This is a genomic window from Kribbella sp. NPDC004536, assembly GCF_042873835.1.
GTDB lineage: Bacteria > Actinomycetota > Actinomycetes > Propionibacteriales > Kribbellaceae > Kribbella.
In genome coordinates, this window is the sequence record NZ_JBIALY010000004.1 from 392,612 (window position 1) to 449,434 (window position 56,823).

The following is a 56,823-nucleotide window of genomic DNA, read 5'->3' on the forward strand; positions in this document are numbered from 1 at the left end:
GCCGGTGTAGACGACGCGCTCCGGGTCGAGGGCTTGCAGCGCGCCGACGGCCTGCCGGTCGTAGCGGAACTCGCCGTCGTAGTCGTCCTCGATCAGCACCGCGCCGGTCTCCCGCGCCCATTCGACGGCGGCGGTACGGCGTTCCGGTGCGAGCGGTACGCCGGTCGGCATCTGGTGCGCCGGCGTCAGCAACACCCCCTGCCCGGTCAGCGCCGAGGTCACCGCCCCCAAGGAGTCGACCGGTACGGCGGCCGCCGACAGCCCGCGCGCCCGGATCACGTCCCGGTGCAGGCCGTACCCGAACTCCTCGACCGCGATCGTCGTACCGCCGAGCGTCTTGATCGCCTCGCTCAGCAGACTCAGCGCCTGGACGTACCCGGAGCAGATCAGGATCCGCTCCGGGTCGGCCCGGACGCCGCGCGCCCGCGCCAGGTAGTCGGCCAGCTGCCGGCGCAGCTCGATCCGGCCGCGCGGATCGCCGAGCCCGAACGCCTCGTTCGGCGCGAGCGTCAGCGCCTTCCGCGCCGCGGCCAGCCATTCGGTCCGCGGGAACGTCGCCACGTCCGGTGCGCCCGGCGTCAGGTCGTACCGGAAACTACGGGCCTCCGGCAACGAAACCGTGGGCGTGGGCGGCACCACGGCCCGGTCCGCGACGACCGTACCGGAGCCCTGTCGCGCGGTCAGCCAGCCCTCCGCGACCAGTTGCCCGTACGCGTCCGCGATCGTGTTCCGGGCGATCCCGAGGTCCTTCGCCAACGACCGCGACGACGGCAGCCGGGTGCCGGCGGCCAGCCGGCCGCTCCGGATCGACTCGTGCAGCGCCCGCACCAGATCGCCCCGGCCCCGGGTCGCGCCGAGCTCCAGGTGCAGATCCGCGCCGGTCGAATTGGCCCGTTGTTCTGCCATAGAAGTGGACCATACACCTGGGCCGGTGCCCGCCTAGATTGAAGCCATGACAACGACAACGACGCGGCGGGTCAAGCTCGCCAATCTGGTGCCGGACTTCTACAAGGCGATGATCGAGCTGGACGCGGTGTCAGACAACGGGCTCGACCCGAAGCTGGCGCACCTGGTCCGGATCCGGGCCTCGCAGCTCAACGGGTGCGCGTACTGCACCGACATGCACTCGCTCGACCTCCGCGAGCTCGGCGAGGACCAGCAGCAGCGGATCGCGCTGCTCCCGGTGTGGCGGGAGGCGCCGAAGTTCTACACCGAGCAGGAGAAGGCCGCGCTGCAGCTGACCGAGGCGATCACGCTGATCAGCGTCGACCATGTACCGGACGACGTATACGACGTCGCCGCGCAGGCGTTCGACGAGAAGGACCTGGCGCAGTTGATCGCGCTGATCATCACGATCAACATGTGGACCCGCGTCGGCGTCACCGGGAAGATGGAGCCCGGCCACTACAAGCCATGACGGCCGAACTCTTCCGGGCGCTGCATCACGGCGGCACTCCCTTGGTCCTCCCGAACGCGTGGGACCCGGTGAGCGCACGCATCGTCGCCGACGCCGGCTTCCCCGCTGTTGCCACCAGCAGCGGGGCGGTCGCCCGCGTCCTCGGGTACGACGACGGCGAGCTGACCCCGGCCGCCACGATGTTCGCCGCCGTCCAGCGGATCGCCGCCGCGGTGGACGTACCGGTGACGGCCGACATGGAGGCCGGGTACGGCCTGCCGCCGAAGGAGTTCGCGGAACGGTTGCTGGAGACCGGCGCGGTCGGCTGCAACCTCGAGGACTCGGTCGACGGGACCCTCGTCGACGTCGCGCGGCAGGCGGACTACCTGGCCGAAGTACGCGCGGCCGCGGGTGCCGAGCTGGTCGTCAACGCCCGCGTCGACACGTTCATCCGGCCGGTCGACGACCCGGTCGGTGAAGCCGTACGCCGCGGACGCGAGTACAGGCGGGCAGGCGCCGACTGCGTGTACCCGATCCTCGCCCCGCTCGACCAGCTGGCCCAGGTGGCCGAACGGGTCGGCGGGCCGATCAACGGGCATGCGAAGACCGGTGGACCCGGGCCGGCCGAGCTCGCCGAGGCGGGCGCGACCCGGATCTCGTACGGGACGAGCGTGCACGACTACCTGATGGACCAGTTGCGCGAGCTACTCCCCCGGCTCTGACAGAGTCCGCGGCAGCCCGAAGTACGGCGCTACCGCGGTCTCGAAGTGCACGATCTCGTCGATCCGGTCACCGGACAGGCCGATCACGAGCACCCCGATCAGGTGCAGGCCGCCGGTGACCGGATCGCGCATGTACTCGCCCCAGGCCGGCTGCCCGTTCGCGCGCACCGGCACCATCGCGGCGATCTCCCGCCGGTGCGCGGCCAGTGCGGTGAAGAACCGGTGCGCCGCCTCCTGACCTTGGTACTCGAACGGCAGCGGCGGCATCCGTACCCACGCGTCACTGGTCATCAACGCGACCAGGGCGTCGACGTCCTGCGCGGTGAACGCGGCCACGAACCGCTCGGTCAACTCCTGCTCGTCCGCGGTGACCGGCACACTGACCGGCACATTGCCCGCGATCGTCACGCGCGCACGGGCGAGCGCACTGTTGACCGCCGCCTCGGTTAGCCCGAGCAGCTCCGCGGTCTCACTGGCCCGATAACCGAGTACGTCGCGCAGCAGCAGCACCGCGCGCTGGTTCGGCGACAGCAACTGCACCGCGGTCACGAACGCCAACGAGATCGCCTCCCGCGACTCGTATCGCGCCTCGGGCCCCGGCAGCCGATCCGGCAACCCGTCGAGCAGGTTGTCGGGGTACGGCTGCAGCCAGAGCACCTCACCCGAGCGCGACGGCTCCGGCGCCGGAACTGGCAGCGGTACGGCGTTCTGCGGGCGGCGCGACGACGACCGCAGGACGTTCAGGCAGCGGTTCGTGGTGATGCGGTAGAGCCAGGTCCGCACCGACGACCGGCCCTCGAAGCCACTCAGTCCGATCCATGCCGACAGCAACGCCTCCTGCAGCGCGTCCTCGGCGTCCTGCAACGACCCGAGCATCCGGTAGCAGTGCAGTTGCAGCTCCACGCGGTGCGGCTCGACCAGTGCCGCGAACGCGTCCCGGTCACCTTCGCGGGCCCGCTGCAGCAGTTCGTCCGGCATCAGACACCTCCGTCTCCATTCTCCCTACACCGTTGCTGACACCGGGACGCGGCCGAATTGATCGGTACTGGTCCGACCAGTTCACCAGGTCCGCGCGGTCTGTCCTCTGTGCAAGCACTGCGACAGTCCGAACGGAGAAGCACCATGCAGAACGTCCTGATCACAGGAACCAACCGAGGCATCGGAAAAGCACTCGTCGAGGAAGCCCTGCGCCAGGGCGCGGAACACGTGTACGCCGGTACGCGGACTCCGCTCACGCACCGGGACTCCCGCGTGACGTACCTCGACCTGGACGTCACCGATCAGGCGCAGATCGAGGCGGCGGCGAAGACCGTCGAGTCGCTCGACGTCCTGGTCAACAACGCCGGCCTCGCGGCGTACGACAACCTCAGCGACCGGGCGCTGCTCGAACAGCACCTGGCCGTGAACCTCTTCGGGCCGCTCGCCGTCACGACGGCGTTCCTGCCCCAGCTGATCGCGTCGCGCGGCGCGATCGTGAACGTCCTGTCGGTGGCGGCGCTCGCGTCGTTGCCGATCATTCCGGCGTACTCGATCTCCAAGGCGGCGGCGTTCTCGCTCACCCAGGCGCAGCGGGCGCTGCTCGCACCGCAGGGTGTCCACGTGCACGCCGTGCTCACTGGTCCGACCGACACCGACATGTCGCGGGACCTCGACGTACCGAAGGCGTCACCGGAGTCGGTCGCGCGGGCGATCTTCGACGGTGTCGCGGCCGGGGACGAGGAGATCTTCCCGGACGCGCTGTCCGCGATGCTCGCGCCGAGCTGGACCGACGGCGCGGTCAAGGCACTCGAACGGCAGAACGCCGCCCTGATCGGCTGAGCAGACTGGTCAGCTCAGTGAACTGGTCAGACCAGTCGGCTGGTCAGCTGAGCCGGCTGGCCAGTTGAGTCAGTTGAGTCAGTTGAGTCGGCTGGTCAGTTGAGTCGGCGCAGCGCGTAGACCAGGGCCCAGTCCTGGTCGTTGGCGATCGGATCGGCGACGTGGGCGGGCTGGCCGTTCACGCAGCTCGGGTAGACGAATGCACACGTCGCCGATCCGTCCGGTGCGAAGCTGACCAGGTTCGCCCTCAGGATCGCTTCCTCGGCACGGTCCAACCAGGCCGCCTGCGACGGCGTCACCAGTTCGCGCGGCCAGGCGCCGTACACGACGGCGCTCAGGGCGGACCAATAGTGCGGGAAGACATCGCCCCACAGCCGCAACCGGCCGAACCAGTAGCCGTCCCAGTGCCGGATCGGGACGTGCCGGAGCCGCACATCGGGCTGCTCGCCCGCGAACGCGGTCAGCCACGGCAGGCGGCGGGTCAGTTCCGCGCCGTCGATCTTGCCGGTGCGGTAGGCCGCCGCGAGTAGTTCGAGCAGTGGCGCGACCATCGACTGTTCGTAGTTCACCTCGTGCGGCGGCAGCTCGTCGCCGTACTGGACGAAGGTCTGCGCGTGCCGGACCAGGTGCTCGTGCAGGCCGAGTTCACTGAGCAGCGGGCCGAGGTCGAACGCGAGGAAGTGGTCGCCGCCCAGTTCGTAGTAGCGGTTCAGGATGCGGGTCGCGCCGTCGCGGTCGCCCTGGCCGAGCAGGAAGCGCGCGAACCACGGGAAGTTGTACAGCCGGACGGCGTTCTGGTGGATGCTGTCGTCCTGGATCGTGCCCTCGTCGTCGAGCAGATGCTCCCGGACGAACTGCTCGTACCCGGCCAGCGCCTCGTCCAGCTCGGCGCGGTCGCCCCAGCCGCGGTCGCGAACCTCCTGCAGCAGCAGGGCCATGCCGACGCGCTCGCGGGCGTCGGACCAGTCACGCCAGGCGCTCGCCAGTACGGTCAGACCGCTGTCGTTGTCGTACGGCACGAACGCGTACTGCCGGCTCCCCGCGAGCTCGGGGCGGCGTTGGTGGTCGAGGATGAACCGCACCCGGCGCTCGGCGATCACCCGCAGCGGATCGTGGAAAAGTACGGCGAAGCGGGACCGGCCGTCGGTCGACGAGACGTACTGCAGGCCGGGCTCGGAGCTGGTGATCTCGCGCCCGTCGTGCAGCTGGATCGACTCGTTCACCTCGGCCGCGAGTCGATCCGCATACGGTTCGCGATCGAACGCGGTCACATCGTCGTACCAGTCCAGCTGCCAGGTCCAGCGGTAGGTCGCACCTGGCGCCAGCGTGACAACCGGCTGGCCGCCGAGAGCGTGCGGCGACCGGGCGTGGTCGGTCACGTGGAGGTAGATGTGCCCGCGGACGTTGCTACTGGTACCGGGCTCGCGGGACTCGACGGAGTACGCCCACAGCTCGCCCTCCTTCAGCTGCAGCCCGAGGCCAGGGCCACTGCCGTCCATCGGTACCGCCCAGACCCAGGCGTCGGCACCGCCCGTCCAGACATGCGCGTGCACCGAGCCGGTCAGGCTCTCCCGGCTGGACGTGTAGACGTCGCGGTACGGCGTACTGACCGCGACCGATCCGAGCTCGACCGGGGTGGAGCCGGTGTTGCGGAGCTCGTACGTCTCGGTCCAGTGCTCCCCGAAACGGCGGCCGACCCGCAGCTCGAGGTCGCCGAGCTGGTACATCAGGTCGATGCCGGTGCTCCGCCAACGCGTGTACGCCGGGTTGTCGAAGCGGTACGACCCACGGTCGGTGATCACGAAACCCTTGCCCCAGGCATGCAGGCTGTCGTGCAGTACGCCGTCGTCCAGCAGCAGGCGGCGGCCGTCCGGGTGCAGCACCCGCGCGACTGCACCGTCGTCGAACAGCTGGACTTTCCCCGGACCGAATTCAAAACTTTCCACGATTCGCCAACCTATCGATGTCGAGAACCCGTGACCGGCTCCGTCCCCCTGATGAGAAGCCACCCGCTAGAAGATGGGAAAGAGTCATGAACAAGCAGCAGATCGCCGAGATCCTCGCCAAGCCGTACTCCCAGGCACTCCTGAACGGCAACGAGCCGGCCCGGTTCGCCTACGACGGCCTGGACGGAGACCCGCGAGTGGTCCCGATCGGGTTCTGGGTCGAGGACGACGAGATCGTGATCGCGACCGTACCGAAGGCAGCCAAGGTCGCCGCGCTCCGGAAGAACCCGAAGGTCGCGCTCACCATCGACACCGGCGCGTTCCCACCCAAGGTGCTGCTGCTCCGCGGTACCGCCGCGGTCGAGTTGGTCCCCGGCGTACCCGAGGGCTACCTGACCGCCGGCCACAAGGTGATGACCGACGACCAGTACCCGGCCTGGGCCGAAGGCGTGAAGGCCCTGTACGACGAGATGGTCGTCATCCGCGTGACCCTGACCTGGGCGAAGCTGCTCGACTTCGAAACCACCATCCCGAAGGCCGTCGAGGACCTGATCAAGGAGAAGTCCGCGAGCTAGCGTGATAATGGGATACCAGATCCGGAGAGAGGTTGTGGGTGGAGAGTCGGGAGTCGGAGACCGAACGGGTGACGCGGCAGTTGCGCGAGGAGATCCTCGACGGTGTTCGCGCACCTGGCGAGCGGCTCGTCGAGCGTGAGCTGGCGACGGCTCTGGACGTCAGCCGGGTGCCGGTGCGGGAGGCGCTCAAGGCGCTCGTCGGCGAGGGGCTGGTGACGTTGCGGCCGCGGTCGTGGGCGGTGGTGCGGACGTTCACGGACTCCGACATCGCGGACCTGATCGAGGTACGGACCGCGTTCGAACCGCTGACCTTCCGGTTGGCGGCCGAACGCCGGACCCGGGACGGCCTGGACCGCCTGCAGGCAACGCTCGACGAACACCTGGCCGCCGCGAAGGCAGGCAACGCGGTGCTGGCGCGGCGGAAGGCGGCCGACTTCCACGAGCAGGTCACCGAGCTCGCGTCGAACGAACTACTGATGGAGATCGAACGCCCCCTCCGCAGCCGGCTCCGCTGGCTGCTCACCCAACACGACGACCTGCTCGGCGTCGCCCAGCAACACCGCGAACTGTTCACCGCGATCGCCAACCGCGACGTACCCCTCGCCGAACAACTGGCCGCCGACCACCTGGCACAAGCACAACAAACCCTCCGCAACCTCCGCAGCCCCACCTGATCCAGCCCCGGGATTTTGGTATACCATTCGGGTCATGACCTCTCTGCTGCTTGCCGACGTGCGCCCGTGGGGCGGCGACGCGGTTGACGTGACGATCGTCGACGGTGTCATCTCCGACCTCTCCCCGACCGGGAGCGGCGGCGCGGCGGACGAGCGGGTCGACGGCCGCGGACTGCTCGCGCTGCCCGGGTTCGTGAACGCACACGCGCATGTGGACAAGAGCTGGTGGGGCCAGAAGTGGGTGTCGTACGGCGGACAGCCGACCACCCAGGGCCGGATCGCCCACGAGCGCGCGGAACGGGACAAGTACGGCATCCCGAGCGTCGGCGGCGCGAAGGCGGTGCTGCGGGAGTTCCTCCGGCACGGTACGACGGCCACCCGGACACACGTCGACGTCGACCTGGGCGTCGGGCTGCGCGGGATCGCCAACGTACTGGAGGCGGCCGCCGATCTGAACGGCGCGGTCGAGGTGGAGCTGGTCGCGTTCCCGCAGGACGGGGTACTGCGGCGTCCCGGCGTACTCGAGCTGCTGGACAAGGCCGCGACCGAAGGTGCGACCAGCATCGGCGGCCTGGACCCGGCGACGATCGACCGTGACCCGGTCGGGCAGCTGGACGCGCTGTTCGAGATCGCGGCCCGCCGCGGGGTCGGGATCGACCTGCACCTGCACGACCACGGCGATCTCGGCGCGTTCCAGTACGAGCTGATCGCCGAGCGCACGATCCAGGCCGGCCTGCAGGGCAAGGTGAACGTCTCGCACGGGTTCGCGCTCGGGGAGCTGGAGCCGGCGCGACGGTCCGACCTCGTGCAACTGCTTGCCGAGGCCGGAATGTCCTGGACCACGGTCGCCCCGCCGACGTCGGCCCCGCTGCCGTTCCGCGAGATGCGCGCCACGGGCGTGCCGATCGGCCTCGGTACGGACGGCATCCGCGATCTGTGGTCGCCGTACGGTGACGGTGACCTGCTGCAGATCGCCCGCGGGTTCGCCCGGCTGCACGGGCTGCGCACCGACGAGGACCTGACGTACGCGATCGAGCTCGCGACGACGTACGGCGCCGCGTTCGTCCACCGCGACAACCACGGCCTCACGGTCGGCGCTCGCGCCGACGTCGTACTGCTGGACGCGGAGAACGCGCCGGACGTACTGGTCCGCGCGCCGCGCCGGGAAGTCGTGGTCGCCGGTGGCCAGGTCGTCGTCCGCGACGGCGAACTCCAGGTGTGAGTACGGCAACGGTCGTCGGGCGGACGCTCGGCTCGCTGCGGGACAACCGGTCGTTCCGCCTGTTCTGGTTCTCGAACCTGTTCTTCTTCGGCGGGGTATGGACGCAGACGCTGGTGCTCGGGTGGCTCGCGTACGAGACGACGCACTCGGAATTCCTGGTCGCGGTGTACACCGCCGTGCGGCTGGCGCCGCTGCTACTCGGGCCGTTCGCGGGAGCGTTCGCGGACCGGCACGACCGGGTCCGGCTGCTGATCATCGCGGCGTCGTGGGCGCTGGTCGCGGTCAGTACCGTGGCCACGCTCGCGTCAATCGGCAAAGCGACGTACTGGGTGCTGGTCGTCGGTGGATTCGCGATCGGGCTCGCGCAGTCCCCGTCGCAGCCGGCGCGGGCGTCGCTGGTGATGGACCTGGTCGGTCGGGCGAACATCAGCAACGCGAACGCGCTGAACTCGATGGCGCTGAACATGACCCAGGTGATCGGCCCCGCGATCGGCGGGCTGATGATCACCGGTCTCGGCGCACCGGCGGCGTTGTGGGTGTCGACGTTCTGGTACGCGATCTCGCTCGTCACGTTGCTGCCGCTGCGTGCGTACGGACGGGTGGCCCGCGAGCACACCGGGTCGGCGGTACGGATGGTGACGAGCGGTCTCCGCGACCTCGCGCGGAACCGGCTGACGTCGACGGTGCTGCTGATCACGCTGGCGGCGAACACGATGTTGTGGCCGGTCGCCCAGTCGTTCATGCCGATCTTCGCGCAGGAGTCCTTCGGGCTGAACGCAGCCGGCCTGGGAGGGCTGCTGACCTGCGCGGGCGTCGGCGGGCTCGTCGGCTCGCTGGTGATCGCCTGGCTCGGCGACTTCCGGTTCAAGGGCGGGGTGTTCGTCGTGGGCACGGTGATCTGGGGCACGCTGTGGGCGCTGTTCGCCGTGGCCGCGGGTGCTCGCAACGTCCCGGCGGCGTTCGTGCTCATGGCCGGGATCGGCCTGCTGACGGCGCCGTTCGGCGTACTCCAGACGACCCTCCTGCTGATGACCACGCCCCCTGCGCTGCACGGTCGCGCGCTGGGCGTCCAAGAGCTGGCTATCGGAGTCATGCCCGTTGCCTCGCTCGCCCTCGGCGCCTTCGCGGACCGCTACGGTGTCAACAGCACCACGTTGGTGAGTGCCGTACTCCTCGCCGCCACAGTTCTCGCTCTGGGTCTCTGGACGCCGCGTCTGCTCAAGTACGGGGGCTGAGCGGGAACCTTTCTCGTGGAGGTGACACATAACGGGTGTCAGCTGACCGAGATCGGAGTGTGCATGCGGAGCAGTCCATGAACGGCCTGCGGGTTGTCGAGGTGACGTCGAGGGTGTCGGACGGGTCGTTGTGGGAGCAGGCGACCGCGGGGGACGCCGAGGCGTTCGGGGCGTTGTACGACCGGCATGCGCAGGCGGTGTACTCGTTCCTGTACCGGCGGACCGGGTCCTGGAGCGATGCCGAGGACCTCACGTCGACGGTGTTCCTGCACGCGTGGCGCCGGCGGGCCGACGTCGTACTCGATCGCGACTCGGCACTCCCGTGGCTGCTGCGGGCGGCCGACTACACCGCGCGCAACGAGTGGCGCGCCAAGCTCCGGTACCGCCGGGCGGTCGCGGCCGCGCACGTACTGGCCGGCAACGTCCGCGACCACGCGGACGAGGTCGCCGGGCGGATCGACGACGACGGACGGCTGCAGCGGGCGCGGGAGTCGCTGAAACGGCTCCCGAAACACGAACGCGAGATCGTCGAGCTGTGCATCTGGGCCGGTCTCGACCAGCAGGCCGCGGCGGTAGCACTGGATGTACCGCTCGGCACCGTCAAGTCCCGGCTGTCCCGAGCCCGCAAGCACCTGCGTGAGCTGAACCTTCTCACCACCCTGGAGTCACCGGCATGATCACCTCTCCACCAGACCTGCGCCCGGAAACCCGGGAACGACAGCGGGCCGAGCTCACCGCGATCGTCGCGCACGAGGCCGGCCACAACCCGCGCAGCCGGGTCGTACCGCTGCTGGCCGCCGCGGCCGTGCTTGCCGTCACTGCCGGGCTCGCCTTCGGGATTCCGTCGCTGCGGCACGACAATGCCCCGGCGCCGGCAACCCAGCCGAAGCAGACCGTCGAGCCGCTGAACGCCGCGGACAAGGCCCGGTTCGGCAGGCGCTGCATGCTGCAGATGAACTTCCCGCCCGGCAAGCTGCAGCGCTACGAGGTCGTCGACGGCTTCCGGTTCTCCGCGACCGACGCGTTCACCACCACCTGGGTGGTCGTCCACACCGTCGGACAGTGGATGCCCTGCGGGTTCGATGCCAAGGGCAACCTGAACTCCAGCTTCCCGCAGGGCCGCAACCAGGACCTCTACCGGGCGATCGAGCTGCGCGGCATCGGTGCCGGCGCGTACGCCACGCAGATCAAGCGCATCACCGTTGCCGTCGGCAACCGCGAGCCGGTCGAGGCGGTACTGCGGAACGGCTACTTCTACACCGCCGTACCGTACGTCCGGCTCCGCGGCCCGCACACCGACAGCACCCGGCGCGTCTACGTCGTGCGTGGGTACGACGCAGCGGGCAAGCTGGTCTACACGAGCCCGCGGACCGACGGCGAGGCCCGCGCGCTGAGCAACACGTGCTACATCAGCCCGACCGGCAAGCTCGTGCTCTACCAGAGCGACAACCCGCACCCGGACCCGAAGACCTGCCGCAAGTCCTACGTCTGGAACTACGGACCGAACTGATCAGGGCCGCAGTACGACGCTGGACTCCGCGGTGAGGGCGAGGAAGGTCAGCGACTCCTGCAGGTACAGCGTGACGTTGTCGGCGTCGTGCGACAGGTATCCGATGGACAGGTCCTGGCCGAGATGCAGCTCGTAGTCACCGCCACGGGTGGACACCAGCAACGCGCCCTCGAGCGCAGGAGCCCAGATGATCTCGCCGTCGCCGATCAGCCGGGACAGGTGGTCGCGGATCGGGTAGCCGTGATCAGTGGTCTCAGCCACGGCCGTGTACGCGTCGGCTGACAACAGCAGGCTGTACGGCCCGTTGACCCCAGCCAGCCGGAGGGCCTGCAATGCCTTCGCCACCGTGTCCGGCAGGTCCCTCGCCTCACCGGGCAGCGTCAGTACGTCGTTGGACGTACTCGGGGCGAGTCCGAGGATGCCTGCCGCGTCGGAGCCGTGGAAGACCAGGTGGTCCTCGGCGTACGCGATCTGCTTGGCCGCGTCCTTCACCGGCTGCCAGTCGGAGTCCTTCGCGCCGCGCTCCACGTCGTCGACGGCCTGCCGGGTCACGGTGAACGGGACCCGCAGCTCGATGATCGGCTGCGACTGCCGCCGGAGCGCCTGCACCCCGGCACCCAATGACCGGCCCAGCGCCTCGACCGGCTCGGTGTGGCCGGTACCGACCGAGGACAGGCCGGGTCCGGCCGGGCCGACCAGGTCGACCACGCGGCGGCCGGCGATGTCGCGGGTGAAGGTCCGCCGGGCCTCCTCCTCGATCTCGCCCCAGGCGGCGTCCGAGACCGGGGCGAGCTCGCGGTGCAGGTTGTTCGTCATCTACGACTCCTTCTCAGACTGCCGATCCCGAGCGAGCCGTCCGGACTGGACGCCGGGCCCCGGGTGCTGGGTGCTTCGAGGAACTCCGCGGTCGGTACGAAGAACAGACTGCCCGTGACCGCGGTCGAGAAGTCAAGGATCCGGTCGTGGTTGCCGGGCGGGTCGCCGACGAACATCCGCTGCAGCATCCGCTCGATCACCGACGGCGTAGCGGCGTACCCGATGAAGTACGTACCGAACTCGGCCGCACCCGGTGAGCCGAAGACCATGTTGTCCCGGACGATCTGCCGCTCGGTGCCGTCCGGGTCGACGATCGTGTTCACTGCGACGTGCGAGTTCACCGGCTGATCGGTCAGCTCGATGTCGTCGAGTTTCGACCGGCCGATCACGCGCTCCTGCTCGGCGACCGGGAGCGCCTGCCAGGCGTCCAGGTCGTGCAGGTACTTCTGGACGATCACGTAGCTGCCCCCGGCGTACGCCGGATCCTCGGCGCCGACCGTGATCGCCGCCGTCGCCGCGGCGCCGTCCGGGTTCTCGGTCCCGTCGACGAAGCCGAGCAGGTCGCGCTCGTCGAAGTACTTGAAGCCCTGCACCTCGTCGAGCACCTTGACGTGACCGGCGAGCCGGCGCATCACCTGGCGCTCGAGTTCGAAGCACAGGTCGAGGCGGCGGGCGCGGAGGTGGAAGAGCAGGTCGCCGTGCGTCGCCGGGGCGGTGTGCCGCGCGCCGGACAGCCCACGGAACGGGTGCAGGTCACGCGGCGGCGGGAGCTGGTACAGCCGTCGCCACATCGACGCGCCGATGCCGACGACGCAGCTGAGTTGGTCGTCCGGTGCGCGGAACCCGACCGCTCGGGTCAGGCCGGCCAGGTCCGCGAGCAGGTCCCGCGCGGTGTCCTCGGAACCGGGACGTACGTCTACCACCAGGAAGATCGCCGCCTTCGCGGGCTCCCGCAGTACGTCCTGGGTCATGTGGTTACGACCACCACTTGCCGCTCGCCGAGAGCGCGTCGGCGGTCCGGCCGGTGGTGTCGAGGGCGTCCAGGTCGGCCATCGCGGCGTCGTCGAGTTCGAAGTCGAAGACGTCGAAGTTCTCCACGATCCGGTCCTGGTGAACCGACTTCGGGATCACCGACAGACCCTTCTGGACCGCCCAGCGGATCAGCACCTGCGCCGGCGTGTGGCCGGTGGCCTGCGCGATCCGGCTGAGGACCGGGCCGTCGAGGTGCTTGCCGGTGCCGAGCGGGCTGTACGCCTGGACGACGACGCCGGCCGCCTCGCAGGCGTCGACGAGGCCGGCCCGGTACTCGAACGGGCTGAACTGGACCTGGTTCACGACCGGCTGGATCCGGGCCGTCTTGCCCAGCTCGGCGAGCTCGCCGGCGCTGAAGTTCGAGATGCCGATGCCCTTGGTCAGACCGCCGTCGACGGCGGCCTCCATCCCCGGCCAGGCCCAGGTCGGCCCGCCCTGCGGCCAGTGGATCAGGTACAGGTCGAGGTACTCGGTGCCGAGCCGCTCCAGGCTCTTCTCCGCCTCGGCCCGCGGGTCCTTCCCGCCCGGGTAGAACTTCGTGGTCAGGAAGATCTCCGCGCGCGGGATCCCGCTCTCGCGAATCGCCTTCCCGACGCTGGCCTCGTTGCGGTACGCCTGCGCGGTGTCGATCAGCCGGTACCCGGCCTCGAGCGCCCAGGCCACCGCCCGCTCGGTCTCGACCCCGTCCCGGGCCTGCCAGACCCCCAGGCCCAGCACAGGCAACTCAGTTCCGTTCGACAGCGTGCGCGTGGTCATGAACCCGGTTCTACCACGCCCTACAACTTGTTGGCGTGGCGGATCACGTCGACGACGTCGGACATCATGCCGGTCAGGTCGTAGTCCTTCGGGGTGTAGATCGCGGCTACGCCGGCCGCACGAAGGGCGGTGGCGTCCGCCTCGGGGACGATGCCGCCGACGACGACGGGCACGTCTTCGAGGCCGGCTTCGCGGAGCCCCTCGACCACCTGCGGGACCAGTTCCATGTGTGAGCCGGACAGGATCGACAGGCCGACGCAGTGGACGTCCTCGGCGACCGCGGCGGCGACGATCTGCTCAGGCGTCAGGCGGATGCCCTGGTAGATCACCTCGAAGCCGACGTCACGAGCGCGGACCGCGACCTGCTCGGCGCCGTTCGAGTGACCGTCCAGCCCGGGCTTGCCGACCAGGAAACGCAACCGCCCGCCCAACTCCGCCGACGTCGCGCCGACCTTCTCCCGCACCGCGGCAATCGCCGCGCCGCCGCCGGACACCCCGACGGATCCGGAGACGCCTGTCGGTGCGCGGTACTCGCCGTACATCTCCCGCAGTACTCCGGCCCACTCCCCCGTCGTCACGCCGGCGCGGGCGCATTCGAGCGTGACCGGCATCAGGTTGTCGGTCGTCTTCGCGGCCGCCCGGAGCTTGGCCAGGGCGTTGTCCACAGCGGCCGCATCCCGAGTAGCGCGCCACTTCCGCAGGGACTCGAGCGCGGCCGACTCGGCGGCCGGGTCGACGGTCTGGATCGCGGTGTCCAGGTCGGCGGTCAGCGGCGACGGCTCGGTGTTCTCGAACTTGTTCACGCCGACGACGATCTGCTCGCCGGACTCGATCCGCTGCCGGCGTTCCGCGTGCGAGGCGACCAGCGCCTGCTTCAGGTACCCGCTCTCGACCGCGGCGACCGCGCCGCCCATCGCCTGCACGCGATCGATCTCCTCCTGCGCGCCGGCGACCAGTTCGTCGACCTTCGCCTCGATCACGTGCGAACCGTCGAAGATGTCGTCGTACTCCAGCAGGTCGGACTCGTACGCCAGCACCTGCTGCATCCGCAGCGACCACTGCTGGTCCCACGGCCGCGGCAGCCCGAGCGCCTCGTTCCAGGCCGGCAGCTGGACCGCCCGCGCCCGTGCGTTCTTCGACAGCGTCACGCCGAGCATCTCCAGCACGATCCGCTGCACGTTGTTCTCCGGCTGCGCCTCGGTCAGCCCGAGCGAGTTCACCTGGACGCCGTACCGCAGCCGGCGCGCCTTCGCATCCGCCACGCCGTACCGCTCCAGCGTCAACTGGTCCCAGAGGCGGACGAAGGCGCGCATCTTGCACGTCTCCTCGACGAACCGCACACCGGCGTTGACGAAGAACGAGATCCGCTGCACGACGTCCCCGAACCGCTCCGGCGGAACCTGCCCGCCGTCGCGGACCCGGTCCAGCACCGCGATCGCCGTCGACAACGCGAACGCCAGCTCCTGTACGGGCGTCGCGCCGGCCTCCTGCAGGTGGTAGCTGCAGATGTTGATCGGGTTCCACTTCGGCATGTTCGCGACCGTGTACGCGATCACGTCGGTGGTCAGCCGCAGCGAGGCGTCCGGCGGGAACGCGTACGTCCCGCGGGACAGGTACTCCTTGACGATGTCGTTCTGCGTCGTACCGGTCAGCTCGTCCGGCAGCGCGCCCTGCTCCTGCGCGGCGACCTGGTACAGCGCGAGCAGCCACATCGCGGTGGCGTTGATCGTCATCGACGTGTTCATCTGCGCCAGCGGGATCTGGTCGAACAGCGCCCGTACGTCGCCCAGGTGCGCGACCGGTACGCCGACCTTCCCGACCTCGCCCTTCGCGAGCGCGTGGTCCGCGTCGTACCCGGTCTGCGTGGGCAGGTCGAAGGCGACCGACAGCCCGGTCTGCCCCTTCGCGAGGTTCCGCCGGAACAGCGCGTTGGACTCGGCCGCGGAGGAGTGGCCCGCGTACGTCCGCATCACCCAGGGTCGATCCATGTACCCGAGAGTAGGACTGTGTTCCCTTGTGAGTCGCCCCCTCGTGACTGGTGTCACGAGGGGCCTACATCACAGTCAGGCGCTGATCGGCAACGGTGTCCGTTCGACGTTCAGGACGCGGTGCAGGCGGGTGACGGCGAGGATTCTGATCACCGACGGCATCGGGTGCCAGAGGACCAGTTGGCGGCCGAGGAGCTGGGTGCGGCGGTGGGTCGCGACCAGCAGGCCGAGGCCGGTCGCGTCGACCGCATCGACCTCCTCGAGGTCGACGATCACGTCGCCGGTCGAGGTGTCGATCAAGTGGTTGAGGGTTTGACGGACGTCACCCACGGATCGGACGTCCAGGATCCCGGTCAGATGCACGACGTTGTCCGGGTTGTTCGAGTGGTCAGTGTTGTCAGCAAGCTCGAGCATGTGCGTGCCCTCCGCTCTTCCGGCGGCCCCCGAGTTCCATCGGCCGCGTGACAGCGCTTGTGTTCGTAAAGACTCCCCGAAGACACGGAAGGTTGCCAACCTCTCACGATCTTTTGATTCGCGAGACAATGTGATGGTGTTCGCCGAGGATTACTTCCTGTTCCCGGTGGTGGCCATCGCCCTGGCCGGCGTGATGGTGCTGCTGTGCCGCTGGGCGTTCTCGAAGGCCAAGGGCGGGTCGCTGGTCCGCCGGGTCGACCAGACCCCCGCCGAGCGGGACTCGTTCGGCCTGCTCACCGACATCCGCACCGTCCCGAACTACAACGAGGCCCGGGTGCTGGTCGCGCGGCTGAAGGACTTCGGGATCAAGGCGACCGCGGCCCGCACCACCGAAGGTTGGACGGTCTACGTCTGGCCGCGGGACGAGGCCGCCGCCCGCGGTCTGCTCGATCACTCCTGATGTACACCTGAGAGCGGTCTCAGGCGTCATCTCACCATGACGCCCGAAGCCGGTCTGGCCTTTCCGTCGCAAGCTGTCGTCCCGGCCGACGAGGACGCCCGCGCACTGGAGGCGTCGGCGCACGACCCCGAGCGCTTCTCGGCCGTCTTCGACAAGTACTTCGATCAGGTGCACGGCTACGTCGCCCGGCGGCTCGGGCCCGACGTAGCGGACGACCTGGCGGCGGAAACGTTCCTGATCGCATTCCGGCAGCGGGAGCGGTTCGACCACCGGCACGGGGTGGTCCGGGCGTGGCTGTACGGCATCGCGACCAACCTGATCCGGCGGCACCGGCGGGACGAAGTGCGCGCGTTGCGGGCCATGGCGAAGCTCCCGGCACCGATACCGGCCGGTCCGCACGAAGACCGCGTCGCCGCACAAGTGACCGCGCAGGGCGCGTCCCGCGAACTGGCCGCCGCACTCGCTTCGTTGAACGCCAAGGACCGGGAGGTGTTGCTCCTGGTGGCACTCGGCCAGCTGACGTATGCCGAGGTCGCCGCAGCACTCGGAATCGCCTACGGAACCGTATGCTCCCGCCTGTCCCGCGCAAGACGAGCCGTCCGCGCATCACTCGGTACGGCGATTACAACAGCTACTGCCTTGGTGGCCGTGACTGGGCTTGGGGGTGCGCTGTTGGTGGGACACGATGACGCTGTGCCGGCTGGTCCGACCACGACTACTGCTCCTCGAGTCAGGACGGCTGCTGAGGTGTTGATCGCGCTCGCGGTCCAGCAGGAGAAGGACGAGAAGGTGTCCGGTACGTACTTCCGGGTGCGGAGCCTCCAGGTGACGACGGGGAAGTACGCACGGCGAACCATCATCGAGAGCTGGATGCCGATGAAGGCAGGGGTTGCCTCGTGGTTCGGCTGGGTCGACCTGGACCACCCGGAACCGGTCGTGAACAAGATGTCGTTCCGCGACGTACCGCCTGGGTACTACCTGACCGGTGAGAAACCACTGAGCGCCAAGCAGATCGCTGCGCTGCCTACTGACCCCGCAGCTCTTCGCAAGGCCCTCCTGACGCCAGGGCTGAGTGCGGACGAGCAGGACTACGCGGTGTTCTCCGCTGCCGGACGTCTGCTGTTCGAGATGCCGTCACCGCCCAAGCTCCGCGGAGCCGCGCTCCGCGTCCTGGCCGCGCTCCCCGGCACCCGCATCCGCACCGGAGTAAAGGACCCGATCGGCCGGACGGGCATCGAGGTGAGCCTCACGCAGCCCCGGACTACGAGGTTCGCCATGGCGACGACGTACGTCATCGACCCGACCAGCGGCCGGCTCCTCAGCTCCACGGTCCACGGTCTGAAGTCCGGGTCGACCGTGGTGCTCGAATCCGGGTGGACCGACGACAGGCCGACGCCGCCGTCGACCCACATCCGTTAGTCCGGCTTCGGTCGGGGTCTAGGGTCGGGAGTATGGGGACTCTGCTTGAGCTCGACTTGACCCGCGGTGTACTCGAGACGCCGCCCGCTTCACCGATTGCGGCGTTCCGGGCGCGGCATCTGCCGACGCTGCGGGAGCTGGTGGCCGCGCTGCGGAAGGGCGCCCGCGACGACAGTGTGGTCGGGGTCGTCGCGCACGTCGGCGGTCCCCGGTTGTCGCTCGCGCAGGTGCAGGAGCTGCGCGAGGCCGTCGCGGACTTCCGTACGTCGGGGAAGCCCGCGGTGGCGTGGACCGAGTCGTTCGGGGAGAGCGGCCAGGGCACGGTTCCGTACTACCTGGCGACAGCGTTCGACGAGATCTGGGTACAGCCGTCCGGCGACCTCGCGATCACCGGTGTGACCGTACAGGCCGTCTTCATTCGCGGTGCACTCGACAAGGCCGGGGTGATCCCGCAGTTCGGGAAGCGGCGTGAGTACAAGACGGCCGCCGACACGTTCACGGAGCGGGAGATGACCGCGCCCGCCCGCGAGATGGCGTCGCGGCTGGCGGAGTCGGCGTACGAGCAGATCGTCGAGGGCATCGCCGTACGGCGTCGACTGGACACGGCACGCGTACGGGAGCTCGTGGACAGCGCGCCGCTCGCCGCGCAGGCGGGTCTTGATGCCGGTCTGGTGGATCGGCTCGGCTACCGGTCGGACGTGTACGACGAGCTCGAGAAGCAGCTGCAGTACGACGACAGGCTGCTGGCGGAGCGGTACATCCGCCGTGGACCGCGGACGCTGGACGAGGTACGCAAGACGCTGCCCTGGCCGCAGAAGCCACTGGTGGCAGTGGTACGCGTGACGGGCGGTATCTCTGTCGGCCGCAACTCCAACAGCCCCATGGGTGGACCTGGCTCCGGCTCTGACACCGTGGGCGCCGCTTTGCGTGCTGTCGCTGCCAACGACCACGTCAAGGCGGTAGTGCTGCGCGTAGACAGCCCAGGTGGTTCGTACGTCGCCTCAGACGCCATCCGCAACGAGGTACTGCGACTGCGCTCCACCGGACGTCCCGTGATCGCGTCGATGGGTGGAGTCGCGGCCTCAGGTGGGTACTTCGTTGCGATGCCCGCTGACGTCATCGTGGCGCAGCCAGGCACCATCACCGGCTCCATCGGTGTGCTGACCGGCAAGGGCGTCGTACGCGATGCACTGGGTCGCATCGGGATCTCCCGCGAGGCCGTGTCCGAGGGGGCGAACGCGGAGATGTTCTCGGCGCAGGAGGAGTTCACCGACGAGCAGTGGGCGCGGCTGGAGGAAATACTCGACCGCATCTACAAGGACTTCGTCGCGAAGGCCGCCCAGGACAGGGGTCTTCCGGAGGATCGGCTGGAATCACTGGCTCGCGGACGGGTCTGGACCGGTGCGGACGCGCACAGCCACAAGCTGATCGACGAACTGGGCGGTTTCCAGCACGCGCTGACGCTGGCGTGCAACCGGGCCGGTCTGGACCGCGACGAGATCGCCGTGACCTCCGCACCGCACCGCAACCTGCTCAGCCAGCTCAAGGCGCCGACAACGACCGATGATCTGGCAGTCAGCGCCGTACCACTCACACTCGACGGCCTGACCACCGGTCTCTACAGCGCCCTGGGCCTGCCGCCCGCGGGAGTATTGCGGATGCCCTTCAGTTGGGAAATCAGCTAGTCGCGTTCGCCGCCGGGTACCCAGAGGACGTCGCCGCCGGAGGAGAGGTTGGCGACGCGGCCGAGGATGAACAGCAGGTCGGACAAGCGGTTCAGGTACGTGATTGCGAGCAGGTTGACCGACGGGCCGTGCGCCTCGACCGCGGCCCAGCCGGCCCGCTCCGCGCGCCGGACGACCGCGCGGGCGACGTTCAGATACGCGGCGCCCTCCGTGCCGCCCGGGAGGATGAACGAGCGGAGCTTGGTCAAACGATTGTTGTACTCGTCGCACCAGCCTTCGAGCCGGTCGACGTACTCCTGGGTGATCCGCAGCGGCGGGTACTCCGGATCGGGCGTGATCGGGTTGCACAGGTCCGCGCCGACGTCGAACAGGTCGTTCTGGATCCGGGTCAGCAGTACCGCGATCGCGCTGTTCAGGTGCCCGGCCGCGATCGCCACTCCGATCGCCGAGTTCGCCTCGTCGACCTCGCCGTACGCGGCCAGCCGCGGATCGGTCTTCGACGTCGTGGAGTTGTCGCCGAGGCGGGTCTCGCCGGCGTCACCGGTGCGGGTGTAGATCCGCGTCAAGTTCACAGCCATGCCAGGACTCTACGCAAAGCCGGATCCGCTCAAACGCTACAGTCGACCGGTGGAACGGTTTCGGATCGCGGGTGAGGCACGGCTCGACGGCGCTGTCGAGGTGGCCGGGGCGAAGAACAGTGTGCTCAAGCTGATGGCGGCAGCGCTGCTGGCGGAGGGTACGACGACGCTGCGGCAGGTGCCGGGCATTCTCGACGTCACGTTCATGGCGCAACTGCTGGACACGCTCGGTTGCTCGGTGAAGGTCGACGGCGAGCTCGGGATCGCGACGATCGCGGTGCCCGGAAGCATCGGGCACCAGTGCGACTACGAACTGGTCCGCAAGCTCCGGGCGTCGATCTCGGTGCTCGGACCGCTGCTGGGCCGCTGCGGTCAGGCGGAGGTGGCGCTGCCCGGCGGCGACAACATCGGGTCCCGCGGGCTGAACATGCACGTCGCCGGCCTGGAGGCGATGGGCGCGAAGGTGCACATCGAACACGGCTTCGTGATCGCCGAGGCACCGCAGGGCCTGCACGGCGCCGAGGTCTGGCTGGACTTCCCGAGTGTCGGCGCGACCGAGACGATCATGATGGCCGCGGTGCTCGCGAAGGGTACGACGATCATCGAGAACGCCGCCCGCGAACCGGAGATCCAGGACATCGCCGCGATGCTGGTCGAGATGGGCGCGATGATCGACGGCGCCGGGTCGCCGCGGATCGAGATCACCGGCGTCGACGGCCTGCTCAACCCGGTCGACCACGTGGTCGTGCCGGACCGGATCGTGTCCGGCAGTTGGGCGTTCGCGGCCGCGATCACCAAGGGTGACGTCACGATCAGCAACGGGCACGCCGAGCACCTGGAGCTGCCGCTCGACAAGCTGCACAAGGCGGGCGCGGAGATCACCGTGCTGAACCCGGGCTTCCGGGTCCGGATGCACGACCGGCCGAAGCCGGTCGACGTGGTCACGCTGCCGTACCCGGGATTCGCGACCGACCTGCAGGCGTTCGTGATCGCCTTGAACGCATTGAGTGACGGCGCCGCGATGGTGACCGAGAACCTGTTCGAGGGCCGGTTCACGTTCGCACAAGAGCTCACCCGGCTCGGCGCGCAGATCCAGACCGACGGGCATCACGCGGTCGTCCGCGGCGTACCGCGGCTGTCCGGTGCGCCGGTCGTCGCCTCCGACATCCGCGCGGGTGCGGCGCTCGTCCTGGCCGGTCTCGCCGCGGAGGGTGAGACCTTGGTCTCGGCCGCCCACCACGTACACCGCGGCTACACCGATTTCGCCGGCAACCTCCGCCGCCTCGGCGCCGACGTCGTCGTGGAACCTGACGATGCGGAGATGTACTGGAGCTAATAGGCTCGCCCGCATGACTGAGCGCGTGGTGAAGCCGGTTGGGCGGGGATTCTTGTTCCTGGACTCGCATCCCGCGGGGTGTGCGCGGGTGGTGCGGGACATGGCTGCCGAGGTCGACGCGCGACCGGCCGAGCGGCGTACGGCGTTGGTGATCGGGTCGAGTTCCGGGTACGGGCTCGCGACCACGATCGCGGCGCTCGCGCGGTTCGGGGTCGACGGGATCGGCATCTGCTTCGAGAAGGCGGCCACGGCCCGTCGTACGGCGACCGCCGGCTGGTACCGCACCGCCGAGACCGCCGCACTCGCCGCGGAGCTCGGCCGGTCGTGGACGTTCGTGAACGCGGACGCCTTCGCGGACACCACCAAGGACGAGGTGCTCGACCTGGTCTCGGAAAAACTCGGCAAGCTCGACCACCTGATCTACAGCGTCGCCGCTCCCCGTCGTACGGACCCGCGCAACGGCGAGACGTACCAATCGGTGCTGAAGGCGATCGGTGCCCCGCACACCACGAAGAGCCTCGCGTTCGACGACGGCACGCCGGTGCTGCAGGAGGTCGGGATCGAGGTCGCGACCGACGACGAGATCGCGCAGACCGTGAAGGTGATGGGCGGCGAGGACTGGGCGCGCTGGATCACCGCACTGCAGGACCGCGACCTGCTCGGGCCCGCGTTCAACACGGTCGCCCTCACCTACATCGGCTCCGAACTGACCGGCCCGCTCTACCGCCAGGGTTCGATCGGCGCGGCCAAGGCGGATCTGGAGCAGACCGCGCTGAAGCTGGCCGCGGACGGGGTCGCCGCGATGACCTCGGTCAACGGCGCGGCCGTCACCCAGGCGTCGTCCGCGATCCCCGGTATCGGCCTGTACGTCAGCCTGCTCCACAAGGTCACCGGTCTGCAGACGCCTGTGCAGCAGTCGATCGCGCTGTGGGAACAGCTCACCGGCGAAGCATCGCCCGACCTGGACGACGAGGGCCGGATCCGGCTCGACCGCTGGGAGCTGAACGACGACGTGCAGAACGCCGTACGCGCCCAGTGGCAGTCCGCGACCCATGGCAACATCGCCGAGGTCGCGGACGCCGCCTGGTTCCTGGCCGAAGTACGCCGGCTGTACGGCTTCGACGTACCGGCCGTGGACTACGACGCGGAGACCGAGGTCGACGTGGAGTGGCCTGCCTGACCTGCTAATCCCGCGCGCGGTACTTGCGCATCTTGTTGCGGGCACCGCAGATCGACATCGTGCACCACCGACTGCGGCCCGCCGGACTGCGGTCGTAGTACACCCAACGGCAGGTGTCGGCGGCGCACGCCTTCAGACGCGGCCACGTACCGTCCGCCGAGGCCGTGGCGATGTCCGCCGCGATCCGGGCGACCAAGGCCGGTACGTCGCGGAGTCCCGCGGCCGGCCGGATCGCCACACCGCCGTCGGCTGACATCGCCAACGCCAGCGGCGCATCCGCCAGCAGCCGTTCGAGGGTCGCGAGCGATTCACGCGGTACGTCGACACCGGCATGCGCCTGGCAGACATCGCGCATCGCCTCGCGCACCGTCAGCACCTGGTCGAGCCCGGCCGCATCGAAGTGCAGGCCGGGCAGCCCGTGGTCGGCGCAGAACGTGCTCAGGTCCGCGGGGCGCGCGAGCAGCTCCCGCTCCGCTTCCAGGTCGACGGTGTTGACCAGGTCCTGGACGAGGACGAGCGGCTCCGGCGCCGGGGTGCGCTCGCCTGGCTGAATCACGATTGCCACGTTACCCCTCATAGGGCATCATCTGGTAACAGTTACTAGATCAGACAGGAGTACCGGTAACGGTGGATGGTGACTTCAAGCGGTTCTGGGCCGGTCAGTCGGTGTCCGCGATCGGTACGCAGGTGACCGCGGTCGCGCTCCCACTGACCGCAGCCCTGACACTGGACGCCGGCGCCGCAGGCGTGAGCGCGATCGCGACGGCGAGCTACCTGCCCAGCGCGGCGCTGCCGCTGCTGGCTGGGCATTGGCTGGAACGCCGCCGCAAACGCGGCGTCATGGTCGCCACCGACGTCTTCCGCGCCGCGGTTCTGGCCGTCGTTCCGATCGCCTGGTTCGCCGGCCAACTCTCGCTGCCGCTGCTGGTGGTTGTGGCGTTCCTGGTCGGCGCCGCGAGCGTGGTGTTCGACATCGCGTCGTTCGCCTACCTGCCTGACTTCGTGCCCGAGCAGGACCTGCCGCGCGCCAACCGTGCGCTGCAAGGCTCGTCGACCGCCGCGCAGGTGGGAGGTCCCGGACTGTCCGGTCTACTCGTCCAGTTGCTCGGACCGGCTGTCGCGCTACTGGTGGACGCTGTCTCGTACCTGGCCAGCGCGTTCGGCGTCGGATCGGCGCGCCGTGCGGAGCCGACGCCCCAGGCCACCACCCAGCGCCCGGGTCTGTGGGAGGGCGTTCGGCAGATCAAGGTCAGCCCGTTCCTCCGGGCTCTGACCGCGCACGCGGCGCTCTACAACGCCGCGGCACAGATCCTGGTCGTCAACCTGGTCGTCCTCGCCGTGAAGGAGCGCGGGCTCTCCGCCGGCGGCTACGGCGTCGCGCTCAGTGCGGGCGGCGCCGGTGCGTTCGCCGGCGCGATGCTCGGTCTGCGGGTCGCCGGGCGACTCGGGTACGGGCGCGCGTTCGGTTCGGCGCTCGTCCTGTCGACCGGACTCCCGCTCCTGCTGGCGTTCCTGCCGGGCCGCGGTCTCGAGTACGGCCTGCTGCTCGGGGGCGTGCAGTTCCTCGCGGGGATCGGCCTCGGCAGCGCGAACGTCCTGTCGGTGACGATCCGGCAACTGCTGATCCCGCGCGCGACGCTTGCCCGCAGCAACGGTGCCTACCGCACTTTCACCTTCGGCGTGCTTCCGGTCGGCGCCGCGGCCGGCGGGGTTCTCGGGAGTACGTTCGGCACCACCACGGCCGTTGCCGTCGGCACCATCGGCATGGCGCTGTCCGCCGTACCGATGTTCACCCGCGAGGTCCGGACGCTGGAGACGCCGGTCGCTACAGCGGCTTGAACGAGACCAGTTCGAGGACGAGTTCGGCCGCTTCGTCGGAGGCGGCCAGGTCGACCGTTGCGGTGATGCGCCAGTCGTGGTTGCCCTCGGGGTCGTCGATGATCTGCTGGACCTCCCAGTAGCCCGGGTGCTCCTCGACCAGGAACAGCGCGGGACCGCGGGCCTCGGGGCCGGTGCCGACGACATCGTGTTCGGCGTAGTACGCCGTACCGGCCTCGGCCCAGCGGCCCGCGTCCCAGCCGGCTTCGCCGTCCAGTTGGCCCAGCTCGGCCCACCGGTGCAGGGCGAGTAGCTCGACACGGCGGAACATCGCGTTGCGGACGAGGACCCGGAAAGCCCTTGTGTTCAAGGTGATCCGGCGCGGCCCGGCCGGTGTCGGCGCGACCGCGGCTTCCTCGGCCGGGTTGGTCAGCTCCTCCCACTCGTCGAGCAGGCTCGAGTCGGTCTGGCGTACCACCTCGCCGAGCCACTCGATCAGGTCGGCGAGGTCGTCGTCCACCTTGTCCGGCGGTACGGTCTGCCGCAGCGCCTTGTACGCGTCGCTCAGGTACCGCAGGACGACGCCCTCCGAGCGCGCGAGTCCGTAGAACCCGATGAACTCGCCGAACGTCATCGCCCGCTCGAACATGTCCCGGACCACGGCCTTCGGGGACAGCCCGGTGTCGGCGATCCACGGATGCGTCTGCCGGTACATCTCGAACGTTGCCTCGAGCAACTCCTGGAGCGGCTTCGGCCAGCTGACGTCCTCGAGCAGCTCCATCCGTTCGTCGTACTCGATGCCCTGGGCCTTCATCGCGTTCACGGCCTCGCCCTTGGCGTGGTGCTCCTGCGCCCACAGCACCGCCCGCGGGTCCTCCAGCGTGGCCTCGATGATCGAGACGACGTCGAGCGCGTACGTCGGATCGGCCGGATCCAGCAGGTCGAGCGCGGCCAGCGCGAACGTGGACAGCGGCTGGTTGAGGCTGAAGTCCTTCTGCAGGTCGACGGTCAACCGGAGCAGGCGGCCGTTCTCGTCCGGCTCGTCGAGGCGTTCGACGACACCCGCGGTGACCAGCGTGCGGTAGATCTGGATCGCGCGGCGGATCAGCCGGACCTGCGCGCGGGAGTCCTCGTGGTTGTCGCGGAGCAGGTGCCGCATGCTCGCGAACGCGTTGCCGTCCCGGGCGATCACGTTCAGCAGCATCGCGTGGCTGACCCGCATCCGGGACTGCAGCGCCTCCGGCTCGGCCGCGACCAGCCGGTCGAACGTGTCCTCGCCCCAGGTGACGAACCCCTCCGGCGGCTTCTTCCGCTGGACCTTGCGCTGCTTCTTCGGGTCGTCGCCGGCCTTGGCCAAGGCCTTCACGTTCTCGACGACGTGGTCCGGGGCCTGGACGACGACGGTGCCGGAGGTGTCGTACCCGGCCCGGCCGGCGCGGCCCGCGATCTGGTGGAACTCGCGCGCCTTCAGGATCCGCTGGCGGCGGCCGTCGTACTTGCTGAGCGCGGTGAGTACGACGGTACGAATCGGGACGTTGATGCCGACGCCGAGGGTGTCCGTACCGCAGATCACCTTCAGCAGACCGGCTTGCGCGAGCTGCTCGACCAGCCGGCGGTACTTCGGGAGCATGCCGGCGTGGTGGACGCCGATCCCGTGCTTCACCAGCCGCTGCAGCGTCCGCCCGAAGCCCTTGCTGAACCGGAAGTTCCCGATCAGCTCGTTGATCTTCTCCTTCTCCTCCTTCGAGGAGACGTTGATGCTCATCAGCGCCTGCGCGCGTTCCAGTGCGGCCGCCTGGGTGAAGTGGACGACGTACACGGGGGCCTGGTGCGTGGTCAGCAGCTCTTCGAGGGTCTCGTGCAGAGCCGTGGTGACGTACTTGTAGATCAGCGGCACCGGGCGCTCACCGGACGCGACGATCGCGGTCGGGCGGCCCGTCCTTCTCGACAGGTCGATCTTGAACCGCTCGACGTCGCCGAGGGTCGCGGACATCAGGACGAACTGCGCCTTCGGCAGCTCCAGCAACGGCACCTGCCACGCCCAGCCGCGGTCCGGCTCGGAGTAGAAGTGGAACTCGTCCATCACCACCTGGCCGACGTCCGCGTCCGGCCCCTCACGGAGCGCGATGTTCGCGAGGACCTCCGCCGTACAACAGATGATCGGCGCACCCGCGTTCACCGCGGCGTCACCGGTCAGCATCCCGACCTTGTCCGCCCCGAAGACGTCACACAACGCGAAGAACTTCTCCGACACCAACGCCTTGATCGGCGCCGTGTAGAACGTCCGCTGCCCGTGCGCGAGCGCCGCGAAGTGCGCCCCCGTCGCCACCAGGCTCTTCCCGGACCCGGTAGGCGTCGACAGGATCACGTTCGACCCCGTCATCACCTCGATCAACGCCTCCTCCTGAGCCGGGTACAACGAGATCCCCCGCTCCCCCACCCACCCCTGAAACACGTCGAACAACGCATCAGGCTCAGCAGTCCCCGGAAGTTTCTCAGTAAGCGTCATCACTACACATTGTCCCTGAACTCCCAACCCACCAACTCCCCCGGGTCCCGCATGCCCGGCCGTCCAGCGCCTACCCCGGCCCGCGGTCCGGGGTAGGCGCGTCGGCTGTTACTTCTCGCCCTTGATTGTCAGGGCTTGTTCCAGTTCGGCGCGGATGGCGTCGGCGCCGGATTTTCGGTAGTTGGTTACGGCTTCGTCCCAGGAGTTGAGGTCGGCTCGGCCTAGTTGGATGTCCTTGGTGAGGGAGTCCATTCGGGTGTCGAGGATCTTGCCCTTGGTGGACTGGGTGGGTGAGTAGAGGCCGTACGTCGGCGACGTGATCGCGGTGGGGAGTACGGCTTTGAAGTGGTTGTACGCGGTGTCGACGGCCTCCGGGTGGCCGGGGAAGTAGGCCGGGTACGGGCCGTCGGCGAGGTACTGGATGGGGAACTCGCCCAGACAGACCTCGCTGCCGCCGTCCTTGGTGAGCACCGGGTCGGTGCCGTTGAGCGTGTAGTGCCGACCAGGCAACCCGAACTTCCGGAACAGGTACTCCTCGGTCCCGAACGGCGCCGCGCACCAGTTCAGCACCCGGAGCAGCGTCTTGATCCGCGCCGGTGGACCGGGGCGGATCGCGGCGATCGAGTTGTTCGGCGAGCCGAGCAGCACCCGGCCGACCTTCCCGTCGGAAGCGCGCGGCACCGGGATCGAGATGCTGAAGGAGTCGTCCGTCGCGCGGCGGTAGAAGCTCTGGATGGACGAGTACGTGTCCTGCGTCATCACCGCCGAGCCCTGCGTGAACCACACCTTCTGGTTCGGCTTCGCGACTCCGTCCGGATGGATCGTCCCGTCCTTCACCATCTGCCGGGTGATCGCCAGCATCTCCTTGTGCTCGGGAAGTTCCCGGCTGTGCACCAGCTTCCCGTCGCGCACCTCCCAACCGTTGGGCAGGCCAAGCATCGCGCTGACCGCCGCGGTCGGCGGTACCGCGAACCCCCACCGGTTCAACTTCTCGTCGGTGACGGCCTTGGCCACCTTCTGCAGTTCGTCGACGGTCGGCGACCCGAGTTCGACCCCGAGCTTGTCCAGCAGGTCCTGCCGGGCGAGCAGCGTGTTCGACGACATGATGCCGCGCTGGATCGGTACGGCGCGGATACCGCCGGAGAACACACACCCGCGCCATGACGCCTGCGGCGCGTTCGCCAGGAACGGGTACTCGAGGATCGCGTCGCCGGACAGGTACTCGGTCAGGTCCTGCGCCCGCGCCTCCAGGAACTGCGGCAGGTACGCGAACCCGCCGTCCACGTTGAACAGATCCCCCAGCGTGTCACCGGCGACCGACGTGGCGAACTTGTTCGGGTAGTCCGCAGCGGCGGTGATGTTCAGTTCGAGCGGAGCCCCGAGCCGCCGGTTCAGCTCCTGCCAGTACGGGTTCCGGTCGGCGGTCGGCGGGATCGGGTTCGACGTCAGCGTCGTCCCGGTCACCACCTGCCCGTCCCCCGGCGCGCCCTGCGTCACCTTCGCCGGATGCTCCGGGAACCGGTAGAAGCAGTCCGGCATCAGCGGATGGCTGCGCGGCAGGTCCGGCTTCGGCCCGTCGAACCGTTTGTACGTCGGCAGCGCGACCGGCTTGTTCAACGCCGCGATGTCGGTGGACCGGGTCACCGTCGAGCATCCGGTCAGCCCGAGCGCGACCGATCCGGCCAGGAACGTCCTTCGCCGCAGCGTCATCCCTTCACCGCCCCGGTCATCATGCCCTTGGCGAAGTGCCGTTGCAGGAACGGGTACACGATCAGGATCGGCACCAGCGACACCACCAGGATCGCCATCTGGATCGACTCCTGCGGCGGCAGCTGGTCGGCCGCCGCGCCACCGAGGTCCCCGCTGCTCAGCTCGGTGTTGTTGATGACGTACGTCCGAAGGACCAGCTGCAACGGCCATTTCGCCGTGTCGTTGATGTAGAGCATCGCGTTGAAGAACGCGTTCCAGTACCCGACCGCGTAGAACAGCCCGACGACGGCGAGTACTGCCTTGGACAGCGGCAGCACGATCGACCAGAAGATCCGGAAGTCGCCGGCGCCGTCGACGCGCGCGGAGTCGAGCACCGAGTCCGGGATGCCCATGAAGAACGAGCGCAGCACGATCACGTTGAAGCCGCTGATCGCGGTCGGCAGGATCAGCGCGAGCAGCGAGTCGAGCAGCCCGAACTCCTTCACCACCAGGTAGTTCGGGATCAGCCCCGGGCTGAACAGCAGGCTGAACAGCACGATCAGCAGGATCGGCCGCTGCCCGAACGAGCCGCGCCGGCTGAGCGCGTACGCGAGCATCGTCGACCCGGCGAGGCTCACCAGCGTGCCGCCGACGGCGATCAGCACGCTGACCCCGAGGGCCCGTTGGACGACGCCGCCGTTGAAGATCGCCTTGTACGCGTCCCAGTTGAGCCCGTCCGGCCAGAGCACGAACCCACCGGAGTTCGTGACGTGCTGCTGGCTCGCGATACTCGTCGAGACCACGCCGAGGAACGGGACCACGACGACCGCGCAGCAGACCACCAGGACGACGGCCTTGAGGACCCGCGACGGCATCGCCGGTCCGTCGTAGATTCCTTTCTGCTCCAACGTACTCATTTCTGGTACACCCCCGCCTCACCGAAGATGTGGGCGATCTTGTTGGCGCCGATCACCAGGGCGACGCCGACCAGACCCTTCACCAGGCCGACCGCGGCGGACACGCCCCACTGGCCGGCCAGTACGCCGTTGTTGTAGACGTACGTGTCCAGTACCTCGCTCGCGGGCCGTCCGACCAGGTTCTGCTGCAGGATGATCTGCTCGAACCCGACGCTCAGCGAGTCACCGAGGCGCAGGATCAGCAGCAGGATGATCAGCCCGCGGATCCCAGGTACGGTGACGTGCCACAGTTGCCGCCAGCGGGACGCGCCGTCGACCCGTGCGGCCTCGTACAACCCGGGGTCGATCTGGGTCAGGGCCGCGAGGAACAGGATGGTTCCCCACCCGGTGTCCTTCCAGATCACCTGGCTGGTGAGCAGCGCGATGAAGCCGTCCGGGTTGCCGAGGAAGTCGATCGTGCCCATCCCGTGCGAGCGGAGGAAGTTGTTGATCAGGCCGCTGCCGCCGAGGATCTGCTGGAAGATCGCGATCACGATCACCCAGGACAGGAAGTGCGGCAGGTACAGCACCGACTGCACGACGCGCTTGATCCGCTCGGACAGCAGGCTGTTCAGCAGCAACGCGAGCGCGATCGGCGCCGGGAACACGAAGATCACCTGGACGATCGTGATCAGCAGCGTGTTCTTGAGTGCGTTCAGGAACTCGGCGTCGCCGTTGAAGATCACCGCGAAGTTGTCCAGCCCGACCCAGGCGCTGCGTCCGAGCGGTACGAACGGCAGGTACTCCTGGAACGCGATCAGGTTCCCGAGCAACGGCAGGTAGTGGAACGCCAGCAGCAGCACGAGCCCGGGCAGCGCCATCAACAGCAGCACCTTGTCCCGCCGGGCCCGCGCCCACCACGACAACGGTTTGACGGCCGCTCCACCGTCCGTGACGGCGCCCGGCGGTCCGGATCCGGTCGGCGTCACGGCCGTGGTCGGTCGGCTGGGGATTCGGTCTGTTTGAGCCACGCGACACTCCCAGGGTCGTCCCCCCCACGGAATGGGAGAACGTTTTCCGTTCTCCCGTGTCCGACTGTGTCGCGTCTGGAGCCCGCCCGCAGCTTCGATCGGTGTGTCGGAAGGTTTCAGGTGACGACGGGCTTGCCGGTGGTGGTTTCCACGATGTGGGCGAGGAAGTCGCGGACGTCGGCGAGCAGGGCTGTGTCGTCGTCGTACGACGAGGTGCCTTCGGCGTCGCGGAGGTGGAGGCCTTCGGTCAGGACTCGATGCCAGCGGGGGGCGTAGTGCGTGAGGCCCCAGCGGCCGGCGCGTGATTTCGCGGTCATGTCGCCCGTGGCGAGGAGGTGGTGCAGGCGGGCCGAGGCGAGGATGCAGTGGCTGAGGATGTAGTCGCGCTCGTTCGCCGGGAGGTCCGCGACGGTCACGCGGGTCAGGCCCTCGGCGTTGCGGCGCCAGTACGTGTCGAGGTTGCCGACGGTGTACTCCCGCAGCGCCTGCTCGTCCGTCCATATCTTCAGCGTCGACAGCTCCGGGCCGCGGATCGTGATCCCGCCGCGCGCCAGCTCGTGCCACAGCACCATCCACATCGCCGAGGTATGAACCAGCAGCTCCCCGCTGTTGATCACCTCCGGCGTCTCCGGTAACGTCCGCGGGTCACACGCCAGGTCGTCGGCCAGTACGTACGGCCCGTCGAACCGAACCGGGGAGAACTCCGCGAGCTCCGCGTGAACGCCGCGCAACATCTCCACCTCCCCGGCGTCCGGTCGTCGCGACACCGTCGCCAGGAAATCGACGTCGGACTGTCGCGGCGCCCACTCCCCGAACGCCAGCCCACCGTGCAAGTAGAGCCCGGTCAGCAAGTCCGGCGGCAACTCCCGCTCGACCAGCGACAGATACCGATCGCACAACTCCCGCACAGGAGCCGGAACACCCACAAGCCCCTCCTCGGAACGGCAACGACTTACCAAGACCGACGCCGCCGACCCCCGATTTGTTCGTGCTCTACGACAGATCGAGCCAGGTACCTGCCAGCGGCTGCTGGCCGACACCCGGCTTCGACCAGTCGCAGACGCCAGAACGGAAGATCGTCTGCAGCCGCCGCCAGTCGGCGTCGGTGAAGCCCGGGTAGTCCGAACGCAGCGGCGCGCGCAGCTTGCACTTGATCACGTCCGCAGCGACCCCCGCGCCGGCCACCTCGCGCGGGAACGACGCCGACGGATAGAGCTTCTCGCACGCCGACGACGGGTTTCGGTCCAGCGGTTGGGCGATGAAACCGGAAGGACCACGGCACCCCTCGACCAACCCGGCCGGCCGCGCGGCAACGATCTTCGCGATCCGCGGCCGCGCCGTCGTGTCCGCAGTCAGTTGGGTCAACCAACGATCCATCTCGTCTATGGCATGTTGCAACAACGGGCTGGCAGTCGAGAACAACCCGTAGCGGGCGTCCTCGAGCAAACTCACCTGGTTGGCCGCCGTGCCGTTCGCCTTCAGCAGGCGCGCCCGCATCGAGAACGTGTGGTACCGGAGGTGGATGTCGCCGTACGACTGGGTGTCGTAGTACGCCCGGTAGTCGATGATCGGGACGTCCTTCAGCCCACCGCCACCGTTCGTCAGCCGCCCGGTCCGGTACGCGGTCCGTACCGCCTGCGGATCCGCAACGGTCCGCGAAGGCACCAGGTTGGCGTCCGCGTCGAACCCACCGATCGACGCGTTCAGGTCGAGGAACTGCGCGGGCGTGATCGCCCCGGCCCGGAGCACCTTCAACCCGTACTGCACACCGACGTTGTCGAGCGGTCGCCGTACGAATCCCGTCGACGGATCGCTGCCGTACACGTTGATCGCGTGATCGAAGACGGAGCACCGTACGCCGCGGGGGTTCGCAACCGGGTCGTAGCGCTCGGCCGCCGGGATGACGTCGCAGTTGCGCCGCGGATCGATCCGCCCCGCGCTGACCGCCATACTCGGCAGCGTCGCATAGGTCTGGAAGCCCGCCACCTTCCGCTTCTGCTCCTGCGTCCAGGCAATGCTTGTCCGGCCGAAGTACGAGTCCAGCAGCCACGAGTCGCTGATGAACGACACCGTGCCGAAACCCACCTCCGGGAACGAGCACCCGACGACGATCCCGTCGAAGATCCCTGGGTAGTTGTCGGTGATCTGATGCGCCTGGTACGACCCGCCCGAGCACCCGAAGCCGACCGTGAAGTCGGGCCGGCCGTAGTGCTCGACGAACAGCTCCTTCGTCATCATCGCGGACTCGGCCGCGGTCAGGTCGTTGCAGTTCTGCCCGAACACGTTCAACGACGACGACATCAACGCATACCCCCGGCCGAGCAGGAACGCGTCCGTCACCCCGCCGGTCGTCGTCCCGGACCGGTACCAGCCACCGGCACACCCGCCGCCGAGCGTGAAGATCGCCCGCCCGTTCCAGCTCGACGAACGCCGCGTCGGTGTCGGTGCCGCCTCGCGCAACGGGTCGTGCAGCATGGTCGTCTGCACGATGGCACGGTCAGCGCTCCCGGTCTCCATCCGCACAATGAACGGATCACCCGAGTCAGTCTTCGCAAGATCAGCCGGGTACGACCTCGTACCCGCAGGCCAGTGAGCGTAGGCGCCCGCGGTGGTCCGGTAGAAGTAGTCGACCCTCGGCTTGACGGTGCAATCGGCATCCAGCGGCGCACCGAGCGTCCCGCCGATCACCGGGAGCGTGAACTGCGCGGTCTCGCACACGAACGGCTGCTCGTGCGGCCCTGAGAAGACAGGTCCTTCCCGCGGATAGTTCCGTAAGTGCAGCGTAGTACTGCGCCCGCGGGCAGAGGCCTGGACTACGTTCGTCCCCAACCGTAGGCTCCCGACCAGTCCGGTCAGACCGTCGCCGTCGGCAACGAACACCGACGAGACGTCGCGACCGTTCAACGTCACCTTGACGTCCGCGTCCGGCGAAGCGACGTGCACCAGCGCGTCGCCACCGGTGACCTTGTCCGGGCGACCGGACAGGATCTCCAGCTTCAGGTCCCGGGACGCGACGGCCGGGACCAGCGGTACGACGAGCGCACCGGCAAGCAACGCGACGATCAGGCGGACTGGTCGGATCACGGGATCTCCTAGTGAGCGGCTACTTCGTAGACGCGGGCGATGTCAGGAGTCGTGGTGGACGGATCGGTGATCGTGAGCCGGAGCTGGTCGACGGCCGCGGTCGTCACCGGTGTGGAGACCAGTGCCCGGGTGTTGGCCGTGTAGCTGCCGAGCTGGACCCACCCGGTGGAGGTGTGGCCCTCGACCTTGAACGCGGACAGAACGGTGCCAGCGGCAACGTTCGGGTACCCGTACCCGCTGTACACGTCCACCTGACTCACATCCTTGTAGGTCCCCAGATTCACGGTGAGTACCGGCGTGGTGTCGCCTTCGGCCGACATCCAGCGTCCGCTGTCCAGACACGAACCGTCAACCGCTTTCGCCTCGCCGGAATCCGCCGTGTACGTCGACGACGCGGTCACGGTCGCCCCGCGCGCCAGGTGATCGGTACATGGCGAGATCGCCGGCGCCCCGGCCAGCCAGTCGCGCATGAACGCACCCTGGTACTCACCGCTGAGCAGGTTCCAGTTCTTGTCGAACCACACCGGCGCCCAGAAGTTGTCGAAGATCCAGCCGATCCAGCCGATCTGCGGCCGGGCGTCCAGGTACTGGCGCAGCGGCAGTCCCCAGCCGGACGTCGTACCGGCGGTGACGTTGTTCGCCGACGACGACGGGTCCCAGCCCAGCTCGGTCAGTACGACGGGCAGCGTCGCGGCCGCCGTACCGAACCTTGGATCGAGGTTCGCGGCGGTCGCCGGCCCCTGGTTCGGGTAGAGGTGGTAGACGTACGCGATGTTGCCGCCGGTGATCGGGTCGCTGACGGCGCCGTTCAGGCGGGTGCTCCAGGACGGGCTGCCCATCAGGATCACGTTCGACGCCACCGACCGGATCGAGTCGACGACCGGCTGGATGTAGGACTTCCAGGTCGCCCAGTTGTCCGGCGCGATCGGCTCGTTGAACACCTCGAACAGTACGTTCGGGTTGTTCGCGTACCGCGGCGCGATGAAGTCCCAGAAGCCCTTCACGTCCGACTGCGGTACGGCACCGGCCGCGTCGCCGTAGTTCCGGACCAGGTGCAGGTCGATGATCACGTACAGGCCCTTGGAGACCGCATGGTCGACGTACGGCTTGATGTACGTCGCGTCGTAGGCGTTCAGGTCCTTGCCGATCGCCTCGGTGACCAGCAGGCGCAGCACCTTGGAGTGCCAGCCGTTCGACACGGTCATGTCGATCAGGTCGTTGATCGGCTTGTTGTTGCAGTCGGTGCAGACCGCGTTCTGTTCGGGGGCGATGACGGAGACGCCTTGGAGGGTGACAGCGGTCCCGGCGCTGTTCTTGATGCGATTGCCTTCGGTGTGCAGGGCGGGGAGGGCGGTGGTCTGCGCGTCGGCATTCACGAGCGAAATACCGGACAGCAGGACCGCGGTACACAGGGCGGCCAAAGACTTTCGGAACACGGGCTACATCCCTTCAGTCGCGATGGGTGCGGATCTCTTCCGGCCAGGCCAGCGGGGTCTTCAGGTGGTCCGCCAGCAGGCGCTGGTAGTCGGCCAGGTGGGTGGGATCGTTGCGGACCTTGCGTGGTGACAGGCCTTCGGTCAGGCAGAACCCGACCAGTGCGCCGACCGCCTCGCCGATACTCCATTCGACCGGGTGGAGGCGGTAACAACCGTTGGTGATGTGGGTGGTCCCGATGTTCTTGTTCGCCGGCAGCAGGTTGTCGGCGCGGACCGGGATCAGGGCGCCGAGCGGGATCTGGAACGGGTACGCCTCGATGTCGACGTAGCTCCGCCCGGCGGTCGACGGGTGCAGGTCGATCCGGTACCGCCCGAGCCCGACCGAGTCCGCGAACACCTCGCTGCCCGCGCCGTCAGGGCGTGCCTCGACACCTACGTGCTGCTCCAGCACGGTGAACTCGGCCTGGATCCGCCGCGCCTCCCGGATGTACGGCGTCTTCGCGAGACCGTCTGCGGTGCCGGTAATGTCCGGGCGCAGGCGCAGCCCCGGGTACCCGCCGTCGGTCTGCATCCAGTAGAGGAACGACAACGACAAGTCCCGGCTGGCGGCCAGCGCCTTCCGCGGGTCGGGGCCACCGACGAGCGGCTGTTCCCAGTAGTCGAGCTGCGGCCAGTTCACCACCGTGACGTCCGGGATCGCCTTGTCGACAAAGTTGCTACTGGCAAGGATCTGCCGGTACCGCCAGAGCGAGAACGGCGCCCGCCGGTCCGGGTTCGCCTCCAGCAGCTTCCACTCCCGCTGCTCCAGCGTCACCGGTACGACGTCCGTCCAGGACAACTGCGATCCCGGCCAGAACGGCGCGACCGTGTCCCGCCAGTGCTCGTATCCGGCCGGGCGGTCGATCGTGTGGTCCTCCCCCGGCCGGTGCTCGAGCGCGAAGCACCACGAGAACGCCTGCTGATCAAGAGGATTCGCGACCTCGGGCGCGTGCAGCTCGCCGGTCTGGTCGCTGCCCTCGGCGCCGATCACGTGCTCGATGCCGCCGAGTTCCAGCAGGTCACCGAGCTCGGTCGCGTCCACGACGTACGCCGCCGACACCGTCACCTCGTCGCCGGTCCGGAGGTCCTCGAGCGTGACCGCCTCGATCTGGTCGCCGTTCGTACCGACCGAGATCGGCTCGTGTTCCATGAACACAGTGAGCCGTCCGGACGCGCGCCATGGAGCGAGCATCTCCTCCAGTACGGCGGCCGCGACGCGCGGTTCGTGGCAGAACCGGCTGACGACACCGAGTCCCGGGTCGAGCAGCGGATCGGCCGCGGCGGCGGGCGTCAGCGGGTAGTTGCGCCGGTAGTACTCCCGGATCCGGCGGCGGAGCTCGGCGTACCCGCTGGCGGCGTACTGCTCGATCCACGGGTGCTCGTCCGGCGGCACGAGCTGGCTGGTCAGCTGCCCGCCCAGCCAGTCGGTCTGCTCGGTCAGTACGACCCTGCGGCCGAGGCGTACCGCGGTCAGGGCGGCGGCGACACCACCGAGTCCACCACCGACGACCAGGACTTCAGTCTCGAGTTCCACCCGTTCATCCCTCCGTAGTTCGTGGCGCGGCGACGGTTTCGCCGGCCACCAGGTCACAGGCCACCAGTTGGCTGACCGGTTCGGTCTCCGGATCCTCGACCCGCGCCACCAGCGCGTCGATCGCGATCCGGCCGATCTCCTTGCGCGGGATCACCAGGCAGTCCCAGCGGTGCCCGGGCTCGTCACCCGATCCCTCCAGCACCGCGACCGACAGGTCCTCGGGGATCCGCCGCCCGCGCGCGGCCAGCCCGGTCCGCAGTTCCTCGGCCAACCGGATGCCCTCGGCAACCACCGCGGTCTCCGGCCCGGCCGCCAGTTCGTCCAGCCATTCCTCGGACAGCCCCGGCTCGCCGCGGAAGCCCGGCGACCGGTCCTGCAGGCCTAGCCGCTCGACGGCGGCGTGGTACCCCGCGCGGCGGTCGAAGTACGCCTCCTGCTCGATGCCTTCGCGCAGGTACGCGAAGTTCCGGTGCCCGCGTTCCGCGAGCGAGGTCACCAGCCGGTCCGCGGCGTTCACGTAGTCCGGGATGATGCACGGAATCTCCGCACCGGGTACCTCCCGGCGACCGATGTGTACGAACAGGTACCCGTCGTGCCACAGCCGCGCAAGCTCCTCCCGGTCGGTCGCCGCACCGAGCAGAACGGTCCCGTCGGCGAGGTTCAGCCGGTTCGTCCCGTCCCGGTAGATCCGCCGCCGGCCATCGCTCGTACCGGTCGAGGTGAACAGCACCAGGTCGTACCCGATCTCCTCGGCCCGCTCCTCGATCCCGAGCAGGAACTCGAAGTAGAAGTCCTCGCGGGCGTGCGGGAACACGGCCTCGAACGTATGCACGCCGAGCAGCCGGTTGCGCTTGTTCCGCAGGTTCCGCGCGGCCGCGTTCGGGACGTACCCGAGTTCCTTGACCGCGGCCAGGATCCGCTCCCGGGTCTCGACCGGGATCCGGTCCACGTCCCCGCTCACCACCCTCGAGACCGCGGACTGGGAGACGCCCGCGAGGCGGGCGACGTCGGATTGTCTCGGCGCTTTCATTTCTGCTCCTGCAACCAGCAATGGGTCCAGCGACCGTCGGGGAGCTCGCTCCGCGGTGGCGCCTGGGTCGTGCAGACGTCCATCGCGACCGGGCAGCGCGGATGGAACCGGCAGCCCGCGGGCGGGTCGATCAGGCTCGGCGGCTCGCCCAGGTCCTCCGCCTCGAACAGGCTGTCCCGGTCCCTGCGTTCGGGATCCGGGGACGAGTCGATCAGCAGCTGGGTGTACGGATGCAGCGGGTTCGCGATCACGTCCTCCTTCGGACCGCCCTCGATCATCCGGCCGGCGTACATCACGACGATGTCGTCGCACAGGTAGCGCGCGCTGGCGATGTCGTGCGTGATGTACAGCAGCGCCAGGCCGTCCTCGGCCCGCAGCCGGTCGAGCAGGTTGAGCATCTCCAGCCGGATCGACACGTCCAGCATCGAGATCGGCTCGTCGCCGAGCAGCACCTTCGGCTCGACCGCCAGCGCCCGCGCGATCACGACCCGCTGCCGCTGCCCGCCGGACAACTCGTGCGGGAACTTGTCCAGATACTGCTCTCCCAGGCTTACCCGTTCGAGTAACTCGAGCACGCGCCGGTCAAGCTCGGCTTTGGCGCGTACGTCGTGATGCAGCTTGACCGCCCGCTCCAGGTTGTACCGGACGCGGTGCAACGGGTTCAGCGACCCGAACGGATCCTGGAAGATCAGCTGTACGTCGCTGTAGTACGCGCGGGTACTGCCCTTCACCGGCTCACCGTGCAGCCGGATCTCGCCGGACGTCGGCGGATAGAACCGCGCCAGCAGCCGCGCGAGCGTGGTCTTCCCGCTGCCGCTCTCCCCCACCAACGCCACGATCCGCCCCGGCAGCAACGCGAGCGTCGCATCCTCCACCGCGCGCACCGTCGACCGCCCGGCCGCGAAATGCTTCGAGACGCCACGCGCCTCGAGTACGGGTTGACTCATACTCGATCATCTCCCGACGGGTAGAGCCGGCACGCGACGGCATGGTCCTCGATCGTCAGCAGGTCCGGTCGTTGCTCGTCGCAACCGTCGAAGCGGTCCGGGCAGCGTGGGTGGAACGGGCAGCCCGGCGGCGGGTTGCGCAGGTCCGGCGGGCTGCCGGGGATGCCGGTCAACTTGCGAAGCGGCGAGCGCAGCGGCGGGAACGAGTCGCGCAGCCCGCGCGTGTACGGGTGCCGCGGCTTGCCGTACAGGGATTCGGCGGTGCCGATCTCGACGATCCGGCCGCCGTACATGATCGCGATCCGGTCGGCGAGCTCGAGCAGCAACGACAGGTCGTGCGTGACGAGCACGACCGCGAACCCCAGCTCCCGTCGCAGTCGCAGGACTTGTGCGAGGATCTGGCGTTGCATCACCACGTCGACAGCCGTGGTCGGCTCGTCCATCACCACGAGCTCGGGTCCGCACGCGAGCGCGAGCGCGATGCTCGCCCGCTGGCGCATGCCGCCGGACAGCTCGTGCGGGTACGCCCGGACGCGGTCGGCCGAGATCCCGACCATGCCGAGCAGCTCGGCGGCGCGAGCCCACGCGTCCTTCTTGCTCAGCGTCTTGTCGTGTGCCCGCAGTACGTCGACGAACTGGGCGCCGACCCGCATCACCGGGTTCAGCGCGTCCATCGCGCTCTGCAGGACGATCGCGAGCGAGGTCCAGCGCAGCTTGCGGAGCTGCTCGGGCGTCGAGGTGACCAGGTCCGTGCCGTGGAACTCGATCCGGCCGGCGGTCGTCACCGCGGGCGGACGCTGCAGCCGGGTCAGCGCGGTGATCAGCGTCGACTTGCCCGAGCCCGACTCGCCCGCCACGCCGAGGATCTCGCCCCGGCGCAACTCGAACGAGACGTCGTCGCACGCCCGTACCGGCCGGTCGCCGGTCAGGTACTCGACGGTCAGACCTTCCACGCTCAGCACACTCATGCCTCGGCCACCTTCCGGGTCCGGACCACAACCGACCGGCGCGCCATCCGCAGCTTCGGGTTGGAGACCTCGTCGACGCCGAAGTTCACCATCGTGGCCGCCGTACCGATCAGCGCGATACACAGCCCGGGCGGTACGAACCACCACCAGAACCCACGCAGTACGGCGCTCTGCTGCTGCGCGGCCTGGATCATCGTGCCCCAGCTGATCGAGCCCGAGTCGGTGATGCCGAGGAACGCCAGGCCGGCCTCGGCCATCACGCCGCCGATCACACCATGCAGGAACATCGCCGAGATCCACCCGGTCAGATGCGGCAGCACCTCGAAGAAGATCAGCCGCCGGTGCGGCTCGCCGACCATCCGCATCGCCAGCACGAAGTCGCGGCTGCTCAGGCTGAGCGACTGCGCCCGCAGCGTCCGCGCACCACCCGACCAGCCGAACAGGCCGATGATCAGCGCGATCACCCACGGACCCGTGCCCTGGACGTAACCGGCCACGATCAGGATCAGCGGGAGGACCGGCATCACCAGGAACAGGTTCGTGAGGAAGTTCAGGCCGTTGTCGACGGCGCCGCCGAAGTACCCGGCGGGGACGCCGACCAGGATCGAGATCGTCGTACCGATCAACGCGGCCACGATGCCGACGAGCATCGATCCGCGGGCGCCCGCGACGGTCTGCGCGAGCACGTCCTGCCCGAACTGCGTCGTACCGAACAGGTGCTCGCCGCTCGGTGGTTGCGAGATCGCGCCGAAGTCGTTCGCCCGCGGATCGAGTGGCAGCAGCGGGCCGAAGACGGCAAGCAGTACGAAGAAGAGAAGTACACCGAGTCCGAAGCGGACCTTCCAGCTCTTGAGCATGGTCATCCCCTCGCCCGGATCCGCGGATCGAGCAGTACGTAGGCCAGGTCGGCGACCAGGTTCGCCAGCAGCACCGCGAGCGTGATCAGCAGGAACACGCCCTGCATCATCGGGTAGTCGCGCTTCTGCAGCGCCTCGTACATCAGGTAGCCGATCCCCGGATAGCTGAACACGATCTCGGTCAGCAGCGCGCCGCCGATCACGTGGCCGAGCGCCATCGCGAACCCGGTGAAACTCGGCAGCATCGCGTTCCGGGCGGCGTACCTGAGCATCACCCGCTGCGGCGACAGGCCCTTCGCCTGCGCCAGTAGTACGTAGTCCTCCCGGACCGTCGTGACGGTCATGTTCCGCATCCCGAGCAGCCAGCCACCGAACGCCGAGAACACGATGGTTGCCGCCGGCAAGATCCCGTGGTGCAGCACGCTCGCGACGTACGCCAGGCTGACGCCCTGCGGCAGGTCGGGGTCGTACCCGCCCGACATCGGGGTCCAGCCGAGGACGAAGCCGAACGCCCAGAGTGCGAGCAGCGCGACCCAGAAGTACGGCACGCTGGACAGGAACGTGGTGAACGGCGTCAGGATCGCGTCGAACCGGCTGCCGGCCTTCCAGCCTGCGACCACTCCCAGGAGCGTGCCGATCGCGAACGCCGTGACCGTCGTGGTCCCCACGAGCAACAGCGTCCAGGGGAGCGCCTGCCAGACCAGGTCGGCCACCGGGACCGGGAAGTTGACCACCGAGACGCCGAGGTCACCGTGCGCCAACTGGCCCAGGTAGTCCGCGAACTGCTGGCCGAGGTTCTGGTGCGGGTTGCCGAAGATCGCGCGGATCGACTCCAGCGTCTCGGCCGGTACCTGCTGACCGCTGACCCGCTCCAGCTCCTCCACGATCGCCGACGACGGATCGCCCGGCATCAGCCGCGGGAGCAGGAAGTTCAGGCCGATCGCGGCGGCCGCGGCGGCCAGGTAGAAACCCAGCCGCCGGGCCAGGAAGGCCCACCGCATCCTCAGTTCCCCCGGCGCTGCAGGTTCAGCAGCGTGAGGGTGGTGTCCGGTCCCATCCCGGGGAACGGGATCGCGTCGAACTTCTGCGGCGTCGGCCAGCCGGTCCACCGGGTCGAGTTGATGTCGATGAAGTAGAAGTTGTTGTAGATCGGGCTGAACGGCACCTCGTCGACGACGATCTTCTGCAGCTGCTTGCCGAGCGACTTCAGCTCGCCGACGTTGTCGGTCCGCTCCATCGCCCTGATGATCTTGTCGGTCTCCGGGTCGTTCCAGCGACCCTGGTCGAGGGTGGCCGACTTGCCGATCGGGGTCAGGTACTGGCTGGACAGGAACCGGTAGACGCCGTACACACTCGCCCCACCGGTGGACGAGGCGGCCAGGTCGAACTGGCCGAGGTTCTGCTTGTCGTAGTACCCGGCGCTGGGCTGGCCGGCGCTCTTCACGGTCAGGCCGAGGGTCTGCTTCCAGGTGTTGATCAGGATGTCTGCGTAGCTGCCCCATCCCCAGTCGGCGTTGAACAGGATGCTCGGCTGGTACCGCTTGCCGTCCTTGACCAGCGCGCCGTTGTCGATCGTCCAGCCGCCCTTGGCCAGCTCGGCCTTCGCGGCGTCCGCGTCGACCTTCTGCACCTGGCCCTTGTACGCCGGGTCCAGCCAGTCGCCGAACAGCTGCTCGGACAGACCGGTCGGGCCGGCCTCCGTACCGGGGCGCTGCAGCGTGGTGACGACCGCAGTGCGATTGACGGTCAGCGCGAGCGCCCGGCGTACGTGCACGTCGTCGAACGGGGCCTTGCCGGTGTTGAACAGTACGGACATCGCGCCACCGTTGGAGTACAGCTGGTACAGATGCTTGTCCGGGTCCTTCGCCACGTACTCCTGTTCGCCGTTCGCCCAGCCGGCCGACGCCCAGTCGAGCTCGCCCTTCAGCAGCTGCGCCTTCAGCGCCTCGGGCGCGGTCGGGACGATCTTGAACGTTGTCATCGGCAACTTGCCGCCCCAGTAGTCGGAGCGCGCGCCGAGGGTGATCTGCTGCGGCTTGAACTCCTTGACCGTGAACGGGCCGGTGCCGACCGGGTCCGGGTTGGTCCAGGTGTTCAGGTTCTGGCTCGCCCAGAGGTGCTTCGGGACCATCGGCAGCAGGATGTTCGCGAACTGGTTCAGGGTCGCGTACGACGGCTCCGCGAAGCTGACCTTGACCGAGCTGTCGTCGACCTTGGTCACCGACTTGTAGGTGACGCCGGCGATGCTGAAGTCCTTCTTCTCGATCGGCAGGCCGAGCGAGTAGACCGCGTCGTCGGCCGTGAACTTCTGCCCGTCCGACCACTTCACGTCCGTGCGCAGCTTGATCGTCAGCACCTTGCCCTGCGCGGAGAAGGCCCAGCTCTGCGCGAGCCACGGCTTCACCACACCGCCGTCGCCGTAGTCGACCCGCATCAGCGGCTCGTACACCAGCTCCGCGTTCGGCGCCTTGTCGGTCGCCGGGCCCATCACGTTGTAGTTGCGGACGAACGTCGTACCGCCGTCCGTCTTCGCGTACACGATCGACGTGTCCGCCGCCGTACCGGCGGGGTTGGCCGCGGGGCCGGAACAGCCCGCGACCAGTACCGCACCGACCACCGTCAACGCCCGCCAGCGACTGCGCATATTCCTCACCCCAGAAGATCGAGCGGCTGCACGTTCATACGTATGAGCAGTCATATATGAGCTAGTTGGGCTCTGCTCTTACGTATGCGCAGGAACCTACGAACGTTACGTGCGCATGTCAAGACCGAGACGGCTCAGCAACAAGAATCACCGGATGCCGCCCCCGCACCGCCACCCCGTACCGACCCAACACCCGCCACCCCCGCCCCAACAGCCGCACCTGCTCCGGCATCACAATCACCACCACCAGCCCACCCGGTTGAAGCACTCGCCGCCACCGCCGCACCGCCGACGGAACTCCCCCGGCACCCACCCGCACCCCCCAAGGCGGATTACTAACCACCCGCTCAAACACCCCCTCAACCCCTCGCGCGTCCTCCGTCCCCCACACCACCCCCGCACCCCGGGCTCCCCCTGCCCCGACTCCCCCGCCCCGGCGCTGCGTGCCAGCCGCCCAACGTTCCACGCCGCCGGAGGCGGCGGTCCAGTTGGAGTGTGCGGCCGCGGTGGCGGCCGGGTCTCGGTCTATACCGAGGTAATAGGCCCCGGGTTGTAGGTGGTGGGCTTCGAGGAGGAGGGTTCCGGCGCCGCAGAACGGGTCGAGTACGTGGTGGTTGGGGGCGAGGTCGGCGAGGCGCGCCATCGCGGCGGCTACTGGTGGGTGGAGGCTGCCGGGGACGGTGTGCTGACGGTACGGGCGGCGGTGGAGGGGTTCGGCGTACGGGCGGAGCGCGATCCACAGCGTCTTCCCGTCGAGCACCACCCGCCACTCGGCCCGGTCCTCGGGTGGTACGACCCCGTGCCGGCGCGAGTGGTACGTACCACCGATCAACCGAGCGATCCGCTCCCCCACCACATCCTCGACGTCGTACCGATTGAAGTTCCGCACCCCCACAACCGACGCCGACACCGCGAACGCCCCACCTGAACCGGGCGCACACGGCACGTCGGGTGCGGACGGCAGCGCCGCCCGTACCCCAGCCATCACTGAAGCCCTCGACCGCCCGGGGTCCGGCGCCGTGCCGTACACGACGAACACGTCGTCAGCCACCCGCGGCGGTCGGCCCAAACCCTCAGCCACCACCTGCCGCTTGGACACCTCGACCACCCGGTGTCCGGCAGCGGTGACCTCCTCGGCCACCATCCATTCCAGACCTGCAACAGCGCGCACCAACACGAGCGCAGAACGCATGAAGAATCTCCCGGCAAGAACCCGGGAGCAACCAACCGGCTACTCCCGCCTCGCCGGCCAAGGGCAGAACGCCACACGAAGGACCAGCGGGAAGCTAGCCCACGCGGAAAAAGAAACTCTCCATGCCGGAGATCCTGACACACCCACCCGAGCCCACCCACCGATTTTCAGGCCAACCCGCACGGATGGGGACCGATCGACAGGTAGTGCACCCGTGAGACGCCGTACGCGCAGAACGGCTCACGCTCAGGTGCACTACCCAGCCACCGGATACATCCTGTCCAACGGTCCCAACCCCGCCGGCTCGGGTTACTCGTTGCGGTGACGGGGACGTCGCCCGGCCCTGCTCCAACCGGGTCAGGTAGTCGGCGGAGATACCCGCCAGGGCGGCGAGCTCCCCCCCCCCCCCCGGCTGCAGACCGGTCGCGCGCCGGCGGCTCCCCGGTGGCAGACCGGTCGCGCGCCGGCGGCTTCCCGGTGGCAGACCGACCGCGCCGGGCGGGACCCGGTCGCGCCATCGACGGACCGCCCGGCCGAACTCCCACGCTTCCACCGCTCCAGTGTGCTCGTCCACGACGTGTTTATCGTGGCCCTGCCACTCCTACGACGAGCCGATCACAGGTAGGTCTGGGTGCTCGGGGGAGCTGATTCCATCCAGGCGAGGACGCCGGTCAGGGCTTCTTCGGTCATGGCGAAGTGGACGGTGCGGTTGGTGAGTTTGGCGTCCACGATGACGTGGCCGGCGTACGTCACCAGCGGCTCGTTGCCCATCGGGCGGCGGGTGGTGACGCCTTCGAGCTGGCGGCGGTTCACGGTCAGCTTCGGCCACCAGGCGAGGCTGAAGACCCGGAACCACTGCAGGTCGTCGCCGACGTAGCGGGCCAGGCCGAGGGCCCAGCCGCGGCCGTGTTCCTTCTCGGCGAGCTGCAGGCTGCAATCAAAAGTTCCGCCGTCCCTGGACAACCAGCGACGGCGGAACGCGACCAGCACGATGAACAGTACGGCGGCAAGCAGACAGACCCCGACGACATCGAGGACTGTCCTCATACGTTGCCAACCTCATTTCCGGTGCCCGACCCCGGGCACCCCGGAGAACCGTACTGCCAAGTGACGATATTCGATTGTGCCGATTATGGCAGGTCGGCCTAGGACGTCTGCTCGGCGGCCCGAACCCTGGCCTCGGCGAGTCGGACCTCGTCGGTGGCGTCGTCGGTCTCGAGGCCGGCGGCCAGCGCCTGCTCGAGCTCCCGCCGGGCCTCTTCGAGGTCGATGTCGTGACCCATCTCGGCGTTCTCGGCCAGGATCGAGACCCTGTCGTTCGCCACCGAGATGAACCCGTCCGGCGCGGCCGCGACGAAGTACTCGTCGTCGACGGTCCGCACCTGGACGGTGCCGCCCTGCAGCAGGCCCAGCAACGGCGCGTGGCCGGGCAGGATACCGACGTCACCGTCGGTGGTGCGGGCGATGACGATCTTCGCCTGCCCCTGCCAGACCGTCCGCTCGGCGGCGACCAGCGCCACCTCCAAGTGGGCAGCCATCAGTTTTCCTTCTGCAGCTCGGCCCACCTGCGCTCGACGTCATCGAGCGAACCGACGTTGAAGAACGCCTGCTCCGCGATGTGGTCGCACTCGCCGTCGACGATCTTCTTGAACGACTCGACGGTGTCCTTCAGCGGAACCGTCGAACCCGGCACGTTGGTGAACTTCTCCGCCATGTAGGTGTTCTGCGAGAGGAACTGCTCGATCCGGCGCGCGCGGGCGACGGTGATCTTGTCCTCTTCGGAGAGCTCGTCGACACCCAGGATCGCGATGATGTCCTGCAGTTCCTTGTTCTTCTGCAGGATCTGCTTCACCCGGACGGCCACGTCGTAGTGCTCCTGGCCGATGTACTGCGGGTCGAGGATCCGCGACGTCGAGGTCAGCGGGTCCACGGCCGGGTACAGACCCTTGGCCGCGATGTCACGCGAGAGCTCGGTGGTCGCGTCCAGGTGCGCGAACGTGGTGGCCGGCGCCGGGTCGGTGTAGTCGTCGGCGGGTACGTAGATCGCCTGCATCGAGGTGATCGAGTGACCGCGGGTCGACGTGATCCGCTCCTGCAGCACGCCCATCTCGTCGGCGAGGTTCGGCTGGTAACCGACAGCGCTCGGCATCCGGCCGAGCAGCGTGGAGACCTCGGAACCGGCCTGGGTGAACCGGAAGATGTTGTCGATGAACAGCAGTACGTCCTGCTCCTTGACGTCGCGGAAGTACTCCGCCATCGTCAGCGCGGACAGCGCGACCCGCAGCCGGGTGCCCGGCGGCTCGTCCATCTGGCCGAACACCAGCGCGGTGTCCTTGAAGACGCCGGCCTCTTCCATCTCGTTGATGAGGTCGTTGCCCTCACGGGTCCGCTCGCCGACGCCGGCGAACACCGACGTACCACCGAAGTTGTGGGCGATCCGGTAGATCATCTCCTGGATCAGCACGGTCTTGCCGACCCCGGCACCACCGAACAGACCGATCTTGCCGCCCTGCACGTACGGCGTGAGCAGGTCGAGCACCTTGATGCCGGTCTCCAGCATCTCGGTCTTGGACTCGAGCTGGTCGAAGGCCGGCGCCTTGCGGTGGATCGGCCAGCGCTCGGTGATCTCGAACTCGGACTCGTCCTGGTTCAGGCACTTGCCGGTCACGGACCACACCCGGCCCTTGGTGACGTCACCGACCGGGACGGAGATCGCCGCGCCGGTGTCGCGCACCTCGGCGCCGCGGACCAGGCCGTCGGTCGGCTTCATCGAGATCGCCCGGACGATGTTGTCGCCGACGTGCAGCGCCACCTCGAGGGTGATCGTCTGGGTGCTGTCGCCGAGGGTGATGTCCACCTCGAGCGCGTTGTAGATGTCGGGCATCGCGTCGGCCGCGAACTCGACGTCGACGACCGGGCCGATCACCCGGGCGACGCGACCGACGCCGGTGGCGCCCGCCTCGTTGTTCTTCTCGGTAACCGTGGCAGTCATCTCTCTCACTCGCTCCCGGCGTTCGCGTCGGCGAGCGCGCTCGCGCCACCGACGATCTCGCTGATTTCCTGGGTAATTTGCGCCTGGCGAGCCTGGTTCAGGTCCCGCGTCAGCTTCTCGATCAGGTCCTGCGCGTTGTCCGTCGCGGACTTCATCGCCCGCTGCCGGTTGGCCAGCTCGGAGGCGGCCGCCTGCAGCATGCACCAGTGGATCCGGCTGGCGACGTACTTCGGCAGCAGCCCGTCGAGCACCTCTTCCGCGGAGGGCTCGAACTCGTACAGCGGCAGCACGTCGTCCGCGGCCGGTGCCTCCTCGCCCTCGACGACCTCCAGCGGCAGCAGCCGGATGACGTCGGCGCGCTGGGTGAGCATCGAGACGAACCGGGTGAAGACGATGTGGATCTCGTCCACGCCGCCCTCCTCGGTCGGGGTCAGGAACGCCTCGATCAGCGCGTCGGCGATCTCCCGGGCCCGGGCGAAGCTCGGGTTGTCGGAGTCGCCGGCCCACGACTGGGCGACCTCACGCTGCCGGAAGGTGTAGTACGCGATGCCCTTGCGGCCGCTGATGAACGGGACGATCTGCTTCTCGTCCTCGCGCAGCAGCTGGTTCAGCCGCTCCCCTTCGCGGATCACGTTGGACGAGTAGGCCCCGGCCTGACCGCGGTCGGAGGTGATCAGCAGCACCGCGGCCCGGCGCGGGTTCTCCTTCTCGGTGGTCAGCGGGTGGTCGACGTTCGAGAACGTCGCCACCGCCGACACGGCACGGGTGAGCTCACGCGCGTACGGACCGGCCGCCGCGGCGCGTTGCTGCGCCTTGACGATCCGGGACGCCGCGATGAGCTCCATCGCGCGGGTGAGCTTCTTGATCGTGGTGACCGAGGCCTTCCGATCACGTAGCTCCCGCAGGTTGGCTGGCACTGTGGATCAGCCCCGCTTCTGCTTGACGATCTGCTCCTGGTCGACGTCCGCCTCGTCCATCGCGTCGACCTCGGCCTCGGTCCCGAGCAGCGTGCCCTCGGAGGTCTGGAAGGTCGGCTTGAAGGACTTCAGCCCGTCGGTGACGGCCTGCGCCTCGTCGTCGCCGAACAGCCCGGACTCGCGGATCGCGTCGAGCACCTTGCTCTCCCGGCGCAGGTAGTCCAGGAAGTCGCGCTCGAAGCGCAGTACGTCGATCACCGGGACGTCGTCGAACTTGCCCGTCGTACCGGCCCAGATCGAGACGATCTGCTCCTCGACCGGGTACGGCGAGTACTGCGGCTGCCGGAGCAGCTGCACGAGCCGCTGACCGCGGTCCAGCTGCCGGCGCGAGGTGGCGTCCAGGTCGGAGGCGAACATCGCGAACGCCTCCATCGCACGGAACTGGGCGAGGTCGATCTTCAGCGTGCCGGAGACCTTCTTCATGCCCTTGACCTGCGCGGCGCCACCGACCCGGGACACCGAGATGCCGACGTCGATGGCCGGCCGGATGTTCGCGTTGAACAGGTCGGACTGCAGGAAGATCTGCCCGTCGGTGATCGAGATGACGTTGGTCGGGATGAACGCCGAGACGTCGTTCGCCTTGGTCTCGATCACCGGCAGACCGGTCATCGAGCCGGCGCCGAGCTCGTCGGACAGCTTCGCGCAACGCTCGAGCAGCCGGCTGTGCAGGTAGAAGACGTCACCCGGGTACGCCTCGCGGCCCGGCGGGCGGCGCAGCAGCAGCGACATCGCGCGGTACGCCTCGGCCTGCTTGGTCAGGTCGTCGAAGACGATCAGCACGTGCTTGCCCTGGTACATCCAGTGCTGGCCGATCGAGGAACCGGTGTACGGCGCGACGTACTTGAAGCCGGCCGGGTCGGACGCCGGGGAGGCCACGATCGTGGTGTACTCCATCGCGCCGGCCTCTTCGAGCGCGCCGCGGACGGCGGCGATCGTCGAGCCCTTCTGGCCGATCGCGACGTAGATGCAGCGGACCTGCTTCTTCGGGTCGCCGGACTCCCAGTTGGCCTTCTGGTTGATGATCGTGTCGATCGCGATCGCGGTCTTGCCGGTCTTGCGGTCGCCGATGATCAGCTCGCGCTGGCCACGGCCGATCGGGATCATGCCGTCGATCGCCTTGATCCCGGTCTGCAGCGGCTCGCGGACCTCCTGGCGGTCCATCACGCCGGCGGCCTGGATCTCCAGCGCGCGCTGGCCGTCGATGCCCTGGATCTCGCCGAGGCCGTCGATCGGCTTGCCGAGCGGGTCGACCACGCGGCCGAGGTAGCCCTCGCCGACCGGGACGGACAGGATCCGGCCAGTGCGGCGGACCTGCTGGCCCTCCTCGATGCCGTCGTACTCACCGAGGATGACGACACCGATCTCGCGCACGTCGAGGTTCAATGCGATGCCCTCGGTGCCGTTCTCGAAGACGAGCAGTTCGTTGGTCATCACCGAGGGCAGGCCCTCGACGTGGGCGATACCGTCACCCGCGTCGACGACGGTGCCGACCTCTTCGGCGGTCGTGTCGGCCGGTTGGTACTCGGTGACGAACCGATCGAGCGCGTCCCGGATCTCCTCCGGCCTGATCGTGAGCTCAGCCATTGTGTTTCCTTTGTCTAGGAGGGCCGTCAGCCTGCGATGCGCCGTTGCGCGTCGTCGAGCCGGGCCGCGATGGTTCCGTCGATCACTTCGTCGCCGATGTCCACCCGGACGCCGCCGACCACTCCTCGGTCGACGATGACGTTCAGCTGGATGTCCCGGCCGTACTGCCGTCCGAGCGCTGCCGCCAGCCGGGTGCGCTCCGCCTCGGTCAGGTCGGTGGCCACCCGCACGGTCGCGATGCTGGCGTTCCGCCGGGCCGCCGCGGCGACCTGGTAGGCGCGCATCGAGCCCGCGAAGTTCCGGCCCCGGCCGTCCACGGCCCGCTCGGCCAGCCGCACCGTGGTGGGGTCGGCCTTGCCCTGCAGCAGTCCGCGGATGAGCTCCTGGCGGTGCTCGACCGGGATCGCCCGGTCGCCCAGCTTGTCGGCCAGGGCCCGCTCGGCGGCGACCACCCGGTCCAGCCGGAACAGCTCGTCCTCGACCTCGTCCAGCTTCCGCCGGGTGTCGGCGTAGGCCACCTCGGCCTCGACACTGAGCTGGTCGAGGGCGTCAGCGAGGTCGCGGCCGCTGACCCAGCGACCGGACACCGCGGCGGACAGGACCTCCTGCGCCTGGGCGGAGATCTTGCCGGCGAACAGCTGGCCGGCCAGTGCGGCCTTGGCCTCGGCGGGCCGGGCCGGGTCGGTCAGGGCACGCCGCAGCGCGCCGTTGCCGTCCAGCAACTTGGCGATCGAGAACAGCTCGCTGCCCAGGCCCTCGGCCGGGGCCGCACTCGCCAGGGCCTGCTCGGCCCGGGCGAGTGACTCGTTCGACGCGCCGCGCATCAGCCGTCCGTTCCGACAGCCTGACGAGCCGACTCCGACGCTTCCAGCTCGGCCAGGAAGCGCTCGACGGTGCGGCGCTGACGCGCCTCGTCCTCGAGCGACTCACCGACGATCCGGCCGGCCAGCGTGGTCGCCATGTGGCCGACCTCGCTGCGCAGCGAGGCCACTGCCTGCGCGCGCTCGGCGTCGATCTGGGCCCGCGCGTGCGTGACGATCCGCTCGGCCTCGGCGTTCGCCTGCTCACGCATCTCCGCGATGATCACCGCACCCTGCTCGCGGGCGTCCTCGCGGATCTTCGCAGCCTCCTGCCGGGCCTCGGCCAGCTGCGCGTTGTACTTCTCCAAAGCCGCCTTCGCCTCGGCCTGGGCCTGCTTGGCCGCGTCCATCCCGCCTTCGATCGCCTGGGTCCGATCGGCGTACGCCTTCTCGAACTTGGGAACGACGACCTTGGCGAAGGCGATGGCCAGCAGAACCAGGAAGACGAAGCCGAAGATGATCTCGGCGGTGTGCGGCAGCAGCGGGTTGACCTGCTCACCCTCGGCGGCCAGCGGTAGCACCATCGTCAACATGTCTGAGTCCTGTCAGTCAGTAAAAGGAGTGGGTCAGCCGTTCTTGAAGACGAACGCGAGCGCGATACCGATGATCGCGAGCACCTCGGTGACGCCGAAGCCGATCCAGGCGATCGACTGCAGCTTGCTCTGAGCCTCCGGCTGCCGCGCGGTGCCGTTGATGACCGCCGCGAAGATCAGACCGACGCCAACGCCCGGGCCGATGGCGGCGAGGCCGTAGCCGAGAACGGCGATGTTGCCGCTGATTGCGAGAGCGATGTTGCTCACCATTGCGGTGTTTCCTTTCCGTACGGATAGGGGCTATCCGGCTTTGTTACTACGGGTCAAAGGGGGGTGGTGCGTGTTTCGGGTCAGTGCTCGTCGGCGATGGCGCTGCCGATGTACTGCGCGGTCAGCACCACGAAGATGTAGGCCTGGATGGACTGCACGAACAGCTCCAGCCCGGCGATCGCGATGCCCATGATGAACGTGATGACGCCGACGCCGCCGAGGAAGATCTTCCCGGACTCGAACACCATGTACTCGCCGCCGAGCACGAACACCCCGAGCAGGATGTGGCCGGCGAACATGTTCGCGAACAGCCGCAGGCTCAGCGAGATCGGCCGGACCAGGATGTTCGAGATGAACTCGATCGGGATCATCAGCGGCATCAGCCACAGCGGCACGCCGGCCGGCATGGTCTGGTGCTTGAAGTAGCCCCACAGGCCCTTCTTCTTGATCCCGACCGCGTTGTAGATCACCCAGCTCATCACCGCGGCGACGTAGGCCCAGCCGATGTGGCTGAAGGTCGGGAACTGGATCAACGGGATCGAGCCGGCCACGTTGTTCAGCAGGATGAAGAAGAACAGGCCGCACAGGTACGGCACGTACTTCATGTACTCCTGGCTGCCGATCGCGTCGCGGGCGATCGAGTTCCGGACGAAGTTGTACGCGAGCTCGCCGGTGAACTGCAGCTTGCTCGGCACGATCGCGGCCTTGCGGGACGCACCGTAGAAGAACCAGATGATCACCACGACGGACAGCGCGGCCACCAGCACAGGCTTGGTGAACCAGTCCACGCCGGGGATGATCGGCGGAAGCTCGAAACTCTGGGGACCGGGCGGGGTGAACTCGGTCGGAACGCCGGCAATCACCGGGTCTCCTCTCGCGTCGTGCTCAAGTCGGACGCCTTGTGGCTAAGGGCAGGGCGGCTCAGGGCAGTACAGCTAGGGGGGCGGTCAACAACGTCAGACCCGGTCGAAATCGTAGGGACCGGACCTGAAGTCAGGACCGCGATCCGTACCGGAAGTGCAACATCAAGATGCTCAGGCCGGCACCGATCACGATGCCCACCAGAACCAGGAACTGGGTGCCGAAGAGGCGATCCAGCCCGAACCCGATGCCGCCGTACACCGCGACACCGCCGATCAAGTAGGACAGGACCCGCCAGCCGTCGCCCGCTCCGGGTGATGGCTTCGGATCCTTTTGCTCGCTCATTGGCACCCGAAACGTACCAGTTGGCAACACATCCGGTCACACCGGCACCAGTAATCTCCACCACAGCAGGCGAAACGTTACTCACGGTGCTCATGCCGCTACCTCTTTGTCGAGGTCGTAGATCGGCACCCGGAGCCGGGACCAGGACCAGATCTCGCCGGCCAGCCAGCCGATCACGACCACCATCGCGACCAACCCGAGCACGGTCAGATTCACGTGCTTGGCCAGGGAATCGGAGTTCAGTGCGAGCGCGAGCAGGCCGCCGAAGATCGCGATCCGGCCGGTGTAGCTCGCCATCGCGATCGCGAGCTGCATGGTCGGGCTGGACCGGCGGGACAGGTGCAGCGCGAACAGGCCGGCGCCGGAGAAGACGATCACCATCAGCACTCCGAGCAGTGCGCCCCAGAGACCGGGAAGACCGGCCGCGACCGCCGAGACGGCAGTGGCGTTCACGCCGACGACCAGTGCCGCGACCAGAGCGCCGCGCAGCATCGCCAGCGCCGGGTGCTTGGTTGCTTGTCCGGCGGGTTTCGGGCTGTGGGCCGTAGGAGCCATCTGGTGGTTCCGTCCTGCTGGCGTGCTGGGCTCGCGGCCAGCTCGTCGGGTGGGCGGGGTCAGGGGTGTCGCTGTTATTTGCTGGTGCTTGTGAAAACTAGCACAAAGTCTGCACGGTCAGCAAAACGAGCCCCCTGCCGCTGTACAGCCACACCTTATCGGTAGGCCACACCGACCGCTGGTCTGGTCCCTCTCAGCGCTCTCTCAGACTTTGGCGAGCGGTTTCCGGGAACGCCCCGGAAGACCGGTCGTGAGCAGCACCGCGGTGACCGCGACGGCCAGCACGATCAGCGCCGTCCACCAGTACAGGACCAGGCCGAGGACCACCACGCCGTACGCGATCAGGGCGGTCCACAGGTACATCAGCAGGACGGCGCGGCGGTGCGAGTGGCCGCGCTGCATCAGCCGGTGGTGCAGGTGCTGCTTGTCGGCGGCGAACGGCGAACGGCCGGCCTTGGTACGGCGGATGTACGCCAGGGTCAGGTCCAGCGCGGGGATCGCCAGGATGGCGATTGGCAGCACCAACGGAAGCAGCGCGGGCAGCAGGCTGGAGCCGCCGACCTCGTACGGGACCGCGTTCGGGTCCATCTGGCCGGTCAGGCTGATCGTCGACGCGGCCAGCATCAGGCCGATCAGCAGGGCGCCGGAGTCGCCCATGAAAACCCTTGCGGGGAAGAAGTTGTGCGGCAGGAACCCGAGGCAGGCACCGGCCAGCGCGACCGTGATCAGCGTCGAGGTGGTCGCGCGGTCGAGGTTCTCGTGCACGTTCAGCAGGTACGAGTAGACGAAGAACGCGGTCGCGCCGATCGCGGTCACGCCGGCCGCGAGACCGTCCAGGCCGTCGACGAAGTTGACCGCGTTGCAGGACACCAGCAGGATGCCCGCGGTCAGGACGGCCAGCTGCGCGGGCGACGGCGAGATCACGCCGCCGGGCAGCGGCAGCCAGTACAACTGGATGCCTTGGACAACGAGTACGCCGACCGCGAGCACCTCGCCGGCCAGCTTGGTGATCGCGTCCAGCTCGTACAGGTCGTCGACCACGCCGACCGCGCAGATCACCACGCCGCCGACCAGGATCGCGCGCGCGTCGTGCGCGACCTGCAGGCTGTTGCCGAGGAACGGCAGGTTGCTGGCCACCGCGTACCCGGCGATCAGGCCGCCGAGGATGGACAGGCCGCCGAAGTATGGGATCGGTACCTTGTGCACGTCCCGGGCCCGGACCTTGGCGACCGCGCCGTACCGCATCGCGATCTGCCGGGCGACGCCGGTCAGCAGGAAGGTCGTGGCCATCGCCACGAACAGGACCAGCAGGTACTCGCGCACTAGTCCGCAGGCCTCACATCGGAATCGGTCGTCTTCTCCCCGCCCTCGTTGGACGCCTCGGCCGGCTCTTCGGTTGGCTTCGCTTCGGCCGGCTTCGCTTCGGCCCGCTCTTCGGCGGGCTTCTCGTCTTCGGCCGGCTTCTCGTCCTCGGCCGGCTTCTCGTCCTCGGCGGGCTTCTCGTCCTCGGGCTTCTCGTGCTCCGCGGCCTTCTCGTCTTCGGACGGTTTCTCGTCGGGGTCGGTTGCGACCTCGGGGACGACGGCGCGGAGTTGCTCGAGGGACAGGGCGCCGATCCGGACCACCCGCGGGGTGTCGCCGGTGATGTCGACGATCGTGGACGGCTGTCCGCCGGTCGCCTCGCCGCCGTCGAGGTACACCGCGACCGACTCGCCCAACTGCTCCTCGGCGTCGTACACGTCCAGCGCCGCCGCCTGACCGGACTTGTTCGCCGAGCTGACCGCGAGCGGCCCGGTCCGCGACAGCAGTTCGCGGGTGTTCTCGTGGTCCGGCACCCGCAGCGCGACCGTGCCCTGGGTCTCCCCCAGGTCCCACATCAGCGAGCTCTGCGCGTGGCAGATCACCGTCAGCGGGCCGGGCCAGAACTCCCGGCAGAGTTTGCGCCCGTCCTCCGGTACGTCGGTGGCGAGCGCGTCCAGCGACTCCACCACCGAGATCAGCACCGGCGGCGGCATGTCCCGGCCGCGGCCCTTGGCGTCCAGCAACCGCTGCACGGCGTCGGCCTTGAAGGCGTCGGCGGCGATCCCGTAGACGGTGTCGGTCGGCAGCACGACCAGGTCGCCGGCCTCGATGGCGTCCACCGCTGCGCGGTACGCCGGTGCCAGTTCGTCCCCGGTGAAGTCGAAGCGCTCACTCACGGAGTGAATCGTGCCACTCACCGGGGCCCAGCCTCCAACCGGGTCGTTGCTGACAAACGATTGTCAACTTCCGCGCTGCGCGGGCCCGCTAATCCTTAGGATCCCGTCCATGACTGTGTCGCGTGAGTTCCTGGCCGGGTTGCCGAAAGCCGAGTTGCATGTCCACCACGTCGGGTCCGCGTCGCCGCGGATCGTCGCCGAACTCGCCGCCCGGCATCCCGGCTCGCCGGTGCCGGCCGATCCGGACGCGCTGACCGAGTACTTCAAGTTCAGCGACTTCGCCCACTTCATCGACATCTACCTGTCCGTCGTCGAGCTGATCAAGACGCCCGAGGACGTCCGGCTGCTGACGTACGAGATCGCCCGCGAGATGTCCGAGCAGCAGAACCTGCGGTACGCCGAGCTCACCGTCACGCCGTACACCTCGGTGATCCGCGGCATCCGGGCGGAGGCGTTCTGCGAGGCGATCGAGGACGCCCGGGTCGCGGCCGAGAAGGAGTTCGGCCTGGTGCTGCGGTGGATCTTCGACATCTCCGGTGAGGACGGGATCCCGGGCGCCGACGAGACGCTGCGGATCGCGACGAAGATCCGCCCGGACGGGCTGATCGGGTTCGGGCTCGGCGGGCCGGAGATCGGCGTACCGCGGCCGCAGTTCCAGCCGCACTTCGAGGCGGCGGTCGCGGCCGGGCTGCACAGCCTGCCGCACGCCGGCGAGACCACCGGTCCGCAGACGATCTGGGACGCGCTGCGGGTGCTGAAGGCGGAGCGGATCGGCCACGGTACGTCGACGATGCAGGACCCGGCGCTGGTCGACTACCTGGGCGAGCACCGGATCCCGCTGGAGGTCAGCCCGACGTCCAACATCGCCACCCGCGCGGTCGAGTCGTACGAGGTGCACCCGCTGCGCGCGATGGTCGACGCCGGTCTGGTGGTGACGATCAACTCCGACGACCCGCCGATGTTCGGTACCGACCTGACCAACGAGTACGCCGTCGCCGCCCGGCTGCTGGACCTCGACGAGGCCGGGATCGGCGAGCTGGCGAAGACCGCGGTCCGGGAGTCGTTCGCCGAAGACTCGGTGAAGGCCGAGATCGTGTCCGAGATCGACACTTACCTGGGTCAGTACGCCAGGTAGCTGCCAAACTGTCCTGCGTGACCGACGACCTGCGGCTCGACCTGCTCGGACCGCTGCGCGGTTGGGTGGGCGACCGC

The 56,823-nt window shown here is 68.6% G+C and carries 55 protein-coding genes (2 of these 55 only partly in view); 17 read left to right on the forward strand and 38 right to left on the reverse strand.

Going from position 1 to position 56,823, the window contains the following annotated elements; genetic code table 11:
• Positions 1-906: the 5' portion of a PLP-dependent aminotransferase family protein gene (locus tag ACFYRU_RS35095; protein WP_387667015.1), read on the reverse strand. It extends 477 nt beyond the left edge of the window; only the first 906 of its 1,383 coding nucleotides appear in the window; the start codon lies at positions 904-906; the stop codon falls past the left edge of the window.
• Between the two features lie 46 nt (positions 907-952).
• Between ACFYRU_RS35095 and ACFYRU_RS35100 the strand changes: the two genes are divergently transcribed.
• Together ACFYRU_RS35100 and ACFYRU_RS35105 are read left to right on the forward strand one after the other, a co-directional pair.
• Entirely contained in the window at positions 953-1,417 is a 465-nt protein-coding gene (locus ACFYRU_RS35100; protein WP_387667017.1) for a carboxymuconolactone decarboxylase family protein, read from the forward strand.
• Positions 1,414-2,118, forward strand: coding sequence for an isocitrate lyase/phosphoenolpyruvate mutase family protein (locus ACFYRU_RS35105; RefSeq protein ID WP_387667019.1), 705 nt, complete (start codon positions 1,414-1,416; stop codon positions 2,116-2,118). The genes ACFYRU_RS35100 and ACFYRU_RS35105 overlap by 4 nt, the downstream gene beginning before the upstream one ends.
• On the opposite strand, the gene ACFYRU_RS35110 is transcribed toward ACFYRU_RS35105, so the two are convergent.
• Positions 2,101-3,096, reverse strand: a complete 996-nt coding sequence (locus ACFYRU_RS35110) for a sigma-70 family RNA polymerase sigma factor (RefSeq protein ID WP_387667021.1) — start codon at positions 3,094-3,096, stop codon at positions 2,101-2,103. The genes ACFYRU_RS35105 and ACFYRU_RS35110 overlap by 18 nt on opposite strands.
• Positions 3,097-3,240: 144 nt before the next feature.
• Between ACFYRU_RS35110 and ACFYRU_RS35115 the strand changes: the two genes are divergently transcribed.
• A complete protein-coding gene (locus ACFYRU_RS35115; protein WP_387667024.1) occupies positions 3,241-3,936 on the forward strand; it encodes an SDR family NAD(P)-dependent oxidoreductase in 696 nt (231 codons plus the stop codon).
• Between the two features lie 95 nt (positions 3,937-4,031).
• Here the strand turns inward: ACFYRU_RS35115 and ACFYRU_RS35120 are convergent, their stop codons facing one another.
• Positions 4,032-5,882: a hypothetical protein gene (locus ACFYRU_RS35120; protein WP_387667027.1), complete on the reverse strand. Its 1,851-nt coding sequence runs from the start codon at positions 5,880-5,882 to the stop codon at positions 4,032-4,034.
• An 86-nt stretch (positions 5,883-5,968) separates the two neighbouring features.
• On the opposite strand from ACFYRU_RS35120, the gene ACFYRU_RS35125 reads away from it, so the two are divergent.
• The 6 genes from ACFYRU_RS35125 (at position 5,969) to ACFYRU_RS35150 (ending at position 11,098) form a co-directional block, all read left to right on the forward strand.
• A complete protein-coding gene (locus ACFYRU_RS35125; RefSeq protein ID WP_387667030.1) occupies positions 5,969-6,457 on the forward strand; it encodes a pyridoxamine 5'-phosphate oxidase family protein in 489 nt (162 codons plus the stop codon).
• A gap of 38 nt (positions 6,458-6,495) precedes the next feature.
• Positions 6,496-7,131 (forward strand): GntR family transcriptional regulator, encoded by a 636-nt coding sequence (locus ACFYRU_RS35130; RefSeq protein WP_387667032.1) that lies wholly within the window; start codon positions 6,496-6,498, stop codon positions 7,129-7,131.
• Positions 7,132-7,165: 34 nt separating this feature from the next.
• The gene (locus tag ACFYRU_RS35135) at positions 7,166-8,353 is read left to right on the forward strand and encodes an amidohydrolase (RefSeq protein WP_387667035.1); all 1,188 of its coding nucleotides are present in this window, start codon (positions 7,166-7,168) and stop codon (positions 8,351-8,353) included.
• Entirely contained in the window at positions 8,350-9,588 is a 1,239-nt protein-coding gene (locus ACFYRU_RS35140; protein WP_387667038.1) for an MFS transporter, read from the forward strand. Before ACFYRU_RS35135 ends, ACFYRU_RS35140 begins: the two co-directional genes overlap by 4 nt.
• Positions 9,589-9,665: 77 nt before the next feature.
• The gene (locus ACFYRU_RS35145; RefSeq protein WP_387667041.1) at positions 9,666-10,265 is read left to right on the forward strand and encodes an RNA polymerase sigma factor; all 600 of its coding nucleotides are present in this window, start codon (positions 9,666-9,668) and stop codon (positions 10,263-10,265) included.
• A complete protein-coding gene (locus ACFYRU_RS35150) occupies positions 10,262-11,098 on the forward strand; it encodes a hypothetical protein (RefSeq protein WP_387667044.1) in 837 nt (278 codons plus the stop codon). Before ACFYRU_RS35145 ends, ACFYRU_RS35150 begins: the two co-directional genes overlap by 4 nt.
• On the opposite strand, the gene ACFYRU_RS35155 is transcribed toward ACFYRU_RS35150, so the two are convergent.
• Genes ACFYRU_RS35155 through ACFYRU_RS35175 form a run of 5 tightly spaced genes read right to left on the reverse strand, consistent with a single transcriptional unit; the run spans position 11,099 to position 16,104 of the window.
• Entirely contained in the window at positions 11,099-11,914 is an 816-nt protein-coding gene (locus ACFYRU_RS35155) for a family 1 encapsulin nanocompartment shell protein (protein ID WP_387667046.1), read from the reverse strand.
• Complete coding sequence (locus tag ACFYRU_RS35160; RefSeq protein WP_387667049.1) at positions 11,911-12,885, reverse strand: Dyp-type peroxidase; 975 nt, start codon at positions 12,883-12,885, stop codon at positions 11,911-11,913. Before ACFYRU_RS35160 ends, ACFYRU_RS35155 begins: the two co-directional genes overlap by 4 nt.
• 4 nt (positions 12,886-12,889) lie before the next feature.
• The gene (locus tag ACFYRU_RS35165) at positions 12,890-13,702 is read right to left on the reverse strand and encodes an aldo/keto reductase (protein ID WP_387667051.1); all 813 of its coding nucleotides are present in this window, start codon (positions 13,700-13,702) and stop codon (positions 12,890-12,892) included.
• Between the two features lie 20 nt (positions 13,703-13,722).
• Positions 13,723-15,747: a protein meaA gene (locus ACFYRU_RS35170; RefSeq protein WP_387667053.1), complete on the reverse strand. Its 2,025-nt coding sequence runs from the start codon at positions 15,745-15,747 to the stop codon at positions 13,723-13,725.
• Positions 15,748-15,765: 18 nt separating this feature from the next.
• On the reverse strand, positions 15,766-16,104 hold the full coding sequence (locus ACFYRU_RS35175) for an STAS domain-containing protein (protein WP_387667056.1): 339 nt from the start codon (positions 16,102-16,104) through the stop codon (positions 15,766-15,768).
• 133 nt (positions 16,105-16,237) lie between these two features.
• Here ACFYRU_RS35175 and ACFYRU_RS35180 point away from each other — a divergent pair, with 133 nt between their 5' ends.
• The 3 genes from ACFYRU_RS35180 to sppA are packed head-to-tail and all read left to right on the forward strand — an operon-like array spanning position 16,238 to position 19,668.
• Positions 16,238-16,564, forward strand: a complete 327-nt coding sequence (locus tag ACFYRU_RS35180) for a hypothetical protein (RefSeq protein ID WP_387667058.1) — start codon at positions 16,238-16,240, stop codon at positions 16,562-16,564.
• Between the two features lie 36 nt (positions 16,565-16,600).
• On the forward strand, positions 16,601-17,983 hold the full coding sequence (locus ACFYRU_RS35185; protein WP_387667061.1) for a CU044_5270 family protein: 1,383 nt from the start codon (positions 16,601-16,603) through the stop codon (positions 17,981-17,983).
• A gap of 32 nt (positions 17,984-18,015) precedes the next feature.
• A complete protein-coding gene (sppA, locus tag ACFYRU_RS35190) occupies positions 18,016-19,668 on the forward strand; it encodes a signal peptide peptidase SppA (RefSeq protein WP_387667063.1) in 1,653 nt (550 codons plus the stop codon).
• Here sppA and ACFYRU_RS35195 read toward each other — a convergent pair.
• Positions 19,665-20,246 carry a cob(I)yrinic acid a,c-diamide adenosyltransferase gene (locus tag ACFYRU_RS35195; RefSeq protein WP_387667065.1) on the reverse strand — a complete coding sequence of 194 codons (582 nt, stop codon included), beginning with the start codon at positions 20,244-20,246 and terminating at the stop codon, positions 19,665-19,667. The genes sppA and ACFYRU_RS35195 overlap by 4 nt on opposite strands.
• Positions 20,247-20,295: 49 nt before the next feature.
• Between ACFYRU_RS35195 and murA the strand changes: the two genes are divergently transcribed.
• Complete coding sequence (gene murA / locus ACFYRU_RS35200) at positions 20,296-21,582, forward strand: UDP-N-acetylglucosamine 1-carboxyvinyltransferase (protein WP_387667068.1); 1,287 nt, start codon at positions 20,296-20,298, stop codon at positions 21,580-21,582.
• Positions 21,583-21,595: 13 nt separating this feature from the next.
• A complete protein-coding gene (gene fabV, locus ACFYRU_RS35205; protein ID WP_387667071.1) occupies positions 21,596-22,762 on the forward strand; it encodes an enoyl-[acyl-carrier-protein] reductase FabV in 1,167 nt (388 codons plus the stop codon).
• Positions 22,763-22,766: 4 nt separating this feature from the next.
• Here the strand turns inward: fabV and ACFYRU_RS35210 are convergent, their stop codons facing one another.
• Positions 22,767-23,318, reverse strand: coding sequence for a CGNR zinc finger domain-containing protein (locus tag ACFYRU_RS35210; RefSeq protein WP_387667074.1), 552 nt, complete (start codon positions 23,316-23,318; stop codon positions 22,767-22,769).
• 71 nt (positions 23,319-23,389) lie between these two features.
• Between ACFYRU_RS35210 and ACFYRU_RS35215 the strand changes: the two genes are divergently transcribed.
• Positions 23,390-24,601, forward strand: coding sequence for an MFS transporter (locus ACFYRU_RS35215; protein WP_387667077.1), 1,212 nt, complete (start codon positions 23,390-23,392; stop codon positions 24,599-24,601).
• Here the strand turns inward: ACFYRU_RS35215 and ACFYRU_RS35220 are convergent.
• From ACFYRU_RS35220 to ACFYRU_RS35355, 28 genes are all read right to left on the reverse strand, one after another.
• On the reverse strand, positions 24,588-27,089 hold the full coding sequence (locus tag ACFYRU_RS35220; RefSeq protein WP_387667080.1) for a DEAD/DEAH box helicase: 2,502 nt from the start codon (positions 27,087-27,089) through the stop codon (positions 24,588-24,590). The two genes, ACFYRU_RS35215 and ACFYRU_RS35220, sit on opposite strands and share 14 nt — an antisense overlap.
• A gap of 108 nt (positions 27,090-27,197) precedes the next feature.
• Complete coding sequence (locus tag ACFYRU_RS35225) at positions 27,198-28,799, reverse strand: hypothetical protein (RefSeq protein ID WP_387667083.1); 1,602 nt, start codon at positions 28,797-28,799, stop codon at positions 27,198-27,200.
• Positions 28,796-29,695 carry a carbohydrate ABC transporter permease gene (locus ACFYRU_RS35230; protein ID WP_387667086.1) on the reverse strand — a complete coding sequence of 300 codons (900 nt, stop codon included), beginning with the start codon at positions 29,693-29,695 and terminating at the stop codon, positions 28,796-28,798. The genes ACFYRU_RS35225 and ACFYRU_RS35230 overlap by 4 nt, the downstream gene beginning before the upstream one ends.
• Positions 29,692-30,705, reverse strand: coding sequence for an ABC transporter permease (locus ACFYRU_RS35235; RefSeq protein ID WP_387667089.1), 1,014 nt, complete (start codon positions 30,703-30,705; stop codon positions 29,692-29,694). Before ACFYRU_RS35235 ends, ACFYRU_RS35230 begins: the two co-directional genes overlap by 4 nt.
• A gap of 116 nt (positions 30,706-30,821) precedes the next feature.
• Positions 30,822-31,631, reverse strand: a complete 810-nt coding sequence (locus ACFYRU_RS35240; protein WP_387667092.1) for an aminoglycoside adenylyltransferase domain-containing protein — start codon at positions 31,629-31,631, stop codon at positions 30,822-30,824.
• 67 nt (positions 31,632-31,698) lie between these two features.
• Positions 31,699-33,789, reverse strand: coding sequence for a DUF6351 family protein (locus ACFYRU_RS35245; RefSeq protein ID WP_387667095.1), 2,091 nt, complete (start codon positions 33,787-33,789; stop codon positions 31,699-31,701).
• An 8-nt stretch (positions 33,790-33,797) separates the two neighbouring features.
• The gene (locus ACFYRU_RS35250; protein WP_387667098.1) at positions 33,798-35,225 is read right to left on the reverse strand and encodes a cellulase family glycosylhydrolase; all 1,428 of its coding nucleotides are present in this window, start codon (positions 35,223-35,225) and stop codon (positions 33,798-33,800) included.
• Between the two features lie 13 nt (positions 35,226-35,238).
• On the reverse strand, positions 35,239-36,798 hold the full coding sequence (locus ACFYRU_RS35255) for an FAD-dependent oxidoreductase (protein ID WP_387667101.1): 1,560 nt from the start codon (positions 36,796-36,798) through the stop codon (positions 35,239-35,241).
• A 4-nt stretch (positions 36,799-36,802) separates the two neighbouring features.
• Positions 36,803-37,828, reverse strand: a complete 1,026-nt coding sequence (locus ACFYRU_RS35260) for a LacI family DNA-binding transcriptional regulator (protein ID WP_387667104.1) — start codon at positions 37,826-37,828, stop codon at positions 36,803-36,805.
• Complete coding sequence (locus ACFYRU_RS35265) at positions 37,825-38,775, reverse strand: ABC transporter ATP-binding protein (protein WP_387667107.1); 951 nt, start codon at positions 38,773-38,775, stop codon at positions 37,825-37,827. The genes ACFYRU_RS35260 and ACFYRU_RS35265 overlap by 4 nt, the downstream gene beginning before the upstream one ends.
• Positions 38,772-39,743, reverse strand: a complete 972-nt coding sequence (locus ACFYRU_RS35270) for an ABC transporter ATP-binding protein (RefSeq protein WP_387667110.1) — start codon at positions 39,741-39,743, stop codon at positions 38,772-38,774. Before ACFYRU_RS35270 ends, ACFYRU_RS35265 begins: the two co-directional genes overlap by 4 nt.
• Positions 39,740-40,600: an ABC transporter permease gene (locus ACFYRU_RS35275; RefSeq protein ID WP_387667112.1), complete on the reverse strand. Its 861-nt coding sequence runs from the start codon at positions 40,598-40,600 to the stop codon at positions 39,740-39,742. The genes ACFYRU_RS35270 and ACFYRU_RS35275 overlap by 4 nt, the downstream gene beginning before the upstream one ends.
• A gap of 2 nt (positions 40,601-40,602) precedes the next feature.
• Complete coding sequence (locus ACFYRU_RS35280; RefSeq protein ID WP_387667115.1) at positions 40,603-41,601, reverse strand: ABC transporter permease; 999 nt, start codon at positions 41,599-41,601, stop codon at positions 40,603-40,605.
• Between the two features lie 2 nt (positions 41,602-41,603).
• Positions 41,604-43,244, reverse strand: a complete 1,641-nt coding sequence (locus ACFYRU_RS35285; protein ID WP_387667117.1) for an ABC transporter substrate-binding protein — start codon at positions 43,242-43,244, stop codon at positions 41,604-41,606.
• Positions 43,245-43,362: 118 nt separating this feature from the next.
• The gene (locus ACFYRU_RS35290; RefSeq protein WP_387667120.1) at positions 43,363-44,436 is read right to left on the reverse strand and encodes a hypothetical protein; all 1,074 of its coding nucleotides are present in this window, start codon (positions 44,434-44,436) and stop codon (positions 43,363-43,365) included.
• A gap of 615 nt (positions 44,437-45,051) precedes the next feature.
• The gene (locus ACFYRU_RS35295; RefSeq protein ID WP_387667122.1) at positions 45,052-45,483 is read right to left on the reverse strand and encodes a DUF2550 domain-containing protein; all 432 of its coding nucleotides are present in this window, start codon (positions 45,481-45,483) and stop codon (positions 45,052-45,054) included.
• A gap of 98 nt (positions 45,484-45,581) precedes the next feature.
• Positions 45,582-45,974 carry a F0F1 ATP synthase subunit epsilon gene (locus ACFYRU_RS35300; RefSeq protein ID WP_387667124.1) on the reverse strand — a complete coding sequence of 131 codons (393 nt, stop codon included), beginning with the start codon at positions 45,972-45,974 and terminating at the stop codon, positions 45,582-45,584.
• The gene (atpD, locus tag ACFYRU_RS35305; protein ID WP_387667127.1) at positions 45,974-47,428 is read right to left on the reverse strand and encodes a F0F1 ATP synthase subunit beta; all 1,455 of its coding nucleotides are present in this window, start codon (positions 47,426-47,428) and stop codon (positions 45,974-45,976) included. The genes ACFYRU_RS35300 and atpD overlap by 1 nt, the downstream gene beginning before the upstream one ends.
• Before the next feature lie 5 nt (positions 47,429-47,433).
• The gene (locus ACFYRU_RS35310) at positions 47,434-48,345 is read right to left on the reverse strand and encodes a F0F1 ATP synthase subunit gamma (RefSeq protein ID WP_387667130.1); all 912 of its coding nucleotides are present in this window, start codon (positions 48,343-48,345) and stop codon (positions 47,434-47,436) included.
• Between the two features lie 6 nt (positions 48,346-48,351).
• Positions 48,352-49,989 carry a F0F1 ATP synthase subunit alpha gene (gene atpA, locus ACFYRU_RS35315; RefSeq protein ID WP_387667132.1) on the reverse strand — a complete coding sequence of 546 codons (1,638 nt, stop codon included), beginning with the start codon at positions 49,987-49,989 and terminating at the stop codon, positions 48,352-48,354.
• 26 nt (positions 49,990-50,015) lie between these two features.
• Positions 50,016-50,813 carry a F0F1 ATP synthase subunit delta gene (locus ACFYRU_RS35320; protein WP_387667134.1) on the reverse strand — a complete coding sequence of 266 codons (798 nt, stop codon included), beginning with the start codon at positions 50,811-50,813 and terminating at the stop codon, positions 50,016-50,018.
• Entirely contained in the window at positions 50,813-51,382 is a 570-nt protein-coding gene (locus ACFYRU_RS35325) for a F0F1 ATP synthase subunit B (protein WP_387667136.1), read from the reverse strand. The genes ACFYRU_RS35320 and ACFYRU_RS35325 overlap by 1 nt, the downstream gene beginning before the upstream one ends.
• 33 nt (positions 51,383-51,415) lie before the next feature.
• Positions 51,416-51,652: an ATP synthase F0 subunit C gene (gene atpE / locus ACFYRU_RS35330; protein WP_387667138.1), complete on the reverse strand. Its 237-nt coding sequence runs from the start codon at positions 51,650-51,652 to the stop codon at positions 51,416-51,418.
• Positions 51,653-51,732: 80 nt separating this feature from the next.
• Positions 51,733-52,515 carry a F0F1 ATP synthase subunit A gene (gene atpB, locus ACFYRU_RS35335; protein WP_387667141.1) on the reverse strand — a complete coding sequence of 261 codons (783 nt, stop codon included), beginning with the start codon at positions 52,513-52,515 and terminating at the stop codon, positions 51,733-51,735.
• Between the two features lie 130 nt (positions 52,516-52,645).
• Entirely contained in the window at positions 52,646-52,858 is a 213-nt protein-coding gene (locus tag ACFYRU_RS35340; protein WP_387667144.1) for a hypothetical protein, read from the reverse strand.
• 90 nt (positions 52,859-52,948) lie between these two features.
• Positions 52,949-53,413, reverse strand: coding sequence for a hypothetical protein (locus ACFYRU_RS35345; RefSeq protein WP_387667146.1), 465 nt, complete (start codon positions 53,411-53,413; stop codon positions 52,949-52,951).
• A 204-nt stretch (positions 53,414-53,617) separates the two neighbouring features.
• Entirely contained in the window at positions 53,618-54,736 is a 1,119-nt protein-coding gene (locus ACFYRU_RS35350; protein ID WP_387667149.1) for a glycosyltransferase family 4 protein, read from the reverse strand.
• Complete coding sequence (locus tag ACFYRU_RS35355) at positions 54,736-55,611, reverse strand: L-threonylcarbamoyladenylate synthase (RefSeq protein ID WP_387667151.1); 876 nt, start codon at positions 55,609-55,611, stop codon at positions 54,736-54,738. The genes ACFYRU_RS35350 and ACFYRU_RS35355 overlap by 1 nt, the downstream gene beginning before the upstream one ends.
• Before the next feature lie 109 nt (positions 55,612-55,720).
• Here ACFYRU_RS35355 and ACFYRU_RS35360 point away from each other — a divergent pair, with 109 nt between their 5' ends.
• Both ACFYRU_RS35360 and ACFYRU_RS35365 read left to right on the forward strand, forming a co-directional pair.
• Positions 55,721-56,746: an adenosine deaminase gene (locus ACFYRU_RS35360; RefSeq protein ID WP_387667153.1), complete on the forward strand. Its 1,026-nt coding sequence runs from the start codon at positions 55,721-55,723 to the stop codon at positions 56,744-56,746.
• Between the two features lie 17 nt (positions 56,747-56,763).
• A protein-coding gene (locus ACFYRU_RS35365) for a BTAD domain-containing putative transcriptional regulator (protein WP_387667155.1) crosses the window boundary here: on the forward strand, positions 56,764-56,823 show its 5' portion. 2,730 nt of this gene lie beyond the right edge of the window; 60 of the gene's 2,790 nt are visible here — the first part of the coding sequence; the start codon lies at positions 56,764-56,766; the stop codon falls past the right edge of the window.

Coding starts and splice junctions, on each gene's coding strand:
- ACFYRU_RS35100 (WP_387667017.1), top strand. CDS start 953: ATGACAACGACAACGACGCGGCGGGTCAAGCTCGCCAATCTGGTGCCG.
- ACFYRU_RS35105 (WP_387667019.1), top strand. CDS start 1,414: ATGACGGCCGAACTCTTCCGGGCGCTGCATCACGGCGGCACTCCCTTG.
- ACFYRU_RS35110 (WP_387667021.1), bottom strand. CDS start 3,096: ATGCCGGACGAACTGCTGCAGCGGGCCCGCGAAGGTGACCGGGACGCG.
- ACFYRU_RS35115 (WP_387667024.1), top strand. CDS start 3,241: ATGCAGAACGTCCTGATCACAGGAACCAACCGAGGCATCGGAAAAGCA.
- ACFYRU_RS35125 (WP_387667030.1), top strand. CDS start 5,969: ATGAACAAGCAGCAGATCGCCGAGATCCTCGCCAAGCCGTACTCCCAG.
- ACFYRU_RS35135 (WP_387667035.1), top strand. CDS start 7,166: ATGACCTCTCTGCTGCTTGCCGACGTGCGCCCGTGGGGCGGCGACGCG.
- ACFYRU_RS35145 (WP_387667041.1), top strand. CDS start 9,666: ATGAACGGCCTGCGGGTTGTCGAGGTGACGTCGAGGGTGTCGGACGGG.
- ACFYRU_RS35150 (WP_387667044.1), top strand. CDS start 10,262: ATGATCACCTCTCCACCAGACCTGCGCCCGGAAACCCGGGAACGACAG.
- ACFYRU_RS35155 (WP_387667046.1), bottom strand. CDS start 11,914: ATGACGAACAACCTGCACCGCGAGCTCGCCCCGGTCTCGGACGCCGCC.
- ACFYRU_RS35160 (WP_387667049.1), bottom strand. CDS start 12,885: ATGACCCAGGACGTACTGCGGGAGCCCGCGAAGGCGGCGATCTTCCTG.
- ACFYRU_RS35165 (WP_387667051.1), bottom strand. CDS start 13,702: ATGACCACGCGCACGCTGTCGAACGGAACTGAGTTGCCTGTGCTGGGC.
- ACFYRU_RS35175 (WP_387667056.1), bottom strand. CDS start 16,104: ATGCTCGAGCTTGCTGACAACACTGACCACTCGAACAACCCGGACAAC.
- ACFYRU_RS35180 (WP_387667058.1), top strand. CDS start 16,238: ATGGTGTTCGCCGAGGATTACTTCCTGTTCCCGGTGGTGGCCATCGCC.
- ACFYRU_RS35185 (WP_387667061.1), top strand. CDS start 16,601: ATGACGCCCGAAGCCGGTCTGGCCTTTCCGTCGCAAGCTGTCGTCCCG.
- sppA (WP_387667063.1), top strand. CDS start 18,016: ATGGGGACTCTGCTTGAGCTCGACTTGACCCGCGGTGTACTCGAGACG.
- ACFYRU_RS35195 (WP_387667065.1), bottom strand. CDS start 20,246: ATGGCTGTGAACTTGACGCGGATCTACACCCGCACCGGTGACGCCGGC.
- fabV (WP_387667071.1), top strand. CDS start 21,596: ATGACTGAGCGCGTGGTGAAGCCGGTTGGGCGGGGATTCTTGTTCCTG.
- ACFYRU_RS35220 (WP_387667080.1), bottom strand. CDS start 27,089: ATGACGCTTACTGAGAAACTTCCGGGGACTGCTGAGCCTGATGCGTTG.
- ACFYRU_RS35225 (WP_387667083.1), bottom strand. CDS start 28,799: ATGACGCTGCGGCGAAGGACGTTCCTGGCCGGATCGGTCGCGCTCGGG.
- ACFYRU_RS35230 (WP_387667086.1), bottom strand. CDS start 29,695: ATGAGTACGTTGGAGCAGAAAGGAATCTACGACGGACCGGCGATGCCG.
- ACFYRU_RS35260 (WP_387667104.1), bottom strand. CDS start 37,828: ATGAAAGCGCCGAGACAATCCGACGTCGCCCGCCTCGCGGGCGTCTCC.
- ACFYRU_RS35265 (WP_387667107.1), bottom strand. CDS start 38,775: ATGAGTCAACCCGTACTCGAGGCGCGTGGCGTCTCGAAGCATTTCGCG.
- ACFYRU_RS35270 (WP_387667110.1), bottom strand. CDS start 39,743: ATGAGTGTGCTGAGCGTGGAAGGTCTGACCGTCGAGTACCTGACCGGC.
- ACFYRU_RS35275 (WP_387667112.1), bottom strand. CDS start 40,600: ATGCTCAAGAGCTGGAAGGTCCGCTTCGGACTCGGTGTACTTCTCTTC.
- ACFYRU_RS35280 (WP_387667115.1), bottom strand. CDS start 41,601: ATGCGGTGGGCCTTCCTGGCCCGGCGGCTGGGTTTCTACCTGGCCGCC.
- ACFYRU_RS35285 (WP_387667117.1), bottom strand. CDS start 43,244: ATGCGCAGTCGCTGGCGGGCGTTGACGGTGGTCGGTGCGGTACTGGTC.
- ACFYRU_RS35290 (WP_387667120.1), bottom strand. CDS start 44,436: ATGCGTTCTGCGCTCGTGTTGGTGCGCGCTGTTGCAGGTCTGGAATGG.
- ACFYRU_RS35295 (WP_387667122.1), bottom strand. CDS start 45,483: ATGAGGACAGTCCTCGATGTCGTCGGGGTCTGTCTGCTTGCCGCCGTA.
- ACFYRU_RS35300 (WP_387667124.1), bottom strand. CDS start 45,974: ATGGCTGCCCACTTGGAGGTGGCGCTGGTCGCCGCCGAGCGGACGGTC.
- atpD (WP_387667127.1), bottom strand. CDS start 47,428: ATGACTGCCACGGTTACCGAGAAGAACAACGAGGCGGGCGCCACCGGC.
- atpA (WP_387667132.1), bottom strand. CDS start 49,989: ATGGCTGAGCTCACGATCAGGCCGGAGGAGATCCGGGACGCGCTCGAT.
- ACFYRU_RS35320 (WP_387667134.1), bottom strand. CDS start 50,813: ATGCGCGGCGCGTCGAACGAGTCACTCGCCCGGGCCGAGCAGGCCCTG.
- ACFYRU_RS35325 (WP_387667136.1), bottom strand. CDS start 51,382: ATGTTGACGATGGTGCTACCGCTGGCCGCCGAGGGTGAGCAGGTCAAC.
- atpE (WP_387667138.1), bottom strand. CDS start 51,652: ATGGTGAGCAACATCGCTCTCGCAATCAGCGGCAACATCGCCGTTCTC.
- ACFYRU_RS35340 (WP_387667144.1), bottom strand. CDS start 52,858: ATGAGCGAGCAAAAGGATCCGAAGCCATCACCCGGAGCGGGCGACGGC.
- ACFYRU_RS35345 (WP_387667146.1), bottom strand. CDS start 53,413: ATGGCTCCTACGGCCCACAGCCCGAAACCCGCCGGACAAGCAACCAAG.
- ACFYRU_RS35360 (WP_387667153.1), top strand. CDS start 55,721: ATGACTGTGTCGCGTGAGTTCCTGGCCGGGTTGCCGAAAGCCGAGTTG.